This is a genomic window from Psychromonas sp. B3M02, assembly GCF_003318165.1.
Lineage (GTDB): Bacteria > Pseudomonadota > Gammaproteobacteria > Enterobacterales > Psychromonadaceae > Psychromonas.
This window is the reverse complement of record NZ_QOCB01000005.1, coordinates 1-57,671: the sequence shown is the minus strand read 5'-3', so window position 1 is coordinate 57,671 and position 57,671 is coordinate 1. Positions and strand designations below refer to the sequence as shown.

Genomic DNA, 57,671 nt, shown 5'->3' with positions numbered 1-57,671 from the left:
CCCTACCAATGCAGGTAACATGAAGTCTTGCCCTACAGAAGATGAACCAATACCGATATGTGATGCTAATAACACACTTGCAAAGGCAATTAAGCCGTCAGAAACAACATAAGAACCGATATAACAAGCCTTAGTATTAATCCCATTTAATGTTGCTGTATTTGGGTTTGCACCTACGGCATAAAGCTTTCTACCTAGCGCGGTATATTCAGTTAATATCCACAACGCAAAAGTGATTGCCGCTAGGTAAAAGACCACAACAGGTAAGCCAAATACTTCGTAACCACTTAAGTTATAAAAGCTTTCAGGTAAGGCGCCTACGATTTGACGACCATCGGAATGCCAAAGCGAAACCGCATAAATCACCGTACCAGTCCCTAGCGTTGCAACAAATGAATCGATATCAGCTAACGCCACCAACATGCCATTTAAGGCTCCATATAAACAGCCACATAACACCACAGTTAATGCCGCAGCCTCCCATGAAAACCCATAACGTTGTTGTAAGGTGATCACTAATACATGCCAAAAAGTCACACCAAACCCAACATTTAGGTTCATTTTTCCGGTCACCATAGTGACCATGGCAGCAAGGGCTAAGATCGCCACTACACTTTTCTCACTAAGGATTGCCTGTAGCGTTAACATTGAAAAGAAGGTATCTGTGGTGGAACTGAACACTACAATTAATAACAGCGTAAGTATTAATAACCCGTAGCGCATCAATACTTGCGTGACCATATTTCCTAGGCCGAGCTTCATCGACACTTCAGTTTCTAATGCGGTGGATTTAATATTCGATGTTGACATGTTGTACCTCTTCTACTTTTGAGCCTGACGCATACTTCAATAAATTAGATAAAGTCACCCCCTCCTCCATTAATTCTTTAACAACTCGACCACGATTAAATACCAATGCTCGATTTGATATGTTCACAACCTCTTCAAAATCACTTGAGATAACAATCACGGATAACCCGTTCTCAATTGCTCTTTGCATGATTTTATAAATTTCAGAACGAGCACCGATATCAACACCGGCAGTAGGATTATCTAAAATCATGATCGGCTTATTCATATTGAACCACCTAGCCAAAATGATTTTTTGTTGGTTACCACCACTCATTGAGCTAATTGATATATTGGGATCTCTTGGTCTGACTGAATACTCACTTATAGCCTGAAAGGTTGACGCTTCCTCTTCTGCTTTAGAGAGGCTTGATAACTCTCTTTTACCCAAATTGCTTGGATTAAGATTTAAATTTTCTAAGGCGCTCATTGCGCCGCAAATACTTTCTTTCACGCGGTCTGCCGCGACCATCGCAATGCCACTTGCAATGCTTTTAGCAGGTGAAGAAATATCTGCTTTTTTGCCGTTGATCATCACTTCGCCACTTTTGATATTCAAACGACCAAACAAGGACTGACCTATCGCTTCCTGTCCCGCATTTCTTAAGCCAACTAAAGACACTAGTTCGCCTTTTCTTAAACTCATATTAAACGGGTCAAGGTCACCAATCTGTAGATTTTCAATATTCAAGACAACGGGTGAAGTTGGGTTTAATGGCGCTCTGTAACTCATCTCTTTTTTCATGCCAACGATTAAGGTAACAAGATCATCAAGTGAATAATCTTTTACTAAACCTGAGCCCACCATTTTCCCATCGCGCAATACAACAACATCATCACAAATATCGTGTATTTCATCTAAACGATGCGACACATAAATCATGCCTACACCTCGTGCTTTTAAGCCTTTTAATACATCGAACATACGCCCTACATCACTCGCCACTAAAGAGGCAGTAGGCTCATCAAGTATTAACACTTCGGCATCAGCAATGAGTGCACGGGCAATGGTTAATAATGCTTTTTCAGCAGCACTCAAATTAAAAATACGTTCCGAGGCTTTAGCATCTAACCCTACTAAATTAAGTACTTCTTCTGCTTTTTGTTCAGCAGCCTTCCAATTAATAATTCCCCATTTTTTAGGAAAACCTAAAGTTAACCCAATGTTTTCAGTGACAGTCATCCATTCAACTAAACCTAAATCTTGATGAATGAATGCAATAGGTGACTTGTTAGATCGATTAAGCGCAGTTGCATCTTCTATCGATTCATTTTTAAAAATAATCTCTCCACTGGTTTTTTTATTAATACCAGCCAACGTTTTAATTAAAGTAGACTTACCTGCACCATTCTCTCCTAATAAAGCTACACACCGACCGGGGTGAACATTAAAAGAAGCAGACTCCAAAGCTACAAAATTAAAGAAACGCTTTGTAAGATTATTAATTGAAAGCAAACTGCCCTCAGGAGTATCAATAAATCTCATACTATCCTCGTATATTATCTTTTTAACATAAAGATAAAATTCTACAATATGGAATAATATTCCAAAAAATTCCACATTATAGTACTTATAGTTTTCAAATTATTGTGTGACTCAAGTCCGAATTTAAATCGATTAGCTATTTGAGGTGCTATTTATTGATCTCTATCTCATAAGCTCACATTGGGTAGATTTTTCATTTATTTAAAAAGTTTTATTGTTTTTGCAGGGAAAACTATTTATAGATCAGCGAGTTAAAAGTTATTTAAAGTAAAAAGGTAAGCAACACAGTGAAATTGTGTAATACAAACTTCCAACATGAATAGGAGGAATAAAGGAAAAATAGACGAGTAGATAGTATTGAACAGAAATATTTATGCTTTATTTACAATAAAAAAGTAAAAATAAACAGTTAAATTTCGCATAAAAACACACTGATATTGGCTAAATAATAACTAGGTTATTGATCTTATTTGAGTTTATGAAAGTGCCATAACAGTAATAATATTACGGCATAAATTTGACTCTCATCACATAATTGCGCATAATATATACAAATTCACTATTTAAGTAAGGAAATTACGTATGAATACTACAACTTTAGATCATGCTCCAAAAACCGTAGATAACAATGTGTCAGCTTTTGCTGATAAAGCATTTTTCTTTGTAAAAATGGCAATTGCTATCAGTGCAATTATTTTAGTAGAAGTATCAGCTTGGATCTAAAAGCTCCCAGCAAGCAACACAGATAAATCACACAACTTCAAGATAAGTAACATCCCATTATGGGATATCCATCTAGCATAATCCCCAAAGTAACCAATAAAAAACGCCAGTGATTTTCACCACTGACGCTTCATAACAACACTTTAATTTATTTATAAAACCCTACTAGGGTGCTTGCATAAGATTCATGTGATGTACTTTGATATCATACTTTTCAATAATCTTTTTAGTTGCATTCATACTAGCAATCCTTTGTTCTGAATCTAAAGCCTCTTCCATCGCTGCTTTATCACTATAGCTATGTTGCATAATAAGCAGTACATTTTGATGAGCTTCACTCTCTATAAATTCAGGTTTACTTAATACCACTCCTTGGCTATTAGGAAAAGTAGCAATAATAGGTACCACCACATCTTGCATATATTGATGAAAATCTTGTTTTTCAGCCTTTGTTAAATTAGCTTCAAAAAATGCTGTTCTTAAAATAGTCATGACTACACTCCCTTCTCTAATAACTGTGTTGCAGTATTAACAATGTTGCTCACCGTAAACCCAAACATCTCAAAAAGTTGCTCTGCAGGTGCTGACTCACCAAAGCTTGTCATACCGACCACTTTTCCATTCAACCCTACATACTTATACCAGTAGTCAGCAATGCCAGCTTCGATGGCAATACGTGCCGATATATTTGATGGTAATACCTGCTCTCTATAGGTCATTGGCTGTTGCTCAAAAACATCCGTTGATGGCATGGATACAACACGTACGCTTCTACCGGCTTCAGACAATTCAGTGGCGGCATCTACCGCAAGTTGTACTTCAGAGCCTGTTGCGATCAGAATTAAATCAGGCGTACCAGTGCAATCCTTCAAAATATAAGCCCCCTTTGCGATATCAGTGACTTGCTCTGCAGTACGCGATTGTTGTGCCAAGCTTTGTCGAGAGAAGATCAATGCAGAGGGAGCATCTTTACGTTCAATTGCTAACTTCCATGCGACTGCAGATTCCACCTGGTCACAGGGTCTCCAGGTACTCATATTAGGAGTCATACGCAATGATGCAATTTGCTCAACAGGTTGATGTGTTGGGCCATCTTCACCTAAACCAATGGAGTCATGGGTATATACTTGAATGTTTTGTACCTTCATTAATGCGGCCATACGCATTGCGTTACGCGCGTACTCCATAAACATTAAAAAGGTCGCACCATAAGCGATCAAACCACCATGTAATGCAATACCATTAATGATTGCAGTCATCGCAAATTCTCGTACACCATAATGGATATAGTTACCGGACGCATCATCACGGGTTAATGCTTTTGATTGTGACCACATAGTTAAATTTGAAGGTGCTAAATCAGCCGAACCACCGGTTAATTCCGGTAGCATCTTGGCATACACTTCTAAAGTATTTTGTGAGGCTTTGCGGGAAGCGATATTGGCAGGATTGCCTTGTAAGTCATTAATAAAATCATTGGTCGCTTGTTGCCAGTTCTCTGGTAAATCTCCTGCCATACGACGTTTAAATTCACTAGCAAGCTCCGGATATTGAACTGCATAAGCTGCAAAATATTCATTCCACTGCGTTTCTTTATCTTGCCCTGCTTGCTTAGCATCCCACTCAGAATAGATCTCAGATGGAATTTCAAATGGACCATGTTGCCAACCTAACTGCGCTTTACTTGCTGTAATTTCTTCCGCACCAAGTGGTGCACCATGACAATCATGTGTTCCTGCTTTATTCGGTGAGCCAAAACCAATAATCGTTTTAGTACAAATTAAAGTCGGGCGCGGGTCCAATTTAGCAGCCCGAATAGCTGCATCGATTGCTTCACTATTGTGACCATCAACATCAGCGATCACATGCCAGCCGTAAGCTTCAAAACGTTGAACCGTATCATCGGTAAACCAGCCTTCCACCTCACCATCAATGGAGATACCATTATCATCCCAGAAGGCAATTAACTTACCTAAACCTAACACTCCAGCCAATGAACAAGCTTCATGAGATATCCCTTCCATCATGCAACCATCACCTAAAAAAACGTAGGTAAAATGGTCAACGATATCGTAATCAGGTTGGTTAAATTGTGCTGCCAGTGATTTTTCAGCTATTGCCATACCAACGGCATTAGCAATCCCCTGCCCCAATGGTCCGGTGGTTGTTTCAATACCTGGCGCATAACCATATTCAGGGTGACCAGGCGTTTTTGAGTGCAGTTGACGGAAGTTTTTTAACTCTTCAATGGGTAAGGAGTATCCGGTTAAATGAAGTAGTGAATAGATCAGCATAGAGCCATGACCATTTGATAAAACAAAACGGTCACGATTACTCCACCGAGGATTCTGTGGGTTATGGTTTAAGTGCGAACGCCACAATACTTCAGCAATATCTGCCATGCCCATTGGCGCACCAGGGTGCCCTGAATTAGCTTGTTGTACTGCATCCATGCTTAACGCACGAATAGCATTAGAAAGTTGTTTACGATCCATTTTATTTACACCTTTAATAATTAGCGCTATTTTCGCGACAAACGACAGCGCGGTTGTTCATGCCATTAGCATTAAAAAAGGGAATCAATGATTCCCTTTAACTGTTTTTTTAGATTACAACTTGTCTGAAATCATGGTCTCGAGCTTGCCTTGGTCAATGGCAAAGTTACGAATACCTTCAGCTAGCTTTTCAACGGCCATTGGATCTTGGTTATGCTCCCATAGGAAATCCGATTCATTCATCGCCTCTGGGCGCTCTTGTTGCGATGAAGCAGGTTGTAATTTTACAACCACCTCACCTTCAGCTTGTTCCAATTGTTGTAATAGATCAGGGCTAATAGTTAATCGGTCACAGCCAGCTAACTCTAATATTTCACCGGTATTTCTAAAGCTAGCGCCCATTACTACTGTTTTGTAATCATGTGCTTTGTAGTAGTCATAAATTTTACTCACAGATATCACGCCTGGATCTTCATTTGCAGCAAAGTATTGTCCTTGTTTCGCTTTGTACCAATCCATAATACGGCCAACAAAAGGAGAAATTAAAAATACCCCTGCTTCTGCACATGCACGTGCTTGAGCAAATGAAAACAACAGCGTTAAATTACAATTAATGCCTTCTTTCTCTAATTGTTCAGCAGCACGAATTCCCTGCCATGTGGAGGCTAATTTAATTAAGATACGGTCATTACTGATACCTGCATCGTTATACATTTTCATTAACTGGCGTGCTTTTAAAATACTACCTTCAGTATCATAAGATAGGCGGGCATCCACTTCCGTTGAGATACGTCCAGGGATCACTTTAAGGATCTCTTTACCAATACTCACCGCTAACATGTCACTAGCCGCTTGAATTTGACTTTGTCTATCCTCTGACTGTGCTTTAGCATAACGAATGGCTTGGTCCATCAGTGGTGCATAGTCAGTTAACTGCGCCGCTTTTAAGATTAAAGAAGGATTAGTGGTTGCATCTTGTGGCTGGTATTTTTGAATCGCTTGAATATCACCTGTGTCAGCAACGACCACTGTTAATTTTTTGAGTTGTTCTAATTTATTCATCATTGATCTTCCATCGACTATGTTAAAGTGCAAAACCTACGGCATTTGCAATCTCTTTTAATTTACTTCTTGCGGCTTTAATATCTTCTAACCACTGTTCATTTTGCGCCCACATTTCAATCACTAATGGTGCACTATAATCAATTTCTGCCAGGGTTTTGAAGATCGCAGTAAAGTCCACTTGCCCTTCACCAATCACCAGATCTCTAAACTGACCTTTACAGGTTTCAGAAACACGTAAGGTATCTTTTAAATGTACTTGTACAATATGGTCACGAGATAGTTTTAATTCGGTGCACACATCATGATTCCAGCCAGTTATATTTCCTACATCTGGGTAAGCCATGAAGTAAGGAGATGGAATTTCACGCTTTAACACTTCGAATTTAGTCAAAGAATTTAAGTAAGGGGTATCCATGATTTCAACGCCCAACATGATCCCAGCTCGCTCCGCCATTTTGGTTGCCTGCTGCATACCATCAATAAAACGTAGGTGAGTTTGTTCCGATTGCGCTTCGTAATACACGTCATAACCGGCCATTTGGATACAGCGAATACCGAGCTTATAAGCAAGGGCAATGGCTTTTTCCATGATCACAAGGGACTCGCTACGAATCGCCTCATCCATTGAACCAAATGGGAATTTACGATGCGCACTTAAACACATAGATTGCAAAGGCATCTCATGTTTTTCACAAAGGTGACGTAGAGCGTAGATCTCTTCGTCACTCCAATCTAAACGAGCACGACGCTCATCCGTTTCATCAACGGATATTTCTACAAAGTCAAAGCCAGCTTGTTTAGCATTCACTAAACGCTCTTCCCACGTTAATGAGGTTGGCATTGCTTTTTCATAAATGCCTAAACGAAACTTATTATTTACATTAAACATACTAAGTCCTTAATATAGTTGCTGCTCTATACGGGCAGTAAAGGATTGAATTTTTTGCGCTAAAGTTGGGTAGCTTATTTGCTTCATTTTTGGTGTTAATGAAGAGATACTAATGGCATATACAGGCGTGTTGAACTTATCAAAAATAGGCACAGCAACGCAGGAAATACCCGCTTCATTCTCTTCATCATCAATGGCATAACCTAATGCTTTAACTTTATCTAGCGCCTCAAAAAACAGATCTTTTTCTAAGATAGTATTCTCTGTTAATGCTTTCATAGTGCTCGCATTACGTTGCCAATATGCTTCCCTTACCATGTCAGAACTAAAGGCTAAGTAGCACTTTCCTGCTGCAGAGCAATACATTGGCGAATGTAATCCAACGTAGGTTCTGGTTCTGAAAGAGGCATTTTCTGGTTCAAATTTATCTTTAAAAACAATATTGTCAGCATCAAAAGAGAGGAAGTTAACGGTTTCATTAACCTCACCTAACAACTCAGATAAATAGGGTTTCACTATTCCAGTAACATCTGAATTCATTGCCGAATGACCAAGGTGAACTAACTTCATGGTTAATCGATACTCTTTACCTGAACTAAGTTGAGCAACATATCCTGCTTCTTCAAAGGTCGCTAATATGCGATGAGTAGAGGATTTGTTAAACCCAGTGCCTTCTGCAATATTTTGCAAAGAAGTACCATTTGGAAACTGCCCTAAAAACTCTAAAACGACTAATGCTTTTGATAAGGATTTAATTTGCTCACTCATACGCTACGCCCAATATTTAGTGATTTGACGTGAAAATTGCCCAGCTATTTCAACACCGTTCTCTCCTGCTAAGGCACGCCCTGCAATAAAGGCTTTTACCGATATGCCCTGAAATAGATGTACATCTTCTGGCACAATGCCACCTGTAATAGACAGCTCGATTCCAAGGTCCGATAGGCTTTGCATTTTTTTCAAATCGGCTTCCGTCCAATTTACACCTGCCAACTCAGCATCACGAGAACGATGGTAGATTGCTTGTGTGATCCCCATCTCCACCCAATCTTTAGCATCATCTAGTGTCCAATGACCATATAACTCAATTTGTACTTCACCATTAAACTGATCGGTGACTTTTTTAGCTGAGCGAATGGTTTCTATGTGAGCAGCTGCGCTCACTGTGACCCAATTTGCACCCGCTTGCATTGCCAACTTAGCTAAAATCGCACTGGCATCTGTGATTTTCATATCACATACAATAATATGCTCAGGGTATTTATTACGTAATGCTTGAACACTTTCCACACCATGTGCAAAGGCTAAAATAGTGCCCACTTCAATTACATCTAAATGGGCTGCGACATCTTCAACTGATGCTAAGGCAACTTCTAAGTCTGTTGCATCTAATGCCATTTGTAATAAAGGTTTAGTCATTAATTTGCTCCTCAAATGTTTTAAATAGGCCCACTAATGTTTGATAATTTTCAAATTTTTTCTGTAAAGCCTGATAATTTTTTGGGTTAGGATTAATGTGCTTGGTATGGGTGATAATATTATCCATACACTCACGGCTAGATGAATATTCACCCGCACCTACCATGGCGACAATTGCGGCCCCTAATGATCCTGTTTCATCGATATCAGAGATTTCAACTTGCATCCCAGTTAAGTCAGCTAACATTTGCATCCAAGTTGTGCAGGAAGCAGGGCCACCAGTAACTTTAAGGGTATTCGCTTGTGGAAACCTTGCTCGCATTCTTTGCAAGTGGATATTGTGGCAAAAAAGAATCCCTTCCCAGATTGCTTGAATAATATGCGCTTTACTATGGTGAGCTTGTAACCCGTAAAACCCAGATTTCAAACCTAAGCCTTGATTAGAGCCATATAAGAAAGGCACAAAATAGACACTGCTTTCTGCCACTTCTAAAGCTGCAACAAGCGCTTCATTTTCTTCATGTTGTAACTCACCCTCTGCATTTAAATATTCAGCAAACCACTCGTAATTGCCTGCGGAGGTTGGGCTTGCTTCATGAATAATATATTCGCCTTCAATGGCATAATGGCCATAGACAAAATTATGCTCTGCTTGGGTAATTTGTTTAGTAATCCCAGAGGTCACAGCCCAGGTTCCCATGACATAATTTAGGGACTGCTCTTTGGCATCAATACCTGAACATAATGCCGTAGATACCACATCAAATAAGCCACCAAACACAGGTGTCCCAACCACTAATCCAGTTTCTGTTGCTACTTTCTCAGTGACTCTGCCTGCTAATTGATCTGGTTGAATAATCTTAGGTAATGCATCCCACACCTCTTCTACATCAAACAGTTTCAGCAGTTCCATATCATAGGATCCTGTCTGTGCATTAAAGAAATTGCTTTCAGACATATTGGTAATTTCAGCACCCACTTCACCAGTAAAACGATAACGAAGGTAGTCATGGGCCATCATGATGCTGCCAATATTCGAATACACTTCTGGCTGGTTTTGTTTAATCCAGTTGATAATTGAAACGGGATGACCTGTCCATAGAGTTTGTAAAGTTTTAGGGTAAATCTTTTCCGCGAAACCTAACCCTAACCATTCCTTTACAATGCTCAGTGAACGAGAATCAGAAGACATAATGCCGTGCCCTAAATTCTTACCCTGTTTATCCAGTAAATAGACACCCTTTCCCTGTGCGGAAATACTGATACCTTTAATCTGTTGCACATTAACTCTGGTGATTTTTAATAGCTTATTAATCACCACCACGGCATCTTGCCACAGCGCATCTAAGTCTCTTTCTACCCAACCTTGCTGTTCATTAATTACACTTGCAGAGGTTCTGGTCAAACCGATTTGAACACCTTTATTATCGTACAGGGCAGCTTTCATAAAGGTGCCGCCCGAATCTAATCCTATGTAGTAATTCATGATGTTATTTCCAATAAGTCGTTATGAATTTTAACCACCAGCTTACGAACCATTTGCTGGTCATCATCTTGGATATTAGTGATATGCACAGTGTTAGGGGGGAATAGATAAAAGCAGCTAGGTATTGCTTTAATGTAATTTAAATCAATACCTTGATACTCATAAAATAGAATATCTCGGGCCTCATTATAGGCTTCATGAACTCGATGTTCGCCACTATCCAAGGACCAAGCCATCGTCTCTTGACCTGCTAAAACGATCTGTAAATCAGAATGGTAACGATGCACTTCGGGTTTAAAATCAGCCAGTGGTGATTTGTTGTACTCTAAAATAACAAACCACACTTTATTACTATCTAGGTTGCTGAAATAATGGCGCCCAAGTGCTAACACATCTAAATCTAATTGCTCAAGTTCTGTTAAAACTTTGCCAATGATAGAGGGGTAACTAGCCATCATTTTATTTTGCTTAATATGTCCAATTAGCATCATTAGCCCCTATCAAAATTTGCTTAATAACAAGTCTGCTAACGCATCTTGATCATCATTGTCTGCGGTAATCAATTGCGCATGTTGCTGTACTTCCGGCTCTGCATTACCCATAGCAATGCCTAACCCTGATAACTGCAACATGGAGATATCATTATGATTATCACCAACGGCGACCATCGTTTTAACATCGATATTTAAGTCTGCTGCATAGCGAGAGAGTGCATTACCTTTGCTATTACCTTTGTTAGCAAAATCAAATCGATCTACCCATGATTGCTCGCCATTAAAGTGCGCTTGTATTAACTCTGTCTGTAAAAAATGGTCTAAGTCATTACCTTCAACAACAAACTTCCAGATATATTCAGCGTCTTTCAATGCGTCAATAAAACTATCCACTTTGACAATGCTAGGTCTGTCTTCAACTGGGTAGCTATTAGCCCATTCCAATAGTTTTTCCATATACATGACAGGCTGCTGTCTCGAATACAGCATTGAATCACGGCTATACATCACTAACTTCAACTTAAACTGATCGGCTAACCTAATAAACTTCAACGCATTCGCTTTATCAATGGCGTTTTCACTCAACACCTGCTTCGCCTGATAGTCATAAATATAAGTACCGTTACAGCAAATAATCGGAGTCGTTAACCCTAACTCTGCATGGTAAGGCTGCGCTGCTACATGGTGACGCCCAGTAACAATCACCACATGATGCGTTTGTGAAATGGTTTGAATCGCCAGCTTTAATCTCGGGTTAATCGTATGTGCCGAGTTTAAAACCGTGCCATCTAAATCCAGTGCTAATAGTTTATACATAGCAATTAACCTCTATTTCTGACCGTAATATGAATTAGCGCCATGCTTACGAGAGTAATGTTTATTTAATAGAGCCGGGTTGATCATAATATCTGGGTTCAATGCTCGAGTGCCCACAGCCATCGCTGATATCTCTTCTAATACAACGGCGTTATGTACGGCATCAAAGGCATCTTTTCCCCATGAGAATGGTGCATGCCCAGCCACGATAACCCCAGGGATCGCATTAGGATCAATGTCACGTCTAGCAAACTCTTCGATAATTACCGTACCGGTATTCTTCTCATACTCATCGGCTATTTCTTGATCACTTAATTGTCGCGTACAAGGCACATTGCCATAGAAGTAATCCGCGTGGGTGGTACCTAGTGCAGGAATATCGATCCCAGCTTGTGCCCAAATAGTGGCATTTCTTGAGTGGGTATGAACAATGCCACCAATTTGTGGAAAGGCTTTGTATAGTTCGATGTGTGTGGCCGTATCACTGGATGGATTAAGCTCACCTTCAAGACGATTACCTTCTAGGTCAATAATCACGATGTGCTCTTCAGCCATTACATCGTATTCCACACCTGAAGGTTTAATAGCGATAACGCCATTTTCTCTATCAATTTCAGACACATTACCCCAGGTAAAGGTCACCAATCCGTATTTAGGAAGTTGTAAATTAGCGTCTAAAACGCGTTTTTTTAATGCTTTAAATTTACTCATGTCTATTGCCTCTATTTAACACTAACAGGCCAAATAAGCGTGCCTAACAAACAGCTTGTTAGGCACAACCACTTATTTTGCAGCGGCTTCTATTTTCTTAATCATTGAATCACCATTTTCTTCAATAAATGATGCCCATACTGGCTTAATTGCTTCTAAGAAAGCGTCACTGTCCACATCACGATTCACTTTCATGCCATGAGACTCTAGCTCTGCAATCATTTCATCTTCTTTAGCGATGCTAAGTTTTCTTTGCATATCAACCGCTTCTTTAGAAACATCCAAAATGATTTTTTGGTTTTCAGCACTTAACTTATTGAACTTTTTAAGGTTCATCGTCAGTACTAAAGGAGAGTAAGCATGCTGTGTCAGACTTAAGTACTTTTGTACTTCGTAGAATTTGAATGACAGAGTCACACCAATAGGATGATCCTGTGCATCAACAACACCTGTTTCTAACGCACTGTAAAGTTCAGCAACAGGGATTTGTTGAGGGTTAGCTTTAAGTTCATTAAACATATCGTTTAATGCTTTAGAACTGTTCACCCTCATTTGTAAACCTACTAGATCTTCTGGTTTACGAATTGGTTGACGATTATTGGTCACATTACGGTAACCACTTTCAGGGTAACCTAGGCCTTTTACGCCTAGTTTTTCCATTGACGTTAGGACCTCCTTACCAGGAGCGCCATCTAACACTTTGTAAGCTGTTTCACGATTAGGGAAAATAAACGGTAATGTGAATGCTGCTGATTCAGGTAAAAAACCAGAATAGTTATTAACACCCACCATAGAGAAATCTAGGATCCCAGATCGCGTACCATCAATCATTTGCTTATCATTGCCTAATTGACCTTGTGGGAAGATATTAATTTTAATATCGCCATTGGTGCGCGCCTCTACCTCTTTTTTAAAGAATAAAGACATCGTTTGTTGTAAGTCTGACTCAGGGGCTGCATGCGCCAGCTTTAATGTGGTTTGTGCACTTACCGATGAACAAAAAGCAATCGTTGATGCAATCCCTACCATTTTAAAAAAGTTTTTCATTTTCTTCTCCTTGGGTGTTTTAACCAATAACGTAAGCCATTGGCACAGTGATAATACTTGGGAATATTACGAATAAAGTTAACAGGGCCATGTACGCCGCGATAAAAGGCATCACACCTTTGACCGACGTCGACATAGGGACTTTAGCAACTCCGCACACCACGTTTAACACGGTGCCGACGGGAGGAGTAATCAAGCCAATAGAACAGTTAATAACAAACATCAAACCAAAATAAGTGGTATCGATGCCGGCCATTTTTACAATTGGCATAAGTAGCGGTACTAAGATAAGAATGGTTGGACTTAAGTCCATCACCATACCTACACATAACACTAATAACATGATCACAGCCATCAATAATCGAGGGCTATCAACCAGCGGGCCTAACATAGCCGCTAGCTGTTGAGGTAATTGAGCAACAGTGATTAACCAGGCCGCGACCATCGCACAACCTACTAAGAACATCACCATTGCCGTTGAGCGACCTGCATTAAGCAGTACTTTGTAGAAGCCTTTTAGAGAGATTTCACGGTAGATCACTGTTGATACAAAAATCGCATACACAGCAGCAACAACCGCAGCTTCAGTAGGTGTAAAGATACCAAAACGGATACCGCCAATAATGATGATAGGAAGGAACAGTGCCCAGATACCATCTTTTAAAGCCGCACGCTTCTCAGCTTTACTTGCTCTTTCTTTAATTTCTAAATCTTCTTTTCTAACCAGTAGGCTCCAAACAAACATTAAAGTTAAGCCCATTAATAAACCTGGAACAATACCGCCTAGGAACAGGTTTTTAATGGAAATACCACCAGCAACACCCACCAGAATAAGTGGCAAAGAAGGCGGAATAACCGGGGCAATAATGCCACCCGATGCTAACAAACCCATTGAAGAACCTTCAGGGTATTTAGCCGCTTTCATCATTGGATATAAAATACTTACCAATGCAGCCGCATCTGCAACAGCCGAACCCGATAGGCCAGCAAGTAATACTGAGGTTAAGATGGCCACGTAACCTAAACCACCCTTTCTATGTCCAACATAGGTGGTTGCGAGTCTTACGATTCTTTTAGATAACCCACCAGCCGACATCACTTCACCAGCAACTAAAAAGAACGGAATGGCTAATAAAGTAAAGCTATCTACACCGTTAATCAGGCCCTGAGCAAGAATGTCTGCACTAAATAAATCCATATGAAACATCAGTGCTATTGATGACAATAACAAGGCAAATGCAACAGGTAGACCTAATAGAATCGAGATAATTAATACTGATAAAAATATTGCTAAAACCATTATTTATTCTCCACTATCTTGAAGGTCACTTAACCAATCTGGATTGATGATACGAACCATTGCAATCAACCCCATTAACCCGCCAGATATAACACCTGCTAAGTAAAATAGAGCCGAAGGTAAGCCAGTAATTTGAGAGATGTCATTCCAGTTCGCCATCATTTGATTAAATGAACCTAGGTACAACATACCCACTGCAATTAAAATAATTGCCCAACATAAACGTCTCAAGATAGGAACTAATTTAGGAAATAGCTTTTCTGAAAACTCAGTCACAGCAAGGTGTTCACCACGGCGCAGTACCACTACTGCACCTAACATAACCACCCATACTAGACCTAAACGAGAAAGCTCGACCGAAGGACGTAGACCCGAGGAAAATCCATAACGTAAAACAACGTTAGTAAAAACCAGTACGATCATAAAAGACAAAATAGCTGCCATTAAGATATCGATACTATTCCAAATCCACTTAAGTGCGCTTCGCATAACATTCTCCTCACCTACATATCAACTACAGTGCTGTGATTTGATTCCAGATCTCATCATGAATCTCGATACCGCCCGCTTTTTTATGCTTTGCAATAAAATTATCAATTTCAGATCCAGCAATCATCACTGAACCAGTTTCTGCAGGCTCTGATGCTAAAACGTAATCACGAATTCGTTTCATCTCAGCTGAGAATTGGTCTTTTTCCATTGTGCGACTTAAATCGATAGCGATTAGGAATTGAGAAACACCAAACTCTCCCCCCATATCATCAGTTAATGCCGGTACAGAGTTACCCCCAGTGATTGCAGTTAGCATCATGTCTAACACAATCGACATTGATGACCCTTTCCAGAACCCCATTGGTAACAGGCGTTTGTTTTCCCATAACACATGTGGGTCACGAGTCAGTTCACCGTTATCATCAAACCCACCGACAACAGGTAAAGGTTTATCAGCTAATACAAAGTTTTGTAGTTGACCGTAAGAGAATTGGCTCATAGAGCAATCAACAACAACAGGTGGATCGCCGGCAATCGCCATAATAAGAGGGTTAGAACCAACACGATGATCCTTACCACCCCAAGCAGGCATAACTGCAATCGAATTCGTTGATGCGATACCTGCAAAACCTTGTCTAGCCATTTTCAATACATAGGCACCACCACGCATCCAATGGTTAGAGTTACGCATACCAACCATACCAATACCGTGTTCGCGGGCTAACTCCATTGCTCGTTCAGAACAAATCAAGCCATTTAAAACCCCAGGTCCAAAGTTACAATCCCACTGCTCAAGTGCCCCCATGCTATTAACACACTTAGGTACTTCATTAAGTTTGATTTGCCCTTTATCCACCTGATCAATAAAAACAGGAAAGCGATTAATGCCGTGTGAGTAAGTACCTTCGTTCGCCATTTCTACAAAACCAGCGGCTAATTTAGATGCCATTTCACCATCCATTTTTCTCGCTAATAAAATGCGTTCGTACTCTGCTTGTAATCTTTCTATTGCTACTAATGCCATTTCAGCCTCCAGTTGTAAATTCCACAATGCGAAATACAACCTAACCCCAATTCCATTTTAGATCATCTCTTAAAGGATAAATTTTAGACATTGAGCACAAATTGATCTTTTTAGGTGTGATGTGTGAGGCAAAAAAAGTGAGCGCTTGAAGCATGATATTGGCTGAATGTAATGACCAATAAGCCGATTAATTGGTTTTAATTGATGACAGGTTAATTAGAGGTTAACTGGTTAATAATGTATGTTTTTAAATACCTTTTATTAGATCTATGCCATAAAAGTCCCGGTCATTGACCCCTCAAACTCTTTTTAGCTTTCCGGTAATAAGCAACTAAATAGACAGAAACCTATTTTTTAAAAACATTCACCGCTAGTCAGTCAAATTTACTCTTTGGACTAAACCAAAGATAAAAAACTGGTATTTATTGCATACCAAAAATGGAGTTTATTAATAAAAAAAGTGACCTGAGCGTAGAAAAGCCAAATTTCGAGCATTTAAAATCAAAAAAGCATGCTAAAAAAAGAGTGTAAATAGGGAAAATTAAGCCAATTAAGGGTAATTAAGTAAGTTTAACCTAGTAATACTGTGAATGGCTAACACTTCCAAAGTGGTAGTACTTAAATACCAAAAATAATCATTTGGGCATGCTTTAAGTCATCAAGGAGGAGAATCTAATGCTGAAATCAACCAATTTATTGATTGAAGATAGAGATGCGGTGAGAAAAAAGACCTCTTAAATCTCAAATAGCAGAAAAGCTAATCACCATGATTTCAAATAATATGGTATGTTTCTAATCGTGGTGATAACTCTTTAGCTATTTTTAAAGTGTTGGAAGACGGTAAATTGCAACGTATTGGTTTAATTCCCACTGGAGGAAAATTTCCACGTCATTTTGCCATCACTCCAGATGGCGCGGCGGTGATTGTTTCCAATCAAGATTCAGGCAATATTAGGGTATTTTCTCGAGATTTAGAAACAGGTCTATTGACCATGACAGATCAGTCTTTTGCTATTTCTGCGCCGAATTACATACGTTTTTATTAACGGCTAAGATAGCTGCTGTGAAGTCTACTCTGACTTCACAGCAGCTTATATTCAAACAATATTCATGAGCTTTGTATTATTTACCCCACTCAAAAATCTGCCATTCAGGATGTTTAAGTGCTTCTGCGGATAAGCGCTCGCAAGGGTTTACTAAATACGCGTAATCGGCATATTCACATAACGGTAAGTCATTAATTGAATCACTATAAAAGTGTATTTCATCAAAGCTATTAGTCTGTTCAGTTAACCATTGTTGTAAGCGTAATATTTTCCCTTCGCGATAGGTTGCAATACCAGTGACTTGATTAAAGTAACAGTCATCTTTACTGACGAGTTCAATGCCTAACGCATCTTCTATCCCAATCGCTTGGGCGACTTTTTTGACAATAAAAGTGACTGTTGCAGAAATCACTAAACAAGCAACACCACTCTCTTTTAAAGATTTCACCAGGGTTAGCGCTTCAGGAAACACTAAGGGTAAGATATCACTAGCAACAAACTCATCAACCAAACTATCTATTTCATGCTGAGGAATATGCGTAATAGGCGCTAGGGTATAAACAATATACTCTTCCATATCTAGTTCGCCTTTGGCGTATTGCTCCATCAGGGCTTGATCTGTGGCTAAATAATCCGGATCCGTGACCACTCCTTTTCTGACCAGAAATGCACTCCATAAACTAGCGCAATCTCCATTCACTAAGGTTTCGTCCATATCAAATATATGTAGTGGCTTACTCATATTATGCTCTCACCGGTTGTATTTCATTTAAGTTAAACAGTAGTTCAAGGGTGCTTCCGGCAGCCATTAAACGCTCTGAAGAACGATTAAGTAGATCAACTGTTAAGGCTTGTTTCTCGACCTCAATGCTGTAGCGAATAACATTCCCTAGTAACTGATGAGATAACACAGTGCCCTGTTTAGCCACTGAGATATGATCGCCATATTGACGACCTGCTTCTTTGATATAAATAGACTCAGGGCGAATCGCTACCTTTTGTTGACTATCTAACTTAAACCACTGATTTGCTGTTTCCGCCTCAATTAAGTTGTAGTGCCCCATAAAAGAAGCAACAAATTCATTAGCTGGTTTAGTATAAATATCTTCTGGTTTACCTTGTTGTACGATCGCCCCCTGATTCATTAGAAAGATGCGATCTGACAATAACATCGCCTCTTCTTGATCATGAGTTACAAACACAGTGGTTAAATTTAACTCTCTTTGAATTTTTAATATTTGTTGACGAAGGCTTTTACGTATTTTTGCATCCAAAGCTGATAATGGCTCATCCAATAACAGAATACGAGGTTTCACCACTAAAGCACGAGCTAAGGCAACACGTTGTCTTTGACCACCCGATAATTCACGAGGATAAAATTGTTCTTTACCATCTAGCTCAACTAGGTCAATCATGCGCTTTGCTTCTGCACGTGCTTCAGCTTTATTAATGCCTTTCATTTTTAACCCAAAGGCAACGTTATCTAACACGGTCATATTGGGAAACAGTGCATAGGATTGAAATACCATGCCTATTTCGCGCAGTTGTGGTGCGGTATGAGTGATGTTCTCTTGATCAACCCATATGTCACCCGCATCGACTTGGTTTAATCCAGCTAGGCTGCGTAATAAAGTCGACTTACCACAGCCACTTGGGCCTAATAAGGTAATAAACTCACCTTTCTCAATGGTGAAATCAATCTCTTCAAAAACGGTGACATCACCAAAGCGTTTAGCCAATTGACTAACTTTTACATAACTCATTATTCATTCCCTTTACTGAAACGGGTGGCTAGCCAAGTGCATACAAAGATAAAAGCAAAATAGGTCATCACTAAAGCTGAGGTGAAATGGCCGCTGGTTTGGCGCATGTTATATAGATAGATTTGTAGGGTTTCATAACGTGTTCCCACCAGAATATTCGCGAAGACAAACTCCCCTAATAAAAAGGAAAAAGATAAAAATGTCGACGCTAATAAGCCTTTCTTCAAGTTAGGTAAGATAATCAACAAATACGCTTTTGTGGTACTCGCTCCTAACAGGTGTGCAGCATCCACTAAATCTCTGAGGTTAATGGAGGTAAAACTATTAGAGATGGCACGATACATAAATGGCAAAGCAATAGTGAAATAGGTACCGATTAAGATCCAAGGTGTTCCCACTAATTGCACTGAGCTGTCAGCATATAACTGTAACAACCCCACTGAAGACACCACTGGTGGCACTGCAAAAGGTAATAATATTAGAATATTCATCACCTTATCTAATGCAGGATAATAGTAAAACACCACAAAGATCATCGGCAACACTAACACCATGGCTAAGATCAACGATGAGATACAAATAAATAACGAACGCCCAAAAGCTTCTAAAAAGCGTGGGTCGGTTAATAACTGTGTATACCATTTAAAGGTAAATCCATCTGGTAACATGGTCGCCCCCCAACTAGAGGAAAACGAATAGATTAAGGTTGCTAAGATCGGAATAAACAGTAGTCCTGAAAGCCCATAAACAACGCTTTTGTGAAACAGTAAATTATTGTTATCCATGGTAACTCCTTGCAATTAACCATTGATTAACCGCGGTGATCAAGCCGAGTAATAACATTAATAACGCCGAAATTGCCGCCGCTAAATTAGGCTCTAAAAAGAGATCCCCTGACACCAAACTCGCGATACGTATGGTCACCATGTTGTAGTTACCATTAGTTAATGCATAAACACTGGCATAGGCACCAATGGCATTAGCAAATAGAATAATAAACGTCCCTAATAAAGCAGGTGATAGAATAGGTAAGCCAATTTTCATCCAATATTGACGAGAGCTTGCTCCTAACAACTGTGACGCTTCATAGGCATCTTTTTTCAACGCATCAAAAGCCGGGTACAGTAATAACGCCCCTAATGGAATTTGGAAGTAGATATAAAGCGCAAGCAAACCAGACTTGCTATATAGATCAAAGTCTCCTAGTAACCCCCACTGTCTCAATAACAGGGTTACCGCACCGTTGGTGCCCAAAATAATAATAAAGGCAAAAGCGAGAGGGACACCGGAAAAATTACTGCTCATATTGGTAAAGGCGACAATCGCATCACGTATTCTGCTGTTAAGATGACGCAATGACGACACTAAAATAGCAGCTAAAATCAAACCAATAAGACTTGACCAAAAAGAGATCCAAAGACTGTTACTAAAACCTTGTAAAATAAAAGCAGAATCAAATATTTCACTATAATTTTCAATAGTCCATTCACCTTCGTAAATAAAACTATTAATTAATACCCACACCATAGGCGCGATCTGAAATAGATAAAAGAAAGCAATAAAAGGTAATAACCATAATACTGGTTTATATTTTCTTAACGTAAACTTCCCTTGTTGCATGGGCTTTGTACTACTCATAAACGATCCTTTAGTTAAGCCAATGCATCTTCATTAAATGCTTTCTGGTGTGTTAATCCTAGGACTTCACATACCAAACCACAGAGCTCAGTTTGTTTAATCGCAACATCTAGATGACTAAAGCGATCTCCAATTAAATACAGCGGGACTTCACGCTCTTCAATTAAGGTGCCACCATGTGATTTATCGTTATTCATACCATGGTCACTGGTGATCAAAATTTGGTAACCCTCTTCGATCCAAGTCGGTAAAAAGTTAGATAAAATAATATCGGCATGACGCGCACTATTTCTGTATTCCGGTGAATCTAACCCAAACTTATGCCCGGTATCATCGATATTCATGGAGTGTACTAATAGGAAATCTGGATCAAACTCTTGGCGTAAATACTCACCATCTAATATCAATGCCTCATCCGGGTAATGGTCCCAATGATAAAAAACGCCATGTTGAATTTGTAAACTTTCATTATGTGTATGGCGATCTCTCACTGGATCATAAGGGGAGCGATTGTAAAGTTCACTAACCCAATGATAAGCGGCAGCTGCAGTTGTTTTACCTTGTGCTTGAGCCAAACTAAACACCGATTCAAACAGCGATCGACGTGTTACATTATTATGCACAATACCACTTTCTATCGGTGCCACACCCGTTAATATACATTCGTATAAAGGGCGAGAAAGAGATGGAAGTTCGCTGTAAAGCGAGTATTGAGTTGCTTTCTTGTACTCTACTAAACCATTTAAGTAGCCCAAACAATCTTGAGCTACTTTTAGGTTTAAGCCGTCAAGAACAACAAGAATAACCTTATCGTTCATTTGAGCCCCTTATTAGTTTTGGTGAATTAACACACCTTCTTGCCATTGACGTGGTAATTTACGTGCCGATTTTTCCCAAGCAGCAAAATCTGTGATTGGATGAACTGATTTGTACTGTTCATTTGGAATCAATTTAGCTTGGATATCAGCAGGTAATGTCACACTAGTACGGATTGGACGAGCATAACCATCGGCTAAATTGATTTGGCCAGCATCGCTAAAGATATGTTCACGCGCTAATTTCGCGGCGTTCGGGTTTTTAGCCCATTTGTTGATGATAGTTGTGTAACCTGAGATAACAGAACCATCCTGTGGAATGTTCACCGTAAAGCGAGAGCGGTCAATTTGATCACGGTAGTTAAGTGCATTAAAGTCCCATAAAATAGCGACTTCTATTTCACCCTTTTCAAGATTAGCAACACTTGGGTTGGTGTATGATAAACGCCCTTGCTTAGCTAATTTACCAAAAAACTCAATGGCAGGATCTAAGTTCCCTTCATCGCCACCGTTCGCAATTGCGGCAGCTAATACCGCATTATTTGCCTGTGAAGCAACACCCACATCACCCACAGTTACCTTATAAGAACCCGTTAACAGATCTGCCCATGTTTTTGGTGCATCTTTCACTAAGTTATTATTAGAGATAAATGAGATAGTGCCGGTATAAGCTAATGCCCAATGACCATCTTCATCTTTTGCCCAATTTGGAACATCATCCCAGGTGCTTGGTTTATATGGCTGAGTCACCCCTTTTTTCACTGCAACACGTGCAAAAGCAAAACCCACATCGCCAATATCGGCCGTTGCATTAGATTTTTCTGCATCGAATTTAGCAATTTCTTGCGCAGAGCTCATGTCAGTATCTTGATGTTCGATACCATATTGTGTTTTTAGATCTGCCCAAGTGTCTTTCCAGTTTGCCCAACTATCAGGCATCCCGATACTGTAAACTTGACCTTCCTTTTGAGCAGCAGCCACGAGCGAATCTATATTCGTTGATTCAGCAGCATAAAGTGATTGTGATAAAGAGAGTGCAATTAGTGTTGTTGTAACTTTAAATGTATTCATTTTACTTCCCATCCTCTGGACTAGTTCAGTGAGTTCATTTTTCATACTACAAGAGAAACATTACATTTTTTTTACAGTAAGTTGAAACTTTATTTTAAACTTTTTGTGAACTATTTTTGAAATTAACCCTTTAAACACCAAGTCTACTGATATTAATGTATAGTTAACAAACAAATAGAAAAACAAACTGGACTAGTTCAATTATGAAAAGAAACGCCGACAACCCTAAAATGAAAGATGTTTTACGTGAACAAATTTTTGGTCGAGCGTTATTACCCCTGCAAAAATTACCCTCGGAACGTGAGTTAAGTGAGCTTTTCTCCACCACACGTATTAGTGTTAAAGATGCATTAAGTGCATTAGAAACCGAAGGGCTGATTTATCGAGAAGATCGAAGAGGTTGGTTTGTTTCACCACCACGAGTGCATTACAACCCGTTATCACGTTGTCATTTTAATCAAATGATTAATGAACAAAATCGTATTGCTGAAACAAAATTAATTAATGTCAGCACAATTATGGCGCCTAGTGATTATGCTAAGGTATTAGAATTAAAGGAATTAACTGAAATTCATGTGATCGAACGATTACGTTATATCGATGGTAGAGTCGTATTATTTGTTGAAAATTGCTTAATTAGCCATTTCTTCCCAGCGATTATTGCAGAAAACCTGACCCAATCATTAACGCAGTTATACCAAGACAAATATCAATTTACTACCAGCCGTTCACGTTTTGATGTGATACCTGCAGCTGCTCCTGCGCATGTTGCAAAAGCGCTTAATATCAGTGCGGGACAACAAGTGCTCAAAATATGTCGAGTGAATTACAATCAGCAGGGGCAAATTATTGATTGTGAATTTGAGTATTGGCGTCCCGATGCAGTGATGATCAGCATTGACAGTATTGAACATAACTAGCCTATAAAAACAGCCTGAGATAGCCTAAAAACAGCTTAGTTGAGTTCTGTGGCTCACAGCGCTAAAAAGGATCTTAAATTTTGACGATCTGCTTGCCCGTAAAACCGCCATTTAGCTGACGATGTAAGGCTTCTGTCACTGATTTTTGATCAAACTCTACTTCAGAAATCTGTGGTAATTTAATCTTATTTTCTACTAGGTTTTCCAGTAATAAGTTACCCAAAAAACTCATCTTTTGTTGTGCACAGAGACTCTTTGCTATCCATGCCCCACCTAAAGAAACAACGCTGATATTCGGTGCTTTAAGGTACATTAAATCATGGTCAAGGGTAGGTAAAGGTTTTAAACAAGCAATACGCCCACAGAATCGCATCAATTCAATATTGCGCAGGGTTGCCTCTCCACCAACAGAATCTAATACCGCATCAAAACCCATTGGGCCAAGATCCTTTTTAATTTTGTTACAGAGTTTTTTATCTTTATAATCAAACACAAAGTCTGCACCCAATTGTTTAAGCAGCTTGTGATTACATTTTGAAGCCGTAGTAAAAACATCTGCGCCACGCTGTTTTGCAAACTGAATAGCAAATTGGCCAATCGCCCCCGCTCCTGCTTCAATTAAGATTGTATCACCCTCTTTCAAGTGCAATTTATCTAAACAGATCAAAGCCATCATACCCGGACAGGGTAAGCTTGCAGCTTGCTGAGCAGAAATATTATCGGGTACAACAGACACCGCAAAGTTAGGCACTTTAGCGTATTCACTCAACACACCTTGTTGAGCAATATTAGCGTGCCACATAACGCGTTCACCAACATTCGGATATAACCCCTGTGCTGCTTTCACCACTATACCAACCGCATCCAAACCAACAATATAAGGATACTTTCTTGGTTTAAAACCTTGCTTGGCAAACATGCCATCTAATTGGTTTAATCCAACATACTCGATTTTAACTAATAACTCATCGGGTTCGCATTGTGGAATAGGAAAGGTCATTTCAGATAGGCTAAATGCATCATTGGCTTCAGACAAAGCTAACGCTTGCATTGTATTAGGAATAGTTTGCTGTATTGATGCTTGAAAATCAGGCATGTCTACCTCTAAGTATGACAACCATGTCTATGTGAATAATTACAATATTGTACATCTATTTTGAACGAATTCTCCCACTGTGAAGCTAAGTGGCTCACAGAAGGAGAAGTTGAATTAGTAAATCGTTTATTTACCTAATGACTCAAGTTGCTTTTCAGGCTCAGTGCCCCCCTTTTTAGTTTTACTCACTAACATGTAAAACACTGGTGTTAGTAATAAACCAAAGACTGTTACACCGATCATACCAGCAAATACCGCGTTACCCATAGCATGACGCATCTCTGCACCTGCACCGGTTGCTAATACTAATGGAACCACACCAGCAGTGAATGCAATTGAGGTCATTAATATCGGACGTAAACGCATACGACATGCTGCTAAAATAGCTTCAAAATGAGATAAACCAGTATCGTTTTGATCTTTTGCAAATTCGACCATTAAGATCGCATTCTTCGAGGCTAATGCCACTAATACAATTAAGGCTATTTGCGTAAAGATATTATTGTCTGAACCAACTAACCACACACCTAATAAGGCAGAGAAGATAGTCATAGGTACAATCAATATAATCGCTAATGGTAAACGTAAACTTTCATATTGCGCCGCAAGTACCATAAATACTAACAATACAACTAATGGGAATACATAAACCATCGTATTACCAGCCAGTACTTGTTGGTAAGTTACCTCTGTCCATTCATATTCGATGCCCGTTGGTAATGTATCTGCTAGCACTTTCTCAATGGCAGCTTGTGCTTGATCAGAACTATAACCAGGAGCAGGACTACCATTTAGTTCAGCACTTGGATAACCGTTATAATGCATTACACGATCTGGGCCAATACTTGGTACAACCGTTAATACAGAACCTAATGGCACCATGTTTCCTGCGCTGTTACGTACTTGCAAGTTCAGTATTTGCTCAGGATCTTGACGATAAATTGCATCGGCTTGCGCATTCACTTGGTAAGTACGTCCAAATAGGTTGAAGTCATTTACATACACAGAGCCTAGGTAGATCTGTAATGCATTAAATACTTCGTCCAATGGTATACCTTGAATTAATGCTTGCTCTCGGTCGACATTAATATCCATTTGCGGTACTTGAATACGGAAGCTTGAGTAAAGCCCGACTAATGCTGGGTTTTGACGTGCTTCTGCAATCACTGCTTGTAAGCTACCAAATAGTGCATCAAAACCTTTATTTGCTCTATCTTCAATTTGTAACTTAAAGCCACCTGTTGTTCCTAAACCTTGAATCGGTGGGGGTGGGAAAACCGCTACAAAAGCTTCATCGATGGCAGCAAAACGTTGATTTAAGGTTGCCGCGATCGCCATTGCCGACTCACTTGGATCAGTACGCTTATCGAAGCTTTCTAATGGAGTAAATACTATTCCGCTATTTGGGCTGTTGGTAAAACCATTCACCGATAGACCTGGGAAAGCAACCGTATGTGCAACGCCCGGTACTTCTAATGCAATTTTCTGCATTTCAGAGATGACTTCTTGAGTACGATCTAAACTTGCTGCATCCGGTAATTGTGCAATGGCAACTAAATATTGCTTATCTTGCTGTGGGATAAATCCACCTGGTACCGAATCAAATAATTTAACCGTCCCACCCACTAGCGCCACATAAGCAACCATCACAATCACGCTTAAACGGATTAGTTTTTTAACCATTTTTTCATAGCCTGTTGCGCCTTTATCGAAAACTCGATTAAACGGTTTAAACAGAAAACGTCCAAATAATTTATTTAAGACACGGGTAAACCAGTCTGGCTTGCTATCGTGTGATTTTAATAATAATGCCGATAATGCTGGCGATAAGGTTAATGAGTTAAAGGCTGAAATGATCGTTGAGATAGTGATCGTTAAAGCAAACTGTTTGTAGAACTGTCCTGATAAACCACTGATAAAGGCCGTTGGAATAAATACCGCTGACAGCACTAAAGCAATCGCAATAATCGGGCCTGTTACTTCACTCATGGCAACACGTGTTGCTTCAAGTGGTGATAAGCCTTTTTCTATATTTCGTTCAACGTTCTCGACCACCACGATCGCATCATCAACAACAATACCAATCGCTAATACCAAACCAAATAATGACAAGGTATTAATCGACACACCTAACCACTGCATCACAGCGAAGGTACCAATTAAAGAGATAGGTACAGCGATTAATGGGATAATAGAGGCACGCCATGTTTGTAGGAATACGATAACGACTAATACAACCAGCACAATCGCTTCTAATAAAGTGCTAATAACCGCATCGATAGAGCCACGTACAAACACGGTAGGGTCATATACGATATCGTATTCAACACCATTTGGAAAAGCTTTGGATAAACGCGCCATGGTTTCACGTACTTGATTCGATAACTCAATGGCATTCGAACCAGGGCGCTGGAACACAGGTATCGCTAAGGCAGGCTGATTATCTAATTCGGCACGCAGTGAGTAACTATCTTGGCCTAATTCAACACGAGCAACGTCAGATAAGCGTGTTAACTGCCCTTGGTCGCCGACTTTAATAATCACATCACGGAACTCCTCAATATTATTTAAACGTCCTTTTACATTTAATAATATTTGGAATTGGCTATCTGTAGGGACTGGTTGCGCGCCTAAACTACCCGCTGCAACCTGTTGATTTTGTGAGCTTAATGCATTAACTACATCACTTGCGGTTAAGTCTCTTGCTGCTAATGCATCTGGGTTCAACCAAACACGCATAGAGTACTGACCACCACCAAATAATCGAACATCACCAACACCTGGTAGACGTGCAATTTCATCTTTGATGTTTAAGTCGGCATAGTTTGAAAGGTATGCGGTATCTACACTATTGTCAGGTGAATAAAGATGCACCACCATGGTTAAATCTGGAGAAGATTTTTCAGCGACAACGCCTAAACGCTGCACCTCTTCAGGTAAACGTGGCAAAGCACTGTTTACACGGTTTTGAACTTGTACTTGCGCACGGTCTAAATCCGTGCCTAAAGCAAAAGTTACCGTCAATGTCATCGCACCATCACTGGTTGCCTGTGAGAACATGTATAACATGTTCTCTGTACCATTGATCTCTTGCTCCAAGGGTGTTGCTACTGTTTCAGCGATAACCGTCGGGTTAGCACCAGGGTAACTTGCAGATACAACTACTGTTGGCGGTACAACTTCTGGGTATTCACTGACTGGTAATTGGAATAATGAAATCCCACCAGCAATCAAGATCACCAGCGATAACATCGCCGCAAAAATGGGGCGCTGAATAAAGAAATGAGAAAACTTCATTACAGTTCCTTAGTGCTTGCTGTCAGTGACTCATCTAATGAAGACAGTGTGAAAGTAATGTCACTGCTATCGATAGTCACTAAATTAGGTTCTATTGGCATACCTGGACCAACACGAGCTGGACCATTCACTGCAATCGTATCTGATGCAGTTAGACCTGATGTGATCACACGTAACTTACCGTAACGGTCACCTACTTCTACTTGCTTGTATTGCAGTACGTTATCTTCACCGACGATCAATACAAAACGGTTGTTTAAGTCAGTACCAATCGCACGATCTGGGATTACAACTTGTTCAGTAATATCATTGGCCGCTAATCTAATACGTGCAAATGATCCCGCGCGTAAGCTTTCGTCTTGTGCTTCAAACACAGCTCGAACACGCAAAGTACCGGTTGCAGCATTGATTCGGTTATCGATAAAGTTGATATAACCTCGGTATGGGAAATCTTTTTGACCTACCTTTTGCATCACTACTTTTTGCTTACTAGCGGCAGTCACGTCATTAAATGAGCTGTTCCAAGTACGCTCATCAACATCAAAGTAACCATACATACTCTTATTTGACACGATTGAAGTTAACACCGTTTGCCCTGCAAGAATGTTATTACCTCTAGTCACATTAGTACGTGAAATCACTCCATCAATCGGAGAGCGAATAGTCGCAAAGTCTAAATCAAGCTGAGCAGCCACTAATTGTGCTTTTAATGCCGCCAGTTGTGCTTCACCTTGTGTTAAAGCAGATGCGCGAGATTCAGCTAACTCTGTAGAAATAGCTTTTTTCTTGATCAAACGAGATGCACGTTGTGCTTCGCTACGCACTTGTTGTAATGACGCTTCAGAACTCTGTACTTGTGCTTTTAAACCGGCAACAACCGCAGCAAATGGGCGGTCATCGATTTTAAATAACAGATCGCCCTGTTCCACATGGTCACCTTCATGGAAAGAGACTTGATCTATCACACCAGAGACTCGTGGCATCAATGATACTTGCTCAGGGGCCTCCAAACGTGTGGTATAGGTATACCACTTTTGCACGGGCTTAACTAACACCTGAGCCACATCAATTGGCTGAAGTGGGTGTTGAGTTGCTGCTTGGCTAGGTGTTTCTCCACAGCCGATTAAAGTAAGAGTGGTAACAGCCATCATTGCTGTCATGAAATATTTGCGCATAGCGATGCTCCTTTTCTGATGGTGGCATAATACGGAATAAATTAGTGCTAAAAAAGCATCGTTTTTTAAATTCATTAGTGCCAAAATAGCAACAATAAACATTCAGGAGTACCATATGGATACCACTAGCCGCCTTTTAATTTTCCTCGAAGTAGTAGAACAGGGCTCATTTGCCAAAGCAGCAGAAGTCCGAAATATAGATCGCTCGGTGATATCTAAACAAATTAGTCGTTTAGAAGATGAACTAGGCGTTCGCTTATTGAATCGCTCAACCCGTTCATTTTCGTTAACCGCCGCGGGCGCAGAGATGACCAAAAAAGCGGTAGAAATACGCGAACTATTGGGTGAGACACTTCGTTTAGCTGAAAACTTCCACCAAGAGCCACGCGGCATCTTAAAAATCACTAGCTCTTCTATTATTGGCCGGCGTTATTTACAACCTGTTATCAATGATTTTCAAAAACGTTTTCCACAGGTTGAAGTGGAATTACGTTTAGATGACCGCGTAGTAGATATTATTTCAGAAGGTTTCGATTTAGCCTTTCGTATCGGCAAACCTAAAGACTCTTCATTAATTTCTCGACCACTCGCGCGAAACCGCTTATTAATCCTAGCCGCACCAGAATTTATTAAACATTACGGCTTACCAGAGAAAATCGAAGACTTGCTTAACTTACCCGCTGCTAGTTTTGCTAACGCAACCATTCGAGTCGGAGAAATTAAATATATTGATGGAAATGGGGTTGCTCAGGAACAAAAAATAAATAGTATTTTTCGCAGTAACGATCCTGAAACATTACTAATGAAAGTACTCTCAGGCAGTGCTTATTCGATTACCCCGGCGTTTATGATTAATGATGAAATCAAGGAGGGTTTATTGATTCCTCTCTTACCTGACTTAATATTAGAAGATTACCATCCAATGTACGCCGTTTATCCACATCGAGACTTACCGGTGAGAACGCGTCTATTCTTTGATGCAGTACGTGAATATATAGGTAAAGAAGTCCCTATCTGGGAACAGTCGATCCCAGACTTTGATCAACTGTATCAAGCTTAAATAGTAACTATAATGCACAGTGTTCATAGGTTATGTGAGCACTCATTACCTCATTAAGTATATAAAAAACAGTAATTTATATTGAACTTTTTGCATTTCCATTAAACCTGATAACTATTACATCTAACCCTGTAAATAGTTCATACATAATCCCTTCAACATTTACACTAAAAAATAAAAACCCTTTAAAAACAACAAGATAAAAAACTGGCACACTATTCGCAATATCTCCAGTACACATCAATTAAAGGAGACAAAATATGAAGCGCATGACAACTATTGCACTTTCGACTGTACTACTTACTTCATCAACACTTGCATTAGCAGGTCAGCAAGATTGGAAAGATGAATCACTTGATGCATGGATAGACGGTAAAGCTGAAACGACTTTACTACTTAATACAAACCTCAACTCTTTTGATATAGATACCGAAGTAGAAGATGGTGTAGTGACATTAACAGGTGATGTTAATAGTGGTATTGAAAAGGCCTTAGCTGGTGAATTAGTCACTGGGTTAGAAGGTGTTAAAAGCGTTGATAACGATTTAAATATTTTAAATGAAGATGCTGATGCAGATATCGATGATAAAGCATTATCAGCATTGACCGATACCAAAATCACCACTGTTGTAAAAACACGCCTACTAATGGCAGACGATGTTAGTGCAATGGATATCGAAGTAACAACTACTGACAATGTGGTGTTGTTAGCAGGTAACGTAGACACAGAAGCTGAGCATGATTTAGCGATGAACTTAGCGCGAAATACAGACGATGTGGCATCAGTTATCGATAAACTTGAAGTTATCCAATAGACCTTCAATGAGCTAACAAACTATTAACTTTTACTTAACCTTGAGTTAACCATCAACCTTATATAACTATATATAACGAGGAGCTACAACATGATTCGCTGGGTATTTATATTCCTGATAATCGCTTTAATCTCAGCAGTACTGGGTTTTGGCGGCATTGCTGGCGCAGCTGCAAGTATAGCTAAAATTATATTTTATCTTTTTGCAATACTGTTTGTTGTATCAATTGTTTTTAACTTAATTAGTTCAAAGAAATAGGAAACACCATGAATAATTCAAATACATATAGATCATTCGCTGCAATCGGTGCTGCATTCATGTTACTGGGTGCATGTAGTGAAGGACCTGCTGAAAAGACAGGTAAAAAAGTAGATAGTGCAGTAACAGATGTAACGAACAGTATTGAAGATACTTGTGAAGATGTAAAAGATTCACTGAACACAGAAGATAAAGACTGTTAATAACTGTTACTCATTAGTGGCGTACTTAAGTACGCCTACTTTTACATTGATAAACACTATTCCCCATTCATCTTTATTTAAGGAATAAACAATGAGTAATATTTTTGAAGAACTACGTGAAAGCCATGAAAAGCAACGTCTATTAATGGATGCACTCACCAGCACTAAAGGTGATTCAGCAACCCGTCAGATTTTTTATGCGGATTTGAAAGAAGAATTACAACAACACGCCATTGCAGAAGAGCGCTATTTTTACGCGCCACTGATCAAAAAAGACAAAACCGTAGCGTTATCTCGACATGGTATTGCCGAACACCATTCTATTGATAAAATCATTGAGCGACTGGATAACACAGAGTTTAGTTCGCCCGCTTGGTTAACCATAATGCATTCATTACAACATAAAGTACTGCACCATTTAGAAGAGGAAGAACATCGATTTTTCCAAATGGCTGGTAAAGTATTCACAGAAGATCAAAAGCTAAATCTAGCAACCCAATATCACAAAGAGATGGTTAGCTAACCATTATTTAGGATCACAAGATTTATTATCTAACCTATCATAGATAGTGTTGATCGATTTGATATCAGGGGTTACTCATGTTTATAACTAAATATTACTTACTTGGTGTGGCAATAAGCACCACATTAGCTTGGTTGATGCCATGGCTAATTTTAAAGTTATTATTTATGTGGGTTGCCCTATCTTTAGCGATTGTTAGTTTTGCTTATCTAGTGAATTTTCCTTCTATTTTTAGAAAAAACAGCGATGGTAAAATTGTTGCCTGGATACAATGGCTGTTTATTCCTTTTATGTTAGGTATTAGAGGTTATAACGCATGGGCAAGAAAATATGATTCGGTCCCTGCAATCCAAAAAATAAGTGATAATCTATACCTTTCAAGACGCCTACTTCCCTCTGACCTCGAGTTTTTAAAATCTCAAAATATTGATTGTATTTTAGATTTAACCGCTGAATTCGCTGGGCTTGAAAGTGCGATGACAGATAAAAATTTTCAATATTTAACATTGCCTGTTTTAGACCATAAAGCCCCTACCCTAAACAAATTACGCCATGCACTGTGTTGGATTGATGCACAGCGTTCTCAATCGAGATCTGTGGTTATTCATTGTGCATTAGGTCGTGGTCGATCAGTATTTGTAATGGCCGCCTACCTATTAAGCCAAGATCCAAATTTAACTGTCGATCAGGCGTTAGAGAATATCCACTCTATTCGTTCATCGGCGAATTTAAATAAACGACAATACAAAGCCTTAAACTCCGTACATGAAAAGCAAAAGTTATTGTTACCGACACCCACCTGGATGATCGTAAACCCGGTATCAGGTTCTGGAAAATGGCGATTACATCAACAACAGTTGATCAGAGAGCTCACTAAAAAACACTGTTTAAAAATTGTAGAAACCAGCCCTGAAACTAGTGCAACAACCTTAGCAAAACAAGCTATTCAACTGGATGCGAAGGAAATTATTGTTTGTGGTGGTGATGGCACGGTCACTGAAGTAGCAGAGCAGATTATTGAAAAAGATATCGTATTAGGCATTGTTCCTTTTGGTACTGCGAATGCGTTATGCCATGTTTTATATGGATTAGAAGCAAAATTTTCTCCCGTAGAGAGTGCTTGTAAAGCCATTTTATCAGATCAAGTGCGCAGCATTGATACCGCACGTTGTAACGATAAATTAATGTTATTAGTCATGGGTATTGGTTTCGAACAACAAATGATTGAATCAGCAAGCCGAGAAAATAAGAATCAATATGGACAAATGGCTTACTTAAGTGGATTTTTTAATGCCATCGCATCTAATAATCCACAAAAATTAACCATTAAAGTGGATGATCAACCCCTTACGAATATTGATGTACAAAGTTTAGTTGTAGCTAACATCGCTCCATTTAGCACAGTTTTAGCACATGGTGGTGATGTGCCTGAACCAGACGACGGTAAATTACATGTAACTTACCTGGATTACAGAAATAGTATTTCTGAAAGAGTATTAGCACTATCTGACCTCGCTTTCTCCAGTTTAGGGATACAAGAAAAATCCACAGAGTTTGAGTATTGTGCCGGTCAACATATTCAGATTATGGCAGACCAAGTCATAGATTATGTGGTAGATGGTGAACATTACTGTGCAGAGCAAGTGACACTGAGTATCTTACCCGCTTCTCTAAAAGTAAAAGCGATAGCTAAAACCTAATCACAAATAACTCTCGTTTTCAGTAAAATAAACAAGTGCGTTCGACTCTGTTTCCCTTCTCTATATTAGTGTCATAAACAACTTATTTTACGAGCACTATTTCACATTTTTTTACCTCTGTTAAAAATGAAAACATTATAAAATTTGACAAATTTGCTTTGCATCGCGATGATAAGGATCCCCTATCAAGAGTTGATTCGTTATCGTGAGATCAAATTAATGCAAAAATTAAGCTTATTACTAAGCATACAGAACGAATCATTACGCCAATCAATATTAAATAACAACGAGTTAAATCAATTCGATGTTACTGCATTGCCAGCACAGCAGGATTGGATATCACAACTAGCAAAAACCTGCCCTGCAGTGGCTGTGATAGGCGTTAATGAATTTAGCGAGGCAGATTATCAAGCATTATCTGCACTTGAAATATTAAATGAAATGGATCTAATTTTAATTAGCTCAGGTTTACCCAATGCCAACCTAGATAAGCTAATGCAATTGGGCGCTATTTTTCATTACCGTATGCCGCTGGATCTAGAGATATTGTCAGAGACATTACAAGATGTAAGACAATCACACCTATTAAAAAGTCCGGTAGGACAAAAAGTCGCAACCAGTGATTTAGACCAATTTGGTCAATTAATTGGTTCTTCAAGCCCGATGCACAAGCTTTATCGTGTTATTAGACGCGTGGCAAAAACCGATGCATCAGTACTCATTATTGGTGAAAGTGGGTCGGGTAAAGAATTAGTCGCACAAACTATTCATCAAGCAAGCGAACGTAGCCATCAACCTTTTGTTGCCATTAACTGTGGTGCAATCAGCCCAGACCTAATTGACAGTGAATTATTTGGTCATGATAAAGGTGCTTTTACCGGTGCTGATAAATCACACCGAGGGGTATTTAAACAAGCACAAGGTGGCACATTATTTCTTGATGAAGTCACGGAAATGCCGATCGAACATCAAGTTAAATTATTACGTGTATTAGAAACCGGTGAGTACCGTCGAGTAGGTGGGCAAAACGTGCATTTATCCGATGTACGTATAATTGCGGCAACCAATCGTGACCCACAAACCGCCATTGAAGAGCAAACTTTACGTGAAGATCTGTATTTTCGTTTAGCCCATTTCCCAATCACAGTGCCGCCTTTAAGAGAGCGTGGTTCTGATATTATTGGCTTAGCTAAACACTTTATTGCTCATCAAAATGCACAAGAGACAAAAGCTAAAACCATTTTAGATTCAGCCATTGAAAAAATTGCACACTATGAATGGCCAGGCAATGTCAGAGAACTGAAGCACACCATTGAGCGTGCTTTTATCCTCGCCGATGAAGTGATTAAAGCGGAGCATATTATCTCTGATACCCCCTCTTTAGAGACTCATTCATCTCATGAAGATCACGTGCCGACAGGGATCCCACTGATAGAGATTGAAAAAACAGCTATCGTTAATACGCTGGATAACAATGCGGGTAATAAAACCAAAACCGCACAAGATTTAGGGATCAGCGTAAAAACCTTGTACAACAAACTAGATAAATATGAAGTACCTTAGTCTTAAAGTTTAAGTGAGGGTTAAAATCAAACCTGAAATCTAGTTGAGGTGATCAAAAAGACTGATCACCTCTCTTTTAAAATCAGATGAATACGGCCAAATATCTCTAACCTTTCCAACACGGTACTAACGCAGACCAACAGCGGAACACCAATCAGCATACCCATACTTCCCCATAACCAGCCCCATAAGATCAACCACATAAAGATGATTAATGGATTTAGGTTAAAGCTTTTCCCTAATAAAGTCGGTGTAAGAAATTGACTTTCCAGCATATTAATAAATAGATAAATGGAAATAACAATAAAGGCATAACTCATGGAATCAAACTGAACATAGGTCACCACGGCAAAACAGATCATAGAAATTAATGGGCCTAAATAGGGTGCAAAATTCATGATGCCAGCTAATGCCCCCCAGAGAAATGGATCCTCTACGCCTAAAATAGAAAAGACAATCCCTACTACAACGCCCAATAAAATATTAATTAAAGTCACTGTGCCTATATATCGAGATAAGTCATGCTGAATGGTTCTGACTAACTCAACGGTTTTACGTTTATTCTCGAAACTATCAAATTGCATTAATAAACCAGTGAATAATGAACGACCATAACTCAACATAAAATAAGCCATAAACAAAGCCATCATAAATTGAGTAAGCATGGTTGGTGTTGCCATGGCGATACTTTTCACCAAAGACACCATAGTATCGCTCTTAAATTCACCGACATTACTGTCGTCCATAATGGCTTCATTTGCGGCACTATTAAAGCTGGTATTATTGGCGGCGGTGGATATTTCCTGCGAGACATCTTTAACAAGTGTGGGTAATTTAGCCCACCATTCCTGGGCAGGACCACTTAATAAGCTTAATCCACCAAATATTAACCCGACAATTAAAAAGATAACGGCTAGTACACCTATCAACCTAGGCAAACCAATTTTAACCAGGTAATTAACCACTGGACTGCATAATAAAGCAATGAAAGTACTGATAATAATCGGCAACAGAATAGATTTAGCAAAGTAAATACTGACCAACAATATAATACAAAAAATGAAACCAAATCCCATTGAGTATAATTTAGTGAAGTCGTTATTTTTAATGCTATGAGTAACGTGTTGATTCACGTCAGAAGGGGTTGGTTTAGGTGGTTGTTGTAGCCCATCGTTCAAGATTGTAACTCCATGAAAGTACTTTTAATACCAATCAGAATAAGTAACGCTGCCGATCCTTGGTTTATTTTTTACTGTTAAAATAGTTAAAACCTAACGAGGCAAGTGGATATAATGTTTTTATTTTTCTTCTGTATTTACTCAATATAAATATACCTAATGCACTGACACCAGTGACAACAAAGGGGTGCTCTTTAGTATGTTTATGAATATCATTTAAGAATATTTTAAGTGATAAATCAAGCTGTCTTAGCTGATCCTTTCCCTCTAACCTTTTTAACTTAATCGAGTGATTTAGATGCTTTAGAGACGACATCTATTCCCTCCTTAATTTGTGCAATCGTGTCTGTAAACCCAATCATTTTCATTAAACGTTTTTGCCAATAGGCTAAACCAGCGAGTACTAACAACATAGATAGTAACGATGTGCCGACTCCAACTAATAAGTATCCAGTTAAGCTATAAAAGACAATACCAATGGCGATGCAGGTGCTAAATACAAATAGAATTAATAATGGAATGAACAGAACTTGACATAATAAAAACTGCTTACTCGCTGCAATACTGCGTAACAGTTCCATAAAAAACACTTGGATGGTCGACTCAGACCATTTACCAAGTGCATCTATGGTGTCCGATAACTTATTAAACATACTGCTGACTTCATTGAATTTTTGTTCAATTTGTTCAGTATCAAATAAGTTATCTGACTTAGCCTCATCAGAGATCTTATTTTCATCGCAAACTGGTTCATTGTTGTTTGTCATAAAATCTCCGATTCGTTAATTAACTAATTATTTAATTAATTTAGATATAGCCCAACCTGCTAAGAATGCACAGCCAACGCTTAATAATGGACGCTCTTTGATAACATTTTCTGCTTGAGCTGTTGCTGTTTTAATTTTTTCTGAGCCTTCATTTAATGATGCTTGCGCTTTATTTTTTAAAGAGTGAACAGCCTCAGTGGCAGCTTCTTCAGCTGAATGATAAGCATCTTCTACTTTGCTTTGTGTTTCTTGAGTTTTTGCTTTAGTCGTTGTAGTAGCCATGTGTCAATCTCCTTAATAATAGATATGTCGCTTTCTATTAAGTGAAAAATAATAGAGGGATTAAATGCCCCTATTCTCGATTGTTCAATATAAGTATTGCGAAAGTCGTGCCAACAAAACAAAAAAACTATAAGCAGTTGATTTTTATTAAAATAAAATAAATAAGTAAGAAAAACATGGAATGTTAATGATGTAGTTTTTACAGCAGCAACCAATAACCCTGTAAAATTTACTCATTAATAGAAAAGGCTAATAAATGAATAATGAAGTGAGCATAGTGATCGCTGCACTTCAAATTAATAATCAATAAAAGTGAAATTATTCTGCTGGTTTTAAGAAATATAACTCCGCTAAACCATTATGAATTGCCGCTAACTCAACTTGAATATTATCAATATAATCATGCAAGTAGCCTTTTTTCAATTCACGAACATCTTCACTTTTTAACTCATCAATGGCATGGTCTATGACGTCAATGATTTCTGCTGCATTCGGTAAAGGCTGAATTAGTACTTTTAATTCTTCTAAGCAGAATAATATTGAACGAGGGAAGACCTCACTGTGCATCACAAACTCAATAACATCAGAGCACTGTACACGTACCCCCATCTCTTGACGATACATCTGGTAGGCACTGAGGGAGCGTAAAAGACTTATCCACTGTATATTCTCGTAGGGTTGCGCTTCTTTACTGGTGATTAAGGTTTCAGAACGAATATCTAAGATACGAGATGTCATATCTGCACGCTCAATCATCAAACCAATGCGGATAAATGTATAACCCACATCATGGTTAATAGTGGCATCTAAGGTACCAAATATTTGATGAGCAGCGTCGATAATGGTTTTTAGATAGGCAAATCGCCCCCGTTTACTTAACCCCTCACTTTGATTATCTTTCACATAATAATAAAGTGAATTGATCTCTTCCCAAACATCTCTTGGAATAACATCTCGAATAGTACGTGCACTCTCGCGCGCTGAAATAATCGAATTTAAGATGGAGGAGAAATTATCTTTACCCACCAATAGATAACGTAACGCTTTTTGCTCAGAGAAGTCTGTATGTGTCTCTAAATAAGCTTTACGTGCACCAATAATATCTACTAAAGGCTCCCAACCTGCACTTACCCCTTTTGGTAAGTCCATCATCAACATATTATTAACGTTGATTAAGCGAGCGACGTTTTCTGCTCGTTCAATATAGCGAGATACCCAATATAAAGTTTCACCGACTCTTGATAACATATTATTTAGCCTCCTCGTCTACAATCCAAGTATCTTTACTACCGCCACCTTGAGATGAATTCACCACTAATGATCCCTTAGTCATAGCAACACGTGTTAAGCCACCAGTTGTTATCTGAGTATCTTTTCCAGAAGACAAGATAAAGGGTCTTAAATCAGCATGGCGACCATCAGGAGTAATGCCATCTAAGGTAGGTACAGTGGATAAATCTAAAGTTGGTTGAGCGACCCAGTTACGAGGATCCGCTTTAATTTGAGCAATGGTTTCCTGTTGCTCTTTTTTAGTCGATTTAGGGCCAATCAATAAACCATAACCACCGGATTCATTGGCCGGCTTTATCACTAATTTATCGATATTCTTGATCACATGATCACACTCTTTAGGGTCAAGACATTTAAAAGTAGGTACATTGGCAATTTTCGCCTCTTCACCTAAATAATATTTAATTATTTCAGGTACATAAGCATAAACTACTTTATCATCAGCAACCCCTGCGCCAGGTGCATTGACTAGGGCAACATTACCCTTAGACCAAGCTCTCATTAAGCCCGGAACCCCTAATTGAGAATCAGGTAAGAAGGCCTCTGGATCCAAGAAAAGGTCATCAATACGACGGTAAATAACATCCACACGTTGCAAACCAGTAATCGTACGCATATAAACGCAATCATCTTTTTCAACAACCAGGTCGCGCCCTTCCACTAGCTCACAGCCCATCTCTTGTGCAAGATAGCAATGCTCAAAATATGCGGAGTTAAATACACCAGGGGTTAATACCACGACTTCCGGTTTATCATCTGGACGTGGAGACATTGCAGCTAGCATATCAAAGAGTTGGGAAGGGTAATCATCGACGGGTAAAATGGGGACTTGTTCAAATAATTCGGGGAAGACTCGTTTCATTACGGAGCGGTTTTCAAGCATATAAGAGACACCTGATGGAACCCGTAAATTATCCTCTAGGACATACATGGTTCCTTTACCATCCCGGACTAAATCTGAGCCACAAATGTGCGCCCATATTTTGTTAGGTGGGGTAATGCCTACACACTGCTGACGGAAGTTGACTGACTTTTCTAATAAACCTTTGGGAAAAATACCATCTTTTATTATTTTTTGGTCATGGTATAAATCATCAATAAATAGATTTAATGCTTCAACGCGTTGTTTTAATCCAACTTCTACGCCTTGCCACTCTTTTTTACCAATAGTACGAGGAATAATATCAAAGGGCCAAGCTCTATCAATCATATTTCCTTCATTATAAACGGTGAAGGTAATGCCCATCTCTTTAATCGCTAAATCAGCCACCGCTCTGGCTTTCTTTAACTCTTCCCCTGACAAGTTTGCAAAAAATGAGGCTAATTGTTTTCCGTGTATCCTGACATTCCCTTTGGCGTCAATTAATTCATCAAAAAAACCATTCGTTTGGTACGCTTTCCAATCAATTTCCATACACTTTCGCCTTTTCATTAACTCATGTTTAATCGTGACGTTGTAATATTATCCTAATCGAATCATATCCACCGCAACATCTAATACTTGAGAGCCTCCGCCAAATACAACCCCTTTTAAAGGCGTCACATCTGAGAAGTCTCGTCCAACAGCTAATGTAATATGTTGCTCTTTAGGTAATACATCATTTGTAGGATCAAAATCCAGCCACCCAAAACCAGGAACAAAAATAGCAAACCATGCATGTGTCGCATCGGCTCCCTCTAGTTTCTCTTCGCCCTCCGGTGGCAGTGTTTCTATATAACCACTTACATATCTTCCCGCTAAGCCTATGCTACGTAAGCAAGCTAGCGCAAAGTGTGCAAAATCTTGGCAAACGCCCCTTTTTTGTGCAAAAACAACACTTAAAGGCGTACTAATCGTAGTAAAACCAGGGTCATACTGGAACTCATGAAAAATTCGTGCCATTAAGTCTTTACAGGCTTCAATTAAGTTTGCCTTGTCGCTAAATGAGACTAATGCATAGTCACGAATGCCTTTTTCTAACTGGGTAAATTGTGAAGGTAAAATAAATTCAGATACTTTCAATAACTCGCTGGTGTTGGGGGTAGCTAATATGTCTCTGGCTTTTTCCCAAGGCATATCGATACTGTTAAAATCAATGTTATCTTTTACCAGTAATTCCACTTCACTGACCATGGTCACGGCCAACACTTTATGCTGTGTTGTGATCTCAAATACCGTGACCTTATTATTAAAATAATCTGTAAATTCTTTTAAATAACTGCTTGGTGGATCTATTTTAATATGGCTACTGTGACATAGCTGTGTTCGATTTGTTTTCGGCGTTAAACGCGCTTGGTTTTGGCATAAGCTGACAAAATCGGCGTATTGATAAGTAGTTGTATGTTTTATTTTATATTTCACGATTGAGCTTGCTCAATATTAGTCCAATTAAGTTTATTGGCGGTTTGTGTATGGGAAAAGTATTGTAGTAGTAATACATCACAAAAGGTATTTAAGTTACTACGAATGTGATGGTTAAACTCAATTAATTGTAGTCTCTTGCCATCTGTACTCGCTTGCAAGTAATCTTTTTCAGTGACATAACAAGTGGTTTTAGACAATACAATCGCTTTTTCATGGGCGGCAATGACCCCAGGACGCCGTTTTGTTGGTAGATGCTGACACAGGCTATTAATCTGCTCTAGTTGGAATAATAACGAACGTGGATATTCTGCATCTAATAATAAGAGCTCAAGCCCTGTCCCAATACTTTGGTGCATACGATAACGGCGTTTATGAGTCACTAAACTCACCTGACAGGTTAATACAGATTCTAATAACGCTATTTCAACCGGCTCTTCTAACTCTTCTGTTAACAAGGCTGAGCTTAACGACGTAATTTGCAAGCTACGCTCAATACGGCGACCTATCTCTAACAAGAACCAACCATTACTGTTGGGCATACAATCGGCAATAGACCCATTGAAGGCCATGATTGAACCAATCACTTTATCTAAAATTGTTTGTAATGCACGCGATGAAGTACTCAGCGTAATGGTGGTTAGTGCTTTTACCAGCTCATTAATTTCATCAATAATACGACGGCTATCGTAGGATAATAATTCCTGAATTTGTACCGCTGCATTGGCTAAGTATTTTAAAGTATTAGCAATACTACCTGCACACTGCTCACTGGCTAATAACTGAAAAGCCATGGTTTTAGCACTTTCATTATCTAAAATTTGTAATACTGGCTCTTGCTCAATATATGGGTAAACAATATGTTGAGAGAGAATTGCGCTAAATAAACGCGTTACCATAGTACGACGCATTGCGTCTGGGTAGATGGCTAACTCGGTATAACGGTCAATAAATATGCGTAGCACTCGAACTGTGCTTTCTGTTCGCTCTAAATAGCGACCTAACCAAAACAGGTGTTCTGCAGTACGACTTGATATGACCCCTTCTAAGAGCGTCACATCCATGCGTTTTCGAACGGGAATAGAGGCTATCGGTTCAGTCACTGTATTCTCGCCATTGGCATTAATCCAAGTATCTTTGATCCAGCCAGAAAGGCTTGGATAACGGCTAACTTCATTAGAAAAACACAGGGCTGAAGGCAATACCTCTACGCCGTGCTCTGTATTTAAGGCATAACAGCGAAATACCACAGGCTTAGCAATCAATTGACCACCACTCCAAAATGGCGCGCTGCTAAATGTAGGTTTGTCTTTAAAATAATAATTCTCAGGCTCTGCTGCAACTAACTTTTTAATTTGTTGGATATCTGCAGCACCATCTAATTTAAAACGGTTATCCTGATAACTTAATAACTCTAAGTGACTCCAATTCTCCTGTTCAACCTGATCAACATCATAGTAGTTAGGTTGTTCCAATAACAAAGATTGTTGTAATAGTTTTTCAGATAACGTGCCTAAATGAGCTTGTACCGAAGGTGAAGATAAAATACCGCTACCAAAAGGGTTCAATACTTTCACAGACCCTTCGCGGACTGCTTGTAATAACCCTGGGATACCATGCAGTGAATATTCTGTTTGCTCTAATGAATCAATACTGTGATCAGGTAACCAACGTAAAATAACATTAATTTTTCCTAACCCTTGCAATGATTTTAAACAGACCTCACCGTTTCTCACGGTCAAGTCGGCGCTTTGTACTAGGGTGTATCCAAAGTATGTTGATAAGAAAGCATGCTCATTGTAGTTAGGGTCATCAATTCCTTGCGTCAATATAACGATTCTAGGGTCGTCCATATAGCGAGTATATTCACTGATCGTATCTTGAAATGACGCTAAAAACTGCTTTATCTGTTGTACATTGCACTCGGCGAACTCTTCGGCCATAACTCGACGTGCAATTACTCGGCTTTTTAATAACAAGCCTAATCCTAATGGGCACTGACAGTGATCGGCTAATGCTTTAAAACCACCTGAGGGAGTGCGATATACGTCAACCGCAGTAAAAAATAATTTTAATTCGTTACTTGGTAGGCTAAAACCTTCACGCAAGTATCTTTTATCTTGAAACAGATCTTTGGCTACAAGCGAACCATCCATTAATAGTTGTTGATCACCATAAATATCTTGCTGAATTTTGTTTAACAGTGTGACACGTTGTTTAATGCCAGCTTCTAATGACTGCCAATCTTTCTTTGAGAACATAAAAGGTAATGGATCAAAATTCCATTGATGGTTACTTTCATGCTTGATATTACCATTCTGTAATAACTGACTAATTTCAATGGCACGTCCACTAACCTCTTCAGCACTTAGGTCAGATAAACGATTAAATAATGTATCCCAATGTTTAGGTAATAAACCACTATGGTTAACTAGCTCATCGTGATCATGTGATTTATTTAGATAGAGGGACAACCATTCAGGCAATTCCGGCATACTGCTGTGATTAATATACATGCTGAAAATGCTCCATTTATAAGAAATTATTCGCGTGTGATGCCTTATACAGGCAATAAAAGAGGTATTCCACTTTAATAAATTTCAAAGTGGAATACTACGTTTATCCAGACTTATTTAAAGCCAGGTTGACGACGTAAATCTAAGGTATGCGGGTAATCTTGATTAATACTTTCTTCAGCTGGTACCACAAACTCAGTCACTGAGTCGGCCGCATGGAAACTATGTGTTGCCGCCGATGGCACCCAACTCGGTTGGTCTGATTTCAGTAATGATGGTGTATGTCCATGTTCCCAGAATCTAGCTACGCGACGACCTTCTGCTTCAAAGGCATTCACAGGTAAGGTTTCTGGGTTACGACCACCAGCATGACTCACATGATATACAAATCCACCTATGGAACGGCCTTCCCAAGTATCGATTAAATCAAAAGTTAATGGTGCATGAACCCCGATTGTTGGATGCAATGCTGTGGGTGGTTGCCATGCACGGTAACGAATACCTGCTACCATTTCATCTTTTGCTTTGCCTTTAACAGGTTTAAGCGGAACTCGACGCCCATTACAGGTCACCACATAACGGTCACTCATGGTGCCTTGCACTTTAATTTGAACTCTTTCTAATGAGGAGTCCACATAACGTGCGGTACCAGAAGCACTCGCCTCTTCACCTAATACATGCCAAGGTTCGATGGCTGTTCTTAGTTCAAGTGTAACGTTGTCCAACTCACGGGTACCACATACTGGGAATCTAAATTCAAAGAATGGGTTCAACCAACCTAGTTGGAAACCAAAACCTGCTTGTTGTAAGTCACGCGTTACTTCTGCTAAATCATTTTCTACGTATTGTGGCAGTAGGAATTTATCATGCAGTTCAGTTCCCCAGCGCACTAGCGGTTTGTGATACGGTTTTTTCCAGAACCACGCCAATAACGTACGTAATAATAACATTTGCACCAGGCTCATTTGCTCATGAGGAGGCATTTCAAAGCCTCTGAACTCAACTATCCCTAAACGCCCTGTTGCAGAATCTGGCGAATATAGTTTATCGATACAGAACTCTGCACGGTGTGTATTACCCGTTAAATCCACCAATAAGTTACGTAATAATCTATCCACTAACCATGGTTCAGGTACTTCTCCTTCCGGCATATGTGAAAAGGCAATTTCTAACTCATAAAGCACTTCATCACGGGCTTCATCAACACGCGGTGCTTGGCTGGTTGGGCCAATGAATAAACCAGAGAATAGGTAAGACAACCCTGGATGATGCTGCCAATAAGTAATAAAGCTACGTAAAATATCTGGGCGACGTAGGAATGGACTTTGATCCGGTGTTTCACCACCTAAAGTCACATGGTTACCACCACCGGTACCAGTATGACGGCCATCAGCCATGAATTTATCGGTACCTAAACGAGATTGCTTCGCTAACCCGTACAATGTGGTGGTTCTTTCTACTAATTGATCCCAAGATGTTGATGGGTGAATATTCACCTCAATAACACCAGGATCCGGTGTAACGGCATATTTTTCAACACGACTGTCTTTTGGTGGGCTATATCCCTCAATAACAACGGGCATTGAAAGCTCTTTTGCTACTGTTTCAATCGAATTTAATAAACCTAAGTAATGTTCAAAATGACTAGTTGGCGGCATAAAGATATATAAACGCCCATCTCTCACCTCAAGTGCCATTGCTGTTTTGATCATTTCACTACCAATAAAGCCTTTTTTCAGCTTCTTGGACTTAGCAAAGGTCTCAGGAATATCAAAGGGGTCACGATCGATAATATTATCTGTCCATGCCAAACTGTCTAACGGTAAACGATAACCTAATGGTGATTCACCAGGTAACAAGAAACAGTGACCACGCTTAAATTCCCATGCACAGGACTGCCAGCAATTTTTGCCGTCATTCCACTGTAAAGGTAGAACATAACCAACAGGTTTTTCGATACCCTTTTCCATTTTTTCTAAAAAGCCTTTGCGGCTCATCGCATGTAATAGTTTAGGATCTTTTGGTCCCGGTTCTGATGGTAATGAACCCTCTTGCCATAAATGATAAAGGATATCTTCATAGGCGGTAGTTAAGGCTTCTTTACCTAACCCTAAGGCATCACTGAGTTTTTCAGCAAACTTTTGAGTGTCAGTATGATCAAGCTTATAGTCTTTGTTTGGATCGGCTAATAGGCTAGCGTCTTTCCACAATGCAACCCCATCTTTACGCCAATAACAAGCATATTGCCAACGTGGCAATGGTTCACCTGGGTACCACTTACCTTGTCCGTAATGGGTAAAACCACCTTTAGTAAATACTTTATTCATTTCTACGAATAGATTTTGTGCTAATACTCTTTTTTCTTTACCGTCAGCTTCTGTATTCCACTGCGGATGTTCCATATCATCGATGGAGATAAAAGTTGGCTCTCCACCCATGGTTAGGTGGATCCCTTGATCATCATAAATATCATCAACATGTTGGCCTAAACGATTAATCGCTGACCATTGAGCCTCTGAATAAGGTTTCGTTACACGAGGGTCTTCATGAACACGTGTTACCTTGTTGTAGAAGCTAAATTCAGACTTACAATCATCAATGCCACCTGTCACTGGCGCAGCAGAACTTGGCTCAGGCGTACAAGCTAATGGGATATGGCCTTCACCAGCAAATAGACCAGAAGTTGGGTCTAAACCAATCCAACCAGCACCAGGGATATAAACCTCTGTCCAAGCATGTAAATCAGTAAAGTCTTCCTCTGGACCACTCGGACCATCTAGGGATTTTTGATCTGAAGTAAGCTGTACTAAATAGCCTGATACAAAACGTGCCGCTAAGCCTAAATGACGGAACAATTGTACTAATAACCAAGCGGAGTCACGACATGATCCGGTTTTTTTAGTCAAGGTTTCATTGGCAGTTTGCACGCCGGGCTCTAAACGAATGCCGTAACCAACTAACTCATAAATAACTTGATTTACCGCCACTAAGAAATCTACGCTACGGATCGGTTCTTCTGGTTTTAGGGAGGCAATTAATTCTAAGAGTTTAGGGCTGGCTTTACGCTTTTTAAGATAAGGAGCTAATTCTGCTTTGGATATTTTGTCATAAACAAAAGGAAATTCTTCAGCATATTCTTCTAGAAAGAAGTCAAAGGGATTGATGACTGTCATTTCCGCGACTAAGTCAACAGTAAAACTAAACTCAGTGGTGGGCTCATTAAATACCACTCGAGCCTGATAGTTACCAAAAGGATCTTGTTGCCAATTAATATAATGATCTTCTGGTGTGATTTTTAACGAGTAGCTTTTAATTTTTGTTCGACTATGTGGGGCAGGACGTAAACGAAAGATATGCGGCCCCATGTTTACTGAGCGGTCATATTTATATTCAGTATGATGCGAAATACCAACAGTGATTGTCATCGACTAATTCCCCTTTAATGATATGCAGCTATATAAATAACATGGAAATGTTACTAGGTGTTGATTTATTTTTTGCAATAATTATTCCACATACATGAAATACAATGGAAATATGCTGTCTAACGGTGTAAACCGCGACGCATAGTGGAAGACTTAATTTTTTTATTAAGGACACACCGCAAAACCTTACTTAAAGCGCACCTTTTGGTGCAAAGAGTGCACTAAAATAACACTTAATATCTGAATAACTGACGCTAAATCAAGAGCATATTTTTTTGAGGTAAGAGGAGAAGCATTCATTTTATTAATTTAATCATCATTGACTAATCGCTTTAAAAAATACTTAACAATAAAGGTGCTCAGCTGATCAACAATGATGCTATGATAGTGCATATTTTAAGCATTTCTTCCATGCAAAATAGATTCGAATAAATATAATAATATCAAAATGATTTATTACCCCTTACCTCTGTAAAACGACCTAATAGGATACGCCTTATGCAAAAGCTAACGGATATCGGTGCAAACTTTGTCAACGAACTCTCATCACGCTATGGCCTGAGCCAAGATGCCGTCATGCATATGCTTGTCGCAGTGAATAATGGCGGCTGTTCCATGGCGCAATTCAATTGCCCTGAATTAGGTGGTTCAGGACAATGGATGCGTGGTGGTATGACAATGGTTGGCGATATGTTTAATAGCGGCTTAAAAATGACCGTGGATAATCTCTGTAATGAACTAGCTAATTTTCTAGCTAATAATCAAGTATTTCCTATTATACCTGCGGGTACACCTGGCAGTAGTCAATGGTGGCCAAGCCATTTAGGGCACCCCTTCAGTAGTGGAGCTCAAAACAATATTCGTTATGCTGTTTTTCCTAATAGACTTGCCATTGAATTAAATGGCCAAATCTCTATTTACGATACCTTAGATCATAATATTGGCGGTGTTAGCCAGCAACAAGGTGGTGATGACTCACTAACCTTTAGCAGCCAATGGGGTAATATTCATGTAAGCAGTTTACCTTTGATTTCAGGCCAATCATTACCCACTTCAAGCAATACCAATTTTGCACAAGAAAATCATTCAGTAATGCAGTCAACAGAAGCACCAACAACAACCGCAGAAATACCTTCATCTGACATGCCTAATGAGCAGTTTCACGCAGCTAACCAGATGATTGAAATCATCACTAAATTGGCTGAATTAAGGGATATGGGCGTGTTAACTGAAGAAGAGTTTACTAAAAAGAAAACAGAACTATTAAACAAAGGTTAAGTGCTACTTTGTTAAGGTTTTATACGGTAACAATATGAAAACATTTAAATGTAATTGCGATCAACACCCTATTCTATTTTTTGAAAGTAGTCACTGCCTTGCATGCGGCAAAACCGTTGGCATTGATGATCAATTCGATCAGGTTGAACCTTATGAAATTGAGGCGAAAACAGGGCTGTTTTATAAACTTGATGACCCTAAAGTAAAGTATAAAAAGTGCGATAATAATGCGCAGTATAATGCCTGTAATGGCATGGTGAACTTAAGTACTTACACACCTATATCAGACAGTGACGAGGTCTTATGCTTTGCCTGTCGGTTTAATGAAACTGTACCGGACTTAAGTATTGCAGAGCATATTCCGTTATGGCATAAAATGGAAACGGCCAAACGACGCGCTTTATACACTTTAAATGCGTTGCCGATTCCTTTACACAACCTAATGCAAGATCCAGAAACGGGATTGAGTTTTGACTTTATTACCGATCGCAATGTCAATGACCACTTTTCTAGCCCTTTAGCAGGACAAGAAACTGTTTTTACTGGTCATGATTGTGGGCATATTACCATTAATTTAGCAGAAGCTGATGATGTTGCTCGCTCACAAACAAAACATGCGATGGGTGAACGATACCGAACCCTACTTGGTCATTTTCGCCATGAATTAGGGCATTATTATTTCGATCAATTAATCGCTCATAAGCCTGAGAAGCATGCTCTGTGCAAGCAATATTTTGGAGATGATGAGCTAGATTATCAGGCAGCACTAGCCCATCATTATGAACAAGGTGCCCCTGAAAATTGGCCTGATACTTTTATCAGTGAATATGCCACTATGCACCCCTACGAAGATTGGGCTGAAACATGGGCACACTACATGCATATTATTGATACATTAGAAACCGCTCAAAATTTCTCTATTAGCAGCTCTACCTCAGGGGATGACTATGATAATGAAGAGGTTGAATCTTTAAAGCTACCACAAGATGCTTCATATTTTATGGGGCAAAAAGGGATTACTCAGATTCTTGATACTTGGATAGATTTTTCAGTCATGCTGAATTCGCTGAACCGAAGTATGGGGCTAGCTGATGCTTACCCTTTTGTACTTACGCAAGCAGTCAGAACTAAGCTATCGTTTATCCATCACGCGATCCATAACAAATTACATTTACTGCCTAAATTAAGCAATACAGAAGCAAGTAAACTCACTGTGATTAAATAATCGATAAAAACCTGTTCACACTACGTAACTAGTGCGTGGTGTGAACAACATGATCAATAAAGTGTTGCTTTAATTAATGGCTTTAATAAATAACTAAGTACCGTACGTTTTGCACCTAATATATCTACCTGCGTTATCATTCCTGGTCTAATAGGTAGCTTCTCTCCATTACGTTCAAGATAATTTTTATCAGTATGGATTAGCACCTGGTAATAATATTCTTTACCCTGAGCAGTATCTTCTTCAAAAGTATCCGCACTAATTTGCTCTAACCTTCCTTCTAAGTCGCCATAAATGGTGTAATCATAAGCGGTTATTTTTACTTTAGCTGTCATACCCGGCGCTAAAAAAGCGACATCCTTGGGTTTTATACGTGCTTCAATTAATAGTTGCTCATCAACGGGCAACACTTTCATAATCGGCTCACCAGGTTGAATCACGCCCCCTTTGGTGGTGACTAATATATCGTTAATTTGGCCACGTACTGGAGATACTATTTGCGTTCGTTTAAGTTGATCCTCTTTCTGCACTAAGGTTTCCATTAAGGCGTTTAAACTAGCCTTTTTTTCTGTCAACTCCGTATAAGCATCTTGCATATAGTCTTGCTCAACACTCACTACTTTACCTTTTAATTCTTCAATACCTTTATCTATCCGTAACAATTCCATTCTACTAACGGCTTTGCGTTTCACTAGGGGTTCAAGCACCTTTCGCTCTTTAACAAAGATATCAATTTCACGTTGTACAGAGGCTATAGTTTGCTGCTTTCTATCTCGGCGGGCTTTAAATAATGCGATTTCAGACTGTACTTCAGGCGTACTTAAATCAAAGTCTTCAGGGAAGGCAATCGCCTTTTGATCTTTAACCTCAGAGTCTAATCGAGCAATGGCCGCTTTTAATGCAATGGCTTGACTAAGCCCTTCCATATAAGCCGCATAGAAACGGGTTTGATCTAGACTCACTAATACTTGTCCTGCTTCAACCATATCTCCTTCTTGCACTAATAAGGAATCAATAATCCCACCTTCTAAACTTTGGATCATTTGTAAACGGCTAGAAGGAATAATACGTCCTTCACCACGTGTTACTTCATCTATCTCGGCAAAGCTTGCCCAAACCACAAATGCAATAACCGTCAATATACTCAACCATAACCCAGGTTTAGCTGCAGGGTGCATCACTGTATATTCAGGGTCATTTAATGACCTCAATAATCGAGATTGATTATGTTTTTTAGACATTAGCATTCCCCTGTTTTTTAGTAGAGAGAATATCTTTTAAGGACCCATCCATAGTCACTTTGCCTTTATGTAATACTATTCCTCGTTGGCCAATGGATAACATCCTTCTTTTATGTGTCGACATAATCAAGGTCCGCCCTTTCAACCATTTATTAAGAAAAATCAGTACTTTCTCTTCACTATTTTGGTCAAATGCCGCGGTCGGTTCATCCATTAAAACAATGCGTGGGTCTTGTAAAATAATACGCGCTAACCCAATTGCTTGGCGCTGTCCGCCTGACACACTGCCATTACCTAAAATGGGCAAATCTAAACCTAATGGGTGCTCTCTTGTTGCTGCTCCTAAACCAATCGAATCCAATGCTTCAAATAACTCTTGATCCGAATGTTGCTCTCCATCTAACAATAAGTTATCTCTTAAAGTGCCATGGAAAAGTGCAATATCCTGTGGCAGGTAACCAATACCCTGACGTCTATCGCTAGGATCGATTTGTCCTAAATGTACGTTATCCAATAAGACTCGACCATCAGTTGGATCACTTAACCCTGCCATAATCCTTAATAGCGTTGACTTACCTGCGCCATTACAACCTAATAGCATTACTCGGCTACCAGCAGTAATCTTTAAGTTTTGAATATCTAGAATCAATGCAGCTTCTTGAGAGTAACGAAATTTAATATTATCAATATGATAATCACCTTTTAAATCCGTCTTACGTACAAATTTACGATCTTCCTCTCGCTCAATAGGTGCATTCATTAATTCATCTAATCCTTCCAATGCAACTTTGACATGTTGCCAACGTACTAATACTCCGGCCATTTGATTTACTGGTGCAATCGTACGTGATACCAACATGGTACAAGCAATCAAACCACCTATTGTTAAGTTACCCTTACTGATTTCAAAAACACCAATAATTAACACACCAACGTAACAAAGCTGCTGAGTCATAGAAGCACCTAAAGTTAAGAAGGAATGAATTCTTTTAAGTAATATATTTTCATCTGCAAGTTGTGCAGATAATTCTTCCCAGAGTTGTAAATTTCTACCTTCTGCTCTTGTAGTTTTAACGGTTTCTAAGTTATCTATCACCTCTAACATAAGGCCATGCTTAATGGCACCTTCACGTAAATTAGCGCGGGATAGTTTTGCTAACTTTCTCTGCATTAATAAGCTAGGTAGCAACATTAATAGAATACCAATCACAGGTACCCACACCACAGAGCCGCCGATATACGCAATAACACTCAAGAAAATAATAATAAAAGGAAAATCACTGATAGTGGCGGCCGTTGAGGAGGTGAAAAATTCACGGACACTTTCAAACTCTCTAATCTGGCTACTAAAAGCACCCGTAGAAGGTGGTTTAGCCGACAAACGGATCTGCATTACCCGCTCAAATAATAACGAGGATAGTTTGATATCTAAGCGTTTTCCGGTGGCATCTAATAAATGCGCGCGTATTACTCTTAAAATAAAATCAAGCACAATGGCGAGTATGACACCCGAGGAGAGAACAAAAAGCGTATCAAATGCACTATTAGGCACGACTCTATCGTAAACTTGCAGAGCAAATAATGACGTTGCAACGGCTAATAAATTGGCAACAAAAGAAGCAATAGCAACTTCTGCATAGGCTGGCCAACAACGGCTTAATGGCCCTTTAAACCAATGTTCTTTTTTCTCTTTTGCATAGTTTCCAGCGCGATCATCTTTTCTAAATTTTGGTTTAGCAAGAATAGCGGTACCCGTATAAATCTCATTAAGCTCATCAAGACTTAAATCATCAATCCCACCTCCCGTTTCTGGCAATAAAACTTTTGCCGTTCCCTGTTTAAGATCTAACTCCGAGAGAATAACGGTTGTACCAGATTCTGTTAATAATAACGTCGGTAATAAACGCTCAAAGATATCTTCAAGTTCAATATCTACAACACGAGCAGACAAGCCTACACGAGCCAACGCACGTGGCACATAATCAATGGCTAACTTACCATCATGAAGCGGGTAACCGTCAGCTAACTCAGATGAAGTGACTTGTCGGTCGAATAATCCACAAAACAAAACAAGGCCTTTTCTTAACGGATCTTTTTTTGCTTTTGTGAAGTGAAATCGACGAGAAGAATGAGGCAGCGTTTTTTCTTGTTGTGGTGCTGTTCCTTTTTCCATTAGTATCTTTCTCTCTCACCTTGCAGTAATAATAATTTATTGAGCATGCCTAGTTTTGAAGCGGTACGATAAGGCAACATTTTGTATTCTGATGAAGCTGTTATTAACTGCGTTTTTAATTGAAATGTTTCTGATTCATTACTTAATAAGTCTTCAATCGTGCGCAAACCTGCACTAAATTGGTCTAAATACACCTTCACTAAATGACTCGATTCTTTAACTTGATGCTTTAATGCTTCCACTCTCTGCTGCAATGCAATCCGGTTTTCGCTATCAGAGCCAAACTCTCTTGCTAGATCTCTGTGTACAGATTGTAGTTCCCATTTTGCTGCTTCTACTAATTGTAGTTCAGATTGCGCTTGATAATAGGCTGATAAACCTTGGTTTATTTGCATTTTTACATTAATGCCAATTGATGAGTCTTTGGTAAGCACACCATTTACATCTCTTTTAATGGCACTGGCTTCAAATACAACATTAGGTTTCAAAGCTGCATTGGCACTTTTAGCCTCAAATTCAGCGATATAAATATCCTGCTGTGCCTGCATATACTCTGGAGACTGAACAATATGTTCCTCTAATTTTTCTTGAGTATTTAACTGTGAAAATATATCGAGAGGTTCTGTAAATCGAGGTAGGGTGCTAGGTGGTTGTCTGAGTAATAAAATATACAGCCGTTCAGCAGCTTTAAGTTCACCTTGAATTATCGCCAATTGCTCATCTACATAAGCTTGGTATTTAAAGACTTTACTTAGTTCTGAGCTGTCGCTGAATTGATAATTATCACGCTCTTTCGCTAATAGATAGATGCCATGAAGCTCACTTTGGTATGTATGTAAGGCTTTTAATTTTTCTTGTGCAGTGTAGATCTCATAACAAACCTCAATTACCTCTAATGCCACTTCCGAGCGTGCACTTAACATCGCTTGTACTTGCTTCATTTTTTTTGCGGTAGCCGCATCAATATTACTGGCTACTTTCCCCCAGTCATATAGAGTTTGAGATAAAGTTACGTCGTATCCCAACTCTCCATATAAACCATGCTCAGGGCCAACAGATAAATCAAGAGAGGGCCAATAACCGCCCTCCTCTACTTTTATTTGCGTGATAGCACTTTGTATTTTTGCTTCTTCTACTTTAACTTTAGGGTTATTCGCTAAACCAATATTAACCACCTGCGCTAAAGAAAACTGATTTACACCTTGGGCATACTCATCCAGAGCATAAACATTGCTGCTTTGAGCACAAAACAGCAGCGTTGCTATTACATAACGTTTAATGGGCATATTAAATAGTTACCCCGATCTCTTCATCAACGTAAAGCGTTGTACTTCCTAGGTGATATTCGTTATAAGCCACACCATTCACTAATGAACTTCCAGCGAGTGTAGCACCTTCCATATTAACCGTATCATTATCATCACCATTGATAGTTAGGGTGTCCTCTTCATCAGTTAATGCTTTCACCGCTTCTTCAGTGAGTTTTAACACATTACCTGTTTCACCTTCGCTTAAATCTATAGTTTCGATATTAGTAATAGATCCTATGTTTAGGTCGCTTAGATCAAGGTCAAGACCATCATCTAACAGCAATGTATCACTGCCTTCTCCGCCATCAATACTTTCAAACAGTACTCCAGAAAGAGAGATTAAGTCATCTCCATCTCCAGCGTTAAAAGTATCACTACCGTTACCATCTATTAACATGTCATTGCCAGCACCACCGACTAAATTATCATCACCGGCACCACCACGAATAAGGTCGTTACCACTACCGCCTATCAATACGTCGTTATCACCATAACCATATAAACGAAGGCCGCTTGAGGTATAGCTATAATCCATTTCATTTTGACTACTATCACCCTCTTTGACGGTATCAATATCAAACAGAATATCATTGAGCGCATCAACACTCACCAAATCACCCAATGAACCACTACTACTTGCACCTTCGGAATCAGTTGCCGTGATCGTTAAGTTATTTAACACATCAGCTTGTACATTTAATTCAAGCGCGCCGCCTAACAGCCCCTCATTATCATAAAATTGTACAGTTGCTAGTAATTCATTAATTGATTGATTATCTATTGTCCCGCCATCTACTGCGGTAATAGTTAGCGTTGAAGAGGCTGCAACAAGTCCTAATAAACCAGAGTTATTACTGACTTCTATTTGTAACCCTAACTCAGCAGCCATTTCGTTTGATGCTGCTAATGTTAGTTCTGTTAAGCTGACATCTAACAAGGCTTGGTAATTCACTTCCACACTAGTTAAGTTACCATCAATGTCTATTGCAGTAAGGGCTTGGTTATCTAAGTTAATAATGTCTAATGCTTGGACTGCTACTAGCCCTAATAAAGAAGTATTCGAAGCACACACGATGGGTGCGCTATTATCAACATTTGAAACAACCTCTGGAGCAGCACCTGAGCTTTCAAAATCAACGGTTGCTTGGGAAATATCACCATCACCATCAACTAAGCCAACATCAATAGTTGTCGTCCCACCTAGCACATCGTCTCCTAAGGTGAGGTCATCAACTAATAAATTACCGTTCGCCAGTAAGTTTTCAATAATATCTTGGTCAGCAGAAAGCCCTTCTGTGATATCTATTTCACTAAATATGATGCTTTGATCAACCTCTGCTGTTGCATAACCACCTTGGAAGTCACCATCTGCACTGATATAAAGTGTTGTATCTGTTCCATCAAATTCAAAGTGTAAGAAGTTAGATAAATTACCAGCCCCCGAAGTACCTATTTTCCCTTCACCCGTTAATAGTTCAGCTAAATCGATAATGTCACCACCACTAGTAACCGGTCCTATTTCAAAGTCGGTAATAGTATCAATACTTGTTACATCGACTGTTTCCCAACGGAATACATCATTTCCTGTATCGCCAGTTAAGGTATCATTACCTATTCCACCAATAAGGATATCGTTACCTGTTCCACCGTCTAATATATCGTTACCAACCCCACCACGTAATAGATCTGCACCTTCGCCACCATTTAAAGTGTCATTGCCATCGTAACCGTAAATACGGTCGCTGCCAGATGTGCCCGTTAAGCTTGCATTGTTATTATCATCGCCTTCAACCAAATAATCAGGGCTATCACCAGTGGATAAAAGATCGGCATTAAGTAGATCAAAATCACTTGATGAAGTGGTATTTCCATTTGAGTCAGTTGCTTCGATTGTCATGCCGGATAGTAAATCAAGACTTACTAAACCACCATCCCAATAAACGGAACCTAAAAATTCATTTAATTGTTGATTTGTGATGGTACTGCCATCAGTGCTAGTAATTGTGATAGAAGCAGTATTTCCTAAACTAATAAACGGGAAATCGACGGTGACAACCTCTAACCCGAATTCATCTGCTATTGCAGATGAATAAGAGAAGCCAGCAGAGCCCACTCCAAGTAGACCACCTACAGAAATAACAACCTGTGTAATATCATTATTAGCATCAGTTGCAGAAAATGCTTGGCTAGAACTAAAATCAATCAAATTTAAAGCATCAACGCCTACTAATCCTAATAAAGAATCGTCGGCACCCAGCGCTACTTCAGGGCTAGATTCAACAGTAGCTTCAACGTCTGCAACACCAGTTGTGGTATAACTGTATTCACCAGAAGATACATCAACGGTAATTGTTTCGCCTTTGACAGTGTCTATCGTTAGTATTTGAGTGCCAGTGTCGTAATCACTCGCTTCAAAAGTATTAACTACATCAGAGCTGCCATAAGTACTGATAGTGTTACTGTCAGCATCATAGCTAAAGGTATAACCATCAATCGTTACAGTTGATACTTCGATGCCATCAGCACCAGCATCAACCACAAGATCTCCGGTGTAATTAGTATTAACCGTATCAACGACCTCTTGTTGATACGCCGTCACACTTGCAACATCGTCAGTTACGTTAACGACTAACTGCGCAGTTTCACCAATATTGCCTACAAGATCTGTTGAACTTACACCGAATGTTATAGATAACTTGTCATTTCCTTGAGCGATATGGTCAAGTGAAGTAAGTAACTCGAAATCATAATTACCGTTAATATCTAATGTTAGTATTGCAACTTCACCAGAACTAGTACTACCTGTTAAAATCTGTGTATTTTGAGCGTCAATTGATAATGCCCAAGTAACGCCCTCTCCTTGAGATGTATAAGTCTCTGTAGGGGCTATTAACGAAAGACTACTTAACTCTTCAGAAATGATTAATGATCCTGATACTGACGCTGTAGTCACAAGGTTTGTTTCATCGACCGATAATAACTGGTCCTCTACAACAGGTACCGTCACATCTAATGTAATGGTGCCGTTGGCTACTTCACTGCTGTTGTTAGCTGTATCTGTCGCGACTACACTTACCGCAATCTCACCTTCTGTTAGTGCCGTTAATGCATTATCTGCTAACGTCCACGTGCCATTGCCGTTATTGGTGGCGTCGTATTCAACGCCGTTCACTGTCACGACAACCGCTGCATCATTATCATCGACTGTGCCAGTTAAGGCAGGTGTGGTGTCATTGGTGATGATCGACTCAACCGTGACGGTTGGTGCCGTTACATCTAATGTAATGGTGCCGTTGGCCACTTCACTGCTGTTGTTAGCTGTATCTGTCGCGACTACACTTACTGCAATCTCACCTTCTGTTAATGCCGCTAATCCATCATCCGCTAACGTCCACGTGCCATTGCC

The 57,671-nt window shown here is 39.4% G+C and carries 49 protein-coding genes (1 of these 49 running past the window's edge); 12 read left to right on the top strand and 37 right to left on the bottom strand.

Translation table 11 applies throughout. The features are described from left to right. On the bottom strand, positions 1-810 hold the 5' portion of the coding sequence (locus tag DS885_RS00570; RefSeq protein ID WP_113817466.1) for an ABC transporter permease. 228 nt of this gene lie to the left of the window's left edge; 810 of the gene's 1,038 nt are visible here — the first part of the coding sequence; its start codon is at positions 808-810; its stop codon lies beyond the left edge, outside the window. Continuing rightward, positions 791-2,335: a sugar ABC transporter ATP-binding protein gene (locus DS885_RS00565; RefSeq protein ID WP_113817465.1), complete on the bottom strand. Its 1,545-nt coding sequence runs from the start codon at positions 2,333-2,335 to the stop codon at positions 791-793. The genes DS885_RS00570 and DS885_RS00565 overlap by 20 nt, the downstream gene beginning before the upstream one ends. 582 nt (positions 2,336-2,917) lie before the next feature. Between DS885_RS00565 and DS885_RS17480 the strand changes: the two genes are divergently transcribed. Further along, on the top strand, positions 2,918-3,058 hold the full coding sequence (locus tag DS885_RS17480) for a hypothetical protein (protein WP_181817667.1): 141 nt from the start codon (positions 2,918-2,920) through the stop codon (positions 3,056-3,058). Between the two features lie 165 nt (positions 3,059-3,223). On the opposite strand, the gene DS885_RS00560 is transcribed toward DS885_RS17480, so the two are convergent. The 14 genes from DS885_RS00560 to yiaK form a co-directional block, all read right to left on the bottom strand. Beyond that, positions 3,224-3,550 carry a hypothetical protein gene (locus tag DS885_RS00560; RefSeq protein ID WP_113817464.1) on the bottom strand — a complete coding sequence of 109 codons (327 nt, stop codon included), beginning with the start codon at positions 3,548-3,550 and terminating at the stop codon, positions 3,224-3,226. Between the two features lie 2 nt (positions 3,551-3,552). Next, on the bottom strand, positions 3,553-5,553 hold the full coding sequence (tkt, locus tag DS885_RS00555; protein ID WP_113817463.1) for a transketolase: 2,001 nt from the start codon (positions 5,551-5,553) through the stop codon (positions 3,553-3,555). Between the two features lie 114 nt (positions 5,554-5,667). Beyond that, positions 5,668-6,618 (bottom strand): transaldolase, encoded by a 951-nt coding sequence (tal, locus tag DS885_RS00550; protein WP_113817462.1) that lies wholly within the window; start codon positions 6,616-6,618, stop codon positions 5,668-5,670. A 19-nt stretch (positions 6,619-6,637) separates the two neighbouring features. Next, positions 6,638-7,507, bottom strand: coding sequence for an L-ribulose-5-phosphate 3-epimerase (locus DS885_RS00545; protein WP_113817461.1), 870 nt, complete (start codon positions 7,505-7,507; stop codon positions 6,638-6,640). Positions 7,508-7,516: 9 nt separating this feature from the next. Next, on the bottom strand, positions 7,517-8,275 hold the full coding sequence (locus DS885_RS00540; protein ID WP_113817460.1) for an IclR family transcriptional regulator: 759 nt from the start codon (positions 8,273-8,275) through the stop codon (positions 7,517-7,519). Between the two features lie 3 nt (positions 8,276-8,278). After that, entirely contained in the window at positions 8,279-8,926 is a 648-nt protein-coding gene (locus tag DS885_RS00535; protein ID WP_113817459.1) for a 3-keto-L-gulonate-6-phosphate decarboxylase UlaD, read from the bottom strand. Then, a complete protein-coding gene (locus tag DS885_RS00530) occupies positions 8,919-10,412 on the bottom strand; it encodes an FGGY-family carbohydrate kinase (RefSeq protein ID WP_113817458.1) in 1,494 nt (497 codons plus the stop codon). The genes DS885_RS00535 and DS885_RS00530 overlap by 8 nt, the downstream gene beginning before the upstream one ends. Further along, positions 10,409-10,900, bottom strand: coding sequence for a YhcH/YjgK/YiaL family protein (locus tag DS885_RS00525; protein ID WP_113817457.1), 492 nt, complete (start codon positions 10,898-10,900; stop codon positions 10,409-10,411). The genes DS885_RS00530 and DS885_RS00525 overlap by 4 nt, the downstream gene beginning before the upstream one ends. Positions 10,901-10,912: 12 nt before the next feature. After that, positions 10,913-11,722: a Cof-type HAD-IIB family hydrolase gene (locus DS885_RS00520; protein ID WP_113817456.1), complete on the bottom strand. Its 810-nt coding sequence runs from the start codon at positions 11,720-11,722 to the stop codon at positions 10,913-10,915. Positions 11,723-11,734: 12 nt separating this feature from the next. Continuing rightward, positions 11,735-12,433, bottom strand: a complete 699-nt coding sequence (locus tag DS885_RS00515; protein ID WP_113817455.1) for an L-ribulose-5-phosphate 4-epimerase — start codon at positions 12,431-12,433, stop codon at positions 11,735-11,737. A gap of 72 nt (positions 12,434-12,505) precedes the next feature. Continuing rightward, a complete protein-coding gene (locus DS885_RS00510; protein ID WP_113817454.1) occupies positions 12,506-13,480 on the bottom strand; it encodes a TRAP transporter substrate-binding protein in 975 nt (324 codons plus the stop codon). A gap of 19 nt (positions 13,481-13,499) precedes the next feature. Beyond that, positions 13,500-14,780, bottom strand: a complete 1,281-nt coding sequence (locus tag DS885_RS00505) for a TRAP transporter large permease subunit (RefSeq protein ID WP_113817453.1) — start codon at positions 14,778-14,780, stop codon at positions 13,500-13,502. A 3-nt stretch (positions 14,781-14,783) separates the two neighbouring features. Then, entirely contained in the window at positions 14,784-15,269 is a 486-nt protein-coding gene (locus DS885_RS00500; RefSeq protein ID WP_113817452.1) for a TRAP transporter small permease, read from the bottom strand. Between the two features lie 25 nt (positions 15,270-15,294). Then, positions 15,295-16,296, bottom strand: a complete 1,002-nt coding sequence (yiaK, locus tag DS885_RS00495; protein WP_113817451.1) for a 3-dehydro-L-gulonate 2-dehydrogenase — start codon at positions 16,294-16,296, stop codon at positions 15,295-15,297. 776 nt (positions 16,297-17,072) lie between these two features. Here yiaK and DS885_RS00490 point away from each other — a divergent pair. Continuing rightward, positions 17,073-17,342, top strand: a complete 270-nt coding sequence (locus DS885_RS00490) for a lactonase family protein (protein WP_113817450.1) — start codon at positions 17,073-17,075, stop codon at positions 17,340-17,342. Between the two features lie 76 nt (positions 17,343-17,418). On the opposite strand, the gene DS885_RS00485 is transcribed toward DS885_RS00490, so the two are convergent. Genes DS885_RS00485 through DS885_RS00460 form a run of 6 tightly spaced genes read right to left on the bottom strand, consistent with a single transcriptional unit; the run spans position 17,419 to position 22,629 of the window. Beyond that, positions 17,419-18,084: an HAD family hydrolase gene (locus DS885_RS00485; protein ID WP_113817449.1), complete on the bottom strand. Its 666-nt coding sequence runs from the start codon at positions 18,082-18,084 to the stop codon at positions 17,419-17,421. A gap of 1 nt (position 18,085) precedes the next feature. Continuing rightward, positions 18,086-19,105 carry an ABC transporter ATP-binding protein gene (locus DS885_RS00480; protein ID WP_113817448.1) on the bottom strand — a complete coding sequence of 340 codons (1,020 nt, stop codon included), beginning with the start codon at positions 19,103-19,105 and terminating at the stop codon, positions 18,086-18,088. Further along, a complete protein-coding gene (locus tag DS885_RS00475) occupies positions 19,105-19,890 on the bottom strand; it encodes an ABC transporter permease (protein ID WP_113817447.1) in 786 nt (261 codons plus the stop codon). Before DS885_RS00475 ends, DS885_RS00480 begins: the two co-directional genes overlap by 1 nt. Continuing rightward, positions 19,883-20,743: an ABC transporter permease gene (locus DS885_RS00470; RefSeq protein WP_113817446.1), complete on the bottom strand. Its 861-nt coding sequence runs from the start codon at positions 20,741-20,743 to the stop codon at positions 19,883-19,885. Before DS885_RS00470 ends, DS885_RS00475 begins: the two co-directional genes overlap by 8 nt. A 14-nt stretch (positions 20,744-20,757) precedes the next feature. Further along, positions 20,758-21,561: an alkaline phosphatase family protein gene (locus tag DS885_RS00465; protein ID WP_113817445.1), complete on the bottom strand. Its 804-nt coding sequence runs from the start codon at positions 21,559-21,561 to the stop codon at positions 20,758-20,760. Between the two features lie 12 nt (positions 21,562-21,573). Continuing rightward, positions 21,574-22,629: an ABC transporter substrate-binding protein gene (locus tag DS885_RS00460; RefSeq protein ID WP_220149616.1), complete on the bottom strand. Its 1,056-nt coding sequence runs from the start codon at positions 22,627-22,629 to the stop codon at positions 21,574-21,576. A gap of 203 nt (positions 22,630-22,832) precedes the next feature. Between DS885_RS00460 and DS885_RS00455 the strand changes: the two genes are divergently transcribed. Continuing rightward, complete coding sequence (locus DS885_RS00455) at positions 22,833-23,549, top strand: UTRA domain-containing protein (RefSeq protein ID WP_113817443.1); 717 nt, start codon at positions 22,833-22,835, stop codon at positions 23,547-23,549. 73 nt (positions 23,550-23,622) lie between these two features. Here the strand turns inward: DS885_RS00455 and DS885_RS00450 are convergent, their stop codons facing one another. The 3 genes from DS885_RS00450 to DS885_RS00440 form a co-directional block, all read right to left on the bottom strand. Continuing rightward, the gene (locus DS885_RS00450) at positions 23,623-24,645 is read right to left on the bottom strand and encodes a zinc-binding dehydrogenase (RefSeq protein ID WP_113817442.1); all 1,023 of its coding nucleotides are present in this window, start codon (positions 24,643-24,645) and stop codon (positions 23,623-23,625) included. Between the two features lie 126 nt (positions 24,646-24,771). Beyond that, a complete protein-coding gene (locus DS885_RS00445) occupies positions 24,772-27,942 on the bottom strand; it encodes an efflux RND transporter permease subunit (protein ID WP_113817441.1) in 3,171 nt (1,056 codons plus the stop codon). Next, positions 27,942-29,117: an efflux RND transporter periplasmic adaptor subunit gene (locus DS885_RS00440; RefSeq protein WP_113817440.1), complete on the bottom strand. Its 1,176-nt coding sequence runs from the start codon at positions 29,115-29,117 to the stop codon at positions 27,942-27,944. Before DS885_RS00440 ends, DS885_RS00445 begins: the two co-directional genes overlap by 1 nt. Positions 29,118-29,232: 115 nt before the next feature. Here DS885_RS00440 and DS885_RS00435 point away from each other — a divergent pair, with 115 nt between their 5' ends. From DS885_RS00435 to DS885_RS00405, 7 genes are all read left to right on the top strand, one after another. Further along, positions 29,233-30,177, top strand: a complete 945-nt coding sequence (locus tag DS885_RS00435) for a LysR family transcriptional regulator (protein ID WP_113817439.1) — start codon at positions 29,233-29,235, stop codon at positions 30,175-30,177. A 260-nt stretch (positions 30,178-30,437) separates the two neighbouring features. After that, positions 30,438-30,992: a BON domain-containing protein gene (locus tag DS885_RS00430; RefSeq protein WP_113817438.1), complete on the top strand. Its 555-nt coding sequence runs from the start codon at positions 30,438-30,440 to the stop codon at positions 30,990-30,992. 90 nt (positions 30,993-31,082) lie between these two features. Beyond that, positions 31,083-31,250 carry a DUF1328 family protein gene (locus tag DS885_RS00425; RefSeq protein ID WP_113817437.1) on the top strand — a complete coding sequence of 56 codons (168 nt, stop codon included), beginning with the start codon at positions 31,083-31,085 and terminating at the stop codon, positions 31,248-31,250. Between the two features lie 8 nt (positions 31,251-31,258). Next, positions 31,259-31,453, top strand: a complete 195-nt coding sequence (locus DS885_RS00420; protein ID WP_113817436.1) for a hypothetical protein — start codon at positions 31,259-31,261, stop codon at positions 31,451-31,453. 91 nt (positions 31,454-31,544) lie between these two features. Then, positions 31,545-31,976 carry a hemerythrin domain-containing protein gene (locus tag DS885_RS00415; RefSeq protein WP_113817435.1) on the top strand — a complete coding sequence of 144 codons (432 nt, stop codon included), beginning with the start codon at positions 31,545-31,547 and terminating at the stop codon, positions 31,974-31,976. A 77-nt stretch (positions 31,977-32,053) separates the two neighbouring features. Then, positions 32,054-33,676: a diacylglycerol kinase family protein gene (locus tag DS885_RS00410; protein ID WP_113817434.1), complete on the top strand. Its 1,623-nt coding sequence runs from the start codon at positions 32,054-32,056 to the stop codon at positions 33,674-33,676. Between the two features lie 219 nt (positions 33,677-33,895). Beyond that, on the top strand, positions 33,896-35,239 hold the full coding sequence (locus DS885_RS00405; RefSeq protein ID WP_113817469.1) for a sigma-54 interaction domain-containing protein: 1,344 nt from the start codon (positions 33,896-33,898) through the stop codon (positions 35,237-35,239). 65 nt (positions 35,240-35,304) lie between these two features. Here DS885_RS00405 and DS885_RS00400 read toward each other — a convergent pair whose 3' ends face one another. From DS885_RS00400 to DS885_RS00360, 8 genes are all read right to left on the bottom strand, one after another. Then, positions 35,305-36,417, bottom strand: a complete 1,113-nt coding sequence (locus DS885_RS00400) for an AI-2E family transporter (protein WP_220149615.1) — start codon at positions 36,415-36,417, stop codon at positions 35,305-35,307. 281 nt (positions 36,418-36,698) lie between these two features. After that, positions 36,699-37,184 carry a hypothetical protein gene (locus tag DS885_RS00390; protein ID WP_113817432.1) on the bottom strand — a complete coding sequence of 162 codons (486 nt, stop codon included), beginning with the start codon at positions 37,182-37,184 and terminating at the stop codon, positions 36,699-36,701. Between the two features lie 27 nt (positions 37,185-37,211). Next, entirely contained in the window at positions 37,212-37,466 is a 255-nt protein-coding gene (locus DS885_RS00385; protein ID WP_113817431.1) for a hypothetical protein, read from the bottom strand. Positions 37,467-37,784: 318 nt separating this feature from the next. Further along, positions 37,785-38,714: an alpha-E domain-containing protein gene (locus DS885_RS00380; protein WP_113817430.1), complete on the bottom strand. Its 930-nt coding sequence runs from the start codon at positions 38,712-38,714 to the stop codon at positions 37,785-37,787. Position 38,715: 1 nt separating this feature from the next. Beyond that, positions 38,716-40,170: a circularly permuted type 2 ATP-grasp protein gene (locus DS885_RS00375; RefSeq protein WP_113817429.1), complete on the bottom strand. Its 1,455-nt coding sequence runs from the start codon at positions 40,168-40,170 to the stop codon at positions 38,716-38,718. A gap of 48 nt (positions 40,171-40,218) precedes the next feature. After that, positions 40,219-41,097 carry a transglutaminase family protein gene (locus DS885_RS00370; protein ID WP_113817428.1) on the bottom strand — a complete coding sequence of 293 codons (879 nt, stop codon included), beginning with the start codon at positions 41,095-41,097 and terminating at the stop codon, positions 40,219-40,221. Further along, positions 41,094-43,613 carry a circularly permuted type 2 ATP-grasp protein gene (locus DS885_RS00365; protein WP_113817427.1) on the bottom strand — a complete coding sequence of 840 codons (2,520 nt, stop codon included), beginning with the start codon at positions 43,611-43,613 and terminating at the stop codon, positions 41,094-41,096. The genes DS885_RS00370 and DS885_RS00365 overlap by 4 nt, the downstream gene beginning before the upstream one ends. A gap of 113 nt (positions 43,614-43,726) precedes the next feature. After that, positions 43,727-47,038: a transglutaminase family protein gene (locus tag DS885_RS00360; RefSeq protein ID WP_113817426.1), complete on the bottom strand. Its 3,312-nt coding sequence runs from the start codon at positions 47,036-47,038 to the stop codon at positions 43,727-43,729. A gap of 498 nt (positions 47,039-47,536) precedes the next feature. Here DS885_RS00360 and DS885_RS00355 point away from each other — a divergent pair, with 498 nt between their 5' ends. Continuing rightward, the gene (locus tag DS885_RS00355; RefSeq protein WP_113817425.1) at positions 47,537-48,316 is read left to right on the top strand and encodes an SHOCT domain-containing protein; all 780 of its coding nucleotides are present in this window, start codon (positions 47,537-47,539) and stop codon (positions 48,314-48,316) included. Positions 48,317-48,350: 34 nt separating this feature from the next. Further along, on the top strand, positions 48,351-49,541 hold the full coding sequence (locus tag DS885_RS00350; RefSeq protein ID WP_113817424.1) for a zinc-binding metallopeptidase family protein: 1,191 nt from the start codon (positions 48,351-48,353) through the stop codon (positions 49,539-49,541). Positions 49,542-49,594: 53 nt separating this feature from the next. Here the strand turns inward: DS885_RS00350 and DS885_RS00345 are convergent, their stop codons facing one another. From DS885_RS00345 to DS885_RS00330, 4 genes are all read right to left on the bottom strand, one after another. Next, positions 49,595-50,782 carry an HlyD family efflux transporter periplasmic adaptor subunit gene (locus DS885_RS00345; protein WP_113817423.1) on the bottom strand — a complete coding sequence of 396 codons (1,188 nt, stop codon included), beginning with the start codon at positions 50,780-50,782 and terminating at the stop codon, positions 49,595-49,597. Further along, positions 50,775-52,955 carry a type I secretion system permease/ATPase gene (locus DS885_RS00340; RefSeq protein ID WP_113817422.1) on the bottom strand — a complete coding sequence of 727 codons (2,181 nt, stop codon included), beginning with the start codon at positions 52,953-52,955 and terminating at the stop codon, positions 50,775-50,777. Before DS885_RS00340 ends, DS885_RS00345 begins: the two co-directional genes overlap by 8 nt. Beyond that, positions 52,955-54,241, bottom strand: a complete 1,287-nt coding sequence (locus tag DS885_RS00335; RefSeq protein ID WP_113817421.1) for a TolC family protein — start codon at positions 54,239-54,241, stop codon at positions 52,955-52,957. Before DS885_RS00335 ends, DS885_RS00340 begins: the two co-directional genes overlap by 1 nt. A gap of 1 nt (position 54,242) precedes the next feature. After that, positions 54,243-57,671: beta strand repeat-containing protein (locus DS885_RS00330; protein WP_113817420.1), on the bottom strand; the 3,429-nt coding region annotated here is incomplete at its 5' end.

Coding starts and splice junctions, on each gene's coding strand:
- DS885_RS00390 (WP_113817432.1), bottom strand. CDS start 37,184: ATGACAAACAACAATGAACCAGTTTGCGATGAAAATAAGATCTCTGAT.
- DS885_RS00405 (WP_113817469.1), top strand. CDS start 33,896: ATGCAAAAATTAAGCTTATTACTAAGCATACAGAACGAATCATTACGC.
- DS885_RS00540 (WP_113817460.1), bottom strand. CDS start 8,275: ATGAGTGAGCAAATTAAATCCTTATCAAAAGCATTAGTCGTTTTAGAG.
- DS885_RS00525 (WP_113817457.1), bottom strand. CDS start 10,900: ATGCTAATTGGACATATTAAGCAAAATAAAATGATGGCTAGTTACCCC.
- tkt (WP_113817463.1), bottom strand. CDS start 5,553: ATGGATCGTAAACAACTTTCTAATGCTATTCGTGCGTTAAGCATGGAT.
- DS885_RS00505 (WP_113817453.1), bottom strand. CDS start 14,780: ATGGTTTTAGCAATATTTTTATCAGTATTAATTATCTCGATTCTATTA.
- DS885_RS00380 (WP_113817430.1), bottom strand. CDS start 38,714: ATGTTATCAAGAGTCGGTGAAACTTTATATTGGGTATCTCGCTATATT.
- DS885_RS00420 (WP_113817436.1), top strand. CDS start 31,259: ATGAATAATTCAAATACATATAGATCATTCGCTGCAATCGGTGCTGCA.
- DS885_RS00375 (WP_113817429.1), bottom strand. CDS start 40,170: ATGGAAATTGATTGGAAAGCGTACCAAACGAATGGTTTTTTTGATGAA.
- DS885_RS00515 (WP_113817455.1), bottom strand. CDS start 12,433: ATGAGTAAATTTAAAGCATTAAAAAAACGCGTTTTAGACGCTAATTTA.
- DS885_RS00355 (WP_113817425.1), top strand. CDS start 47,537: ATGCAAAAGCTAACGGATATCGGTGCAAACTTTGTCAACGAACTCTCA.
- DS885_RS00530 (WP_113817458.1), bottom strand. CDS start 10,412: ATGAATTACTACATAGGATTAGATTCGGGCGGCACCTTTATGAAAGCT.
- DS885_RS00560 (WP_113817464.1), bottom strand. CDS start 3,550: ATGACTATTTTAAGAACAGCATTTTTTGAAGCTAATTTAACAAAGGCT.
- DS885_RS00360 (WP_113817426.1), bottom strand. CDS start 47,038: ATGACAATCACTGTTGGTATTTCGCATCATACTGAATATAAATATGAC.
- DS885_RS00340 (WP_113817422.1), bottom strand. CDS start 52,955: ATGGAAAAAGGAACAGCACCACAACAAGAAAAAACGCTGCCTCATTCT.
- DS885_RS00345 (WP_113817423.1), bottom strand. CDS start 50,782: ATGTCTAAAAAACATAATCAATCTCGATTATTGAGGTCATTAAATGAC.
- DS885_RS00475 (WP_113817447.1), bottom strand. CDS start 19,890: ATGGATAACAATAATTTACTGTTTCACAAAAGCGTTGTTTATGGGCTT.
- DS885_RS00535 (WP_113817459.1), bottom strand. CDS start 8,926: ATGACTAAACCTTTATTACAAATGGCATTAGATGCAACAGACTTAGAA.
- DS885_RS00480 (WP_113817448.1), bottom strand. CDS start 19,105: ATGAGTTATGTAAAAGTTAGTCAATTGGCTAAACGCTTTGGTGATGTC.
- DS885_RS00460 (WP_220149616.1), bottom strand. CDS start 22,629: ATGAATACATTTAAAGTTACAACAACACTAATTGCACTCTCTTTATCA.
- DS885_RS00440 (WP_113817440.1), bottom strand. CDS start 29,117: ATGCGCAAATATTTCATGACAGCAATGATGGCTGTTACCACTCTTACT.
- tal (WP_113817462.1), bottom strand. CDS start 6,618: ATGATGAATAAATTAGAACAACTCAAAAAATTAACAGTGGTCGTTGCT.
- DS885_RS00415 (WP_113817435.1), top strand. CDS start 31,545: ATGAGTAATATTTTTGAAGAACTACGTGAAAGCCATGAAAAGCAACGT.
- DS885_RS00410 (WP_113817434.1), top strand. CDS start 32,054: ATGTTTATAACTAAATATTACTTACTTGGTGTGGCAATAAGCACCACA.
- DS885_RS17480 (WP_181817667.1), top strand. CDS start 2,918: ATGAATACTACAACTTTAGATCATGCTCCAAAAACCGTAGATAACAAT.
- DS885_RS00455 (WP_113817443.1), top strand. CDS start 22,833: ATGAAAAGAAACGCCGACAACCCTAAAATGAAAGATGTTTTACGTGAA.
- DS885_RS00565 (WP_113817465.1), bottom strand. CDS start 2,335: ATGAGATTTATTGATACTCCTGAGGGCAGTTTGCTTTCAATTAATAAT.
- DS885_RS00425 (WP_113817437.1), top strand. CDS start 31,083: ATGATTCGCTGGGTATTTATATTCCTGATAATCGCTTTAATCTCAGCA.
- DS885_RS00365 (WP_113817427.1), bottom strand. CDS start 43,613: ATGTATATTAATCACAGCAGTATGCCGGAATTGCCTGAATGGTTGTCC.
- DS885_RS00465 (WP_113817445.1), bottom strand. CDS start 21,561: ATGAACGATAAGGTTATTCTTGTTGTTCTTGACGGCTTAAACCTAAAA.
- DS885_RS00485 (WP_113817449.1), bottom strand. CDS start 18,084: ATGAGTAAGCCACTACATATATTTGATATGGACGAAACCTTAGTGAAT.
- DS885_RS00430 (WP_113817438.1), top strand. CDS start 30,438: ATGAAGCGCATGACAACTATTGCACTTTCGACTGTACTACTTACTTCA.
- DS885_RS00470 (WP_113817446.1), bottom strand. CDS start 20,743: ATGAGTAGTACAAAGCCCATGCAACAAGGGAAGTTTACGTTAAGAAAA.
- DS885_RS00335 (WP_113817421.1), bottom strand. CDS start 54,241: ATGCCCATTAAACGTTATGTAATAGCAACGCTGCTGTTTTGTGCTCAA.
- DS885_RS00500 (WP_113817452.1), bottom strand. CDS start 15,269: ATGCGAAGCGCACTTAAGTGGATTTGGAATAGTATCGATATCTTAATG.
- DS885_RS00520 (WP_113817456.1), bottom strand. CDS start 11,722: ATGTATAAACTATTAGCACTGGATTTAGATGGCACGGTTTTAAACTCG.
- DS885_RS00385 (WP_113817431.1), bottom strand. CDS start 37,466: ATGGCTACTACAACGACTAAAGCAAAAACTCAAGAAACACAAAGCAAA.
- DS885_RS00445 (WP_113817441.1), bottom strand. CDS start 27,942: ATGAAGTTTTCTCATTTCTTTATTCAGCGCCCCATTTTTGCGGCGATG.
- DS885_RS00450 (WP_113817442.1), bottom strand. CDS start 24,645: ATGCCTGATTTTCAAGCATCAATACAGCAAACTATTCCTAATACAATG.
- yiaK (WP_113817451.1), bottom strand. CDS start 16,296: ATGGCATTAGTAGCAATAGAAAGATTACAAGCAGAGTACGAACGCATT.
- DS885_RS00545 (WP_113817461.1), bottom strand. CDS start 7,507: ATGTTTAATGTAAATAATAAGTTTCGTTTAGGCATTTATGAAAAAGCA.
- DS885_RS00510 (WP_113817454.1), bottom strand. CDS start 13,480: ATGAAAAACTTTTTTAAAATGGTAGGGATTGCATCAACGATTGCTTTT.
- DS885_RS00435 (WP_113817439.1), top strand. CDS start 29,233: ATGGATACCACTAGCCGCCTTTTAATTTTCCTCGAAGTAGTAGAACAG.
- DS885_RS00350 (WP_113817424.1), top strand. CDS start 48,351: ATGAAAACATTTAAATGTAATTGCGATCAACACCCTATTCTATTTTTT.